General features: G+C 45.1%; 52 protein-coding genes and 1 tRNA gene (1 of these 53 cut by a window edge). 33 read left to right on the top strand and 20 right to left on the bottom strand.

Annotated features, from left to right (window positions below; translation table 11 throughout):
• From H8K33_RS05820 to H8K33_RS05785, 8 genes are all read right to left on the bottom strand, one after another.
• On the bottom strand, positions 1 to 2821 hold the 5' end (the start) of the coding sequence (locus tag H8K33_RS05820) for an alpha/beta fold hydrolase (protein WP_186890051.1). 2825 nt of this gene lie to the left of the window's left edge; the window shows 2821 of its 5646 coding nt (coding positions 1-2821); the start codon lies at positions 2819 to 2821; its stop codon lies off the left edge, out of view.
• A 21-nt stretch (positions 2822 to 2842) separates the two neighbouring features.
• Positions 2843 to 4603 carry a hybrid sensor histidine kinase/response regulator gene (locus tag H8K33_RS05815; RefSeq protein WP_186890050.1) on the bottom strand — a complete coding sequence of 587 codons (1761 nt, stop codon included), beginning with the start codon at positions 4601 to 4603 and terminating at the stop codon, positions 2843 to 2845.
• A gap of 17 nt (positions 4604 to 4620) precedes the next feature.
• Positions 4621 to 5244: a response regulator transcription factor gene (locus H8K33_RS05810; protein WP_186890049.1), complete on the bottom strand. Its 624-nt coding sequence runs from the start codon at positions 5242 to 5244 to the stop codon at positions 4621 to 4623.
• Between the two features lie 135 nt (positions 5245 to 5379).
• Positions 5380 to 6423 (bottom strand): aldo/keto reductase, encoded by a 1044-nt coding sequence (locus H8K33_RS05805; RefSeq protein WP_186890048.1) that lies wholly within the window; start codon positions 6421 to 6423, stop codon positions 5380 to 5382.
• Between the two features lie 39 nt (positions 6424 to 6462).
• Positions 6463 to 7506, bottom strand: coding sequence for a quinone-dependent dihydroorotate dehydrogenase (locus H8K33_RS05800; RefSeq protein ID WP_186890047.1), 1044 nt, complete (start codon positions 7504 to 7506; stop codon positions 6463 to 6465).
• A 30-nt stretch (positions 7507 to 7536) separates the two neighbouring features.
• Entirely contained in the window at positions 7537 to 8352 is an 816-nt protein-coding gene (locus H8K33_RS05795) for an arginyltransferase (RefSeq protein WP_186890046.1), read from the bottom strand.
• Entirely contained in the window at positions 8336 to 9118 is a 783-nt protein-coding gene (gene aat, locus H8K33_RS05790) for a leucyl/phenylalanyl-tRNA--protein transferase (protein ID WP_186890045.1), read from the bottom strand. The genes H8K33_RS05795 and aat overlap by 17 nt, the downstream gene beginning before the upstream one ends.
• Positions 9119 to 9139: 21 nt before the next feature.
• Positions 9140 to 9709 carry an NUDIX hydrolase gene (locus H8K33_RS05785; RefSeq protein WP_186890044.1) on the bottom strand — a complete coding sequence of 190 codons (570 nt, stop codon included), beginning with the start codon at positions 9707 to 9709 and terminating at the stop codon, positions 9140 to 9142.
• Between the two features lie 196 nt (positions 9710 to 9905).
• Here H8K33_RS05785 and H8K33_RS05780 point away from each other — a divergent pair.
• The 10 genes from H8K33_RS05780 (at position 9906) to H8K33_RS05735 (ending at position 21318) form a co-directional block, all read left to right on the top strand.
• Positions 9906 to 9982 (top strand) — tRNA-Met (locus tag H8K33_RS05780).
• 307 nt (positions 9983 to 10289) lie between these two features.
• Positions 10290 to 11294 carry an SMC-Scp complex subunit ScpB gene (gene scpB / locus H8K33_RS05775; protein ID WP_186890043.1) on the top strand — a complete coding sequence of 335 codons (1005 nt, stop codon included), beginning with the start codon at positions 10290 to 10292 and terminating at the stop codon, positions 11292 to 11294.
• Positions 11281 to 13131 (top strand): pseudouridine synthase, encoded by a 1851-nt coding sequence (locus tag H8K33_RS05770; protein WP_186890042.1) that lies wholly within the window; start codon positions 11281 to 11283, stop codon positions 13129 to 13131. Before scpB ends, H8K33_RS05770 begins: the two co-directional genes overlap by 14 nt.
• A 276-nt stretch (positions 13132 to 13407) precedes the next feature.
• Positions 13408 to 13896 carry a ribosome maturation factor RimP gene (gene rimP / locus H8K33_RS05765; protein ID WP_186890041.1) on the top strand — a complete coding sequence of 163 codons (489 nt, stop codon included), beginning with the start codon at positions 13408 to 13410 and terminating at the stop codon, positions 13894 to 13896.
• Positions 13893 to 15452: a transcription termination factor NusA gene (gene nusA, locus H8K33_RS05760; protein WP_186890040.1), complete on the top strand. Its 1560-nt coding sequence runs from the start codon at positions 13893 to 13895 to the stop codon at positions 15450 to 15452. The genes rimP and nusA overlap by 4 nt, the downstream gene beginning before the upstream one ends.
• Before the next feature lie 85 nt (positions 15453 to 15537).
• Entirely contained in the window at positions 15538 to 18429 is a 2892-nt protein-coding gene (infB, locus tag H8K33_RS05755; protein WP_186890039.1) for a translation initiation factor IF-2, read from the top strand.
• Between the two features lie 136 nt (positions 18430 to 18565).
• Positions 18566 to 18964 (top strand): 30S ribosome-binding factor RbfA, encoded by a 399-nt coding sequence (gene rbfA, locus H8K33_RS05750; RefSeq protein WP_186890038.1) that lies wholly within the window; start codon positions 18566 to 18568, stop codon positions 18962 to 18964.
• Between the two features lie 228 nt (positions 18965 to 19192).
• Complete coding sequence (truB, locus tag H8K33_RS05745) at positions 19193 to 20137, top strand: tRNA pseudouridine(55) synthase TruB (protein WP_186890037.1); 945 nt, start codon at positions 19193 to 19195, stop codon at positions 20135 to 20137.
• 178 nt (positions 20138 to 20315) lie between these two features.
• Positions 20316 to 20852 carry a DUF924 family protein gene (locus H8K33_RS05740; protein WP_186890036.1) on the top strand — a complete coding sequence of 179 codons (537 nt, stop codon included), beginning with the start codon at positions 20316 to 20318 and terminating at the stop codon, positions 20850 to 20852.
• A 52-nt stretch (positions 20853 to 20904) separates the two neighbouring features.
• Positions 20905 to 21318 carry a cupin domain-containing protein gene (locus tag H8K33_RS05735; RefSeq protein ID WP_246443373.1) on the top strand — a complete coding sequence of 138 codons (414 nt, stop codon included), beginning with the start codon at positions 20905 to 20907 and terminating at the stop codon, positions 21316 to 21318.
• 240 nt (positions 21319 to 21558) lie between these two features.
• Here the strand turns inward: H8K33_RS05735 and H8K33_RS05730 are convergent, their stop codons facing one another.
• From H8K33_RS05730 to waaA, 3 genes are all read right to left on the bottom strand, one after another.
• A complete protein-coding gene (locus H8K33_RS05730; protein WP_186890035.1) occupies positions 21559 to 23754 on the bottom strand; it encodes a S9 family peptidase in 2196 nt (731 codons plus the stop codon).
• A 98-nt stretch (positions 23755 to 23852) separates the two neighbouring features.
• Positions 23853 to 24761 carry a DUF2785 domain-containing protein gene (locus tag H8K33_RS05725; protein WP_186890034.1) on the bottom strand — a complete coding sequence of 303 codons (909 nt, stop codon included), beginning with the start codon at positions 24759 to 24761 and terminating at the stop codon, positions 23853 to 23855.
• Between the two features lie 69 nt (positions 24762 to 24830).
• Positions 24831 to 26105, bottom strand: coding sequence for a lipid IV(A) 3-deoxy-D-manno-octulosonic acid transferase (waaA, locus tag H8K33_RS05720; RefSeq protein ID WP_186890033.1), 1275 nt, complete (start codon positions 26103 to 26105; stop codon positions 24831 to 24833).
• A gap of 564 nt (positions 26106 to 26669) precedes the next feature.
• Here waaA and H8K33_RS05715 point away from each other — a divergent pair.
• The 9 genes from H8K33_RS05715 (at position 26670) to H8K33_RS05675 (ending at position 37303) form a co-directional block, all read left to right on the top strand.
• A complete protein-coding gene (locus H8K33_RS05715; RefSeq protein ID WP_186890032.1) occupies positions 26670 to 28316 on the top strand; it encodes an AMP-binding protein in 1647 nt (548 codons plus the stop codon).
• Entirely contained in the window at positions 28313 to 30706 is a 2394-nt protein-coding gene (locus H8K33_RS05710) for a bifunctional salicylyl-CoA 5-hydroxylase/oxidoreductase (protein WP_186890031.1), read from the top strand. The genes H8K33_RS05715 and H8K33_RS05710 overlap by 4 nt, the downstream gene beginning before the upstream one ends.
• Before the next feature lies 1 nt (position 30707).
• Positions 30708 to 31493, top strand: a complete 786-nt coding sequence (locus tag H8K33_RS05705) for an SDR family NAD(P)-dependent oxidoreductase (RefSeq protein ID WP_186890030.1) — start codon at positions 30708 to 30710, stop codon at positions 31491 to 31493.
• Complete coding sequence (locus H8K33_RS05700; RefSeq protein WP_186890029.1) at positions 31493 to 32005, top strand: MarR family winged helix-turn-helix transcriptional regulator; 513 nt, start codon at positions 31493 to 31495, stop codon at positions 32003 to 32005. Before H8K33_RS05705 ends, H8K33_RS05700 begins: the two co-directional genes overlap by 1 nt.
• Before the next feature lie 7 nt (positions 32006 to 32012).
• A complete protein-coding gene (locus H8K33_RS05695; RefSeq protein WP_186890028.1) occupies positions 32013 to 32867 on the top strand; it encodes an enoyl-CoA hydratase family protein in 855 nt (284 codons plus the stop codon).
• Between the two features lie 322 nt (positions 32868 to 33189).
• Positions 33190 to 34377, top strand: coding sequence for an acyl-CoA dehydrogenase family protein (locus tag H8K33_RS05690; RefSeq protein WP_186890027.1), 1188 nt, complete (start codon positions 33190 to 33192; stop codon positions 34375 to 34377).
• Positions 34374 to 34796, top strand: a complete 423-nt coding sequence (locus H8K33_RS05685) for an acyl-CoA thioesterase (RefSeq protein ID WP_186890026.1) — start codon at positions 34374 to 34376, stop codon at positions 34794 to 34796. The genes H8K33_RS05690 and H8K33_RS05685 overlap by 4 nt, the downstream gene beginning before the upstream one ends.
• Positions 34797 to 34918: 122 nt before the next feature.
• The gene (locus H8K33_RS05680) at positions 34919 to 35311 is read left to right on the top strand and encodes a RidA family protein (protein ID WP_186890025.1); all 393 of its coding nucleotides are present in this window, start codon (positions 34919 to 34921) and stop codon (positions 35309 to 35311) included.
• A gap of 357 nt (positions 35312 to 35668) precedes the next feature.
• A complete protein-coding gene (locus H8K33_RS05675; protein WP_186890024.1) occupies positions 35669 to 37303 on the top strand; it encodes a HAMP domain-containing sensor histidine kinase in 1635 nt (544 codons plus the stop codon).
• A 47-nt stretch (positions 37304 to 37350) separates the two neighbouring features.
• Here the strand turns inward: H8K33_RS05675 and H8K33_RS05670 are convergent, their stop codons facing one another.
• Together H8K33_RS05670 and H8K33_RS05665 are read right to left on the bottom strand one after the other, a co-directional pair.
• Positions 37351 to 38796, bottom strand: a complete 1446-nt coding sequence (locus tag H8K33_RS05670) for a pyridoxal phosphate-dependent decarboxylase family protein (protein ID WP_186890023.1) — start codon at positions 38794 to 38796, stop codon at positions 37351 to 37353.
• A gap of 97 nt (positions 38797 to 38893) precedes the next feature.
• Positions 38894 to 39157: a DUF2164 domain-containing protein gene (locus H8K33_RS05665; protein WP_186890022.1), complete on the bottom strand. Its 264-nt coding sequence runs from the start codon at positions 39155 to 39157 to the stop codon at positions 38894 to 38896.
• A gap of 221 nt (positions 39158 to 39378) precedes the next feature.
• Between H8K33_RS05665 and H8K33_RS05660 the strand changes: the two genes are divergently transcribed.
• The 4 genes from H8K33_RS05660 to H8K33_RS05645 all read left to right on the top strand — a co-directional run bounded on the left by H8K33_RS05660 (position 39379) and on the right by H8K33_RS05645 (position 43259).
• The gene (locus H8K33_RS05660; protein WP_186890021.1) at positions 39379 to 39780 is read left to right on the top strand and encodes a GntR family transcriptional regulator; all 402 of its coding nucleotides are present in this window, start codon (positions 39379 to 39381) and stop codon (positions 39778 to 39780) included.
• Between the two features lie 83 nt (positions 39781 to 39863).
• On the top strand, positions 39864 to 40817 hold the full coding sequence (locus H8K33_RS05655; RefSeq protein WP_186890020.1) for a TraB/GumN family protein: 954 nt from the start codon (positions 39864 to 39866) through the stop codon (positions 40815 to 40817).
• A 112-nt stretch (positions 40818 to 40929) separates the two neighbouring features.
• Positions 40930 to 41796, top strand: coding sequence for an ABC transporter ATP-binding protein (locus H8K33_RS05650; RefSeq protein WP_186890019.1), 867 nt, complete (start codon positions 40930 to 40932; stop codon positions 41794 to 41796).
• Positions 41793 to 43259 (top strand): hypothetical protein, encoded by a 1467-nt coding sequence (locus H8K33_RS05645; RefSeq protein ID WP_186890018.1) that lies wholly within the window; start codon positions 41793 to 41795, stop codon positions 43257 to 43259. The genes H8K33_RS05650 and H8K33_RS05645 overlap by 4 nt, the downstream gene beginning before the upstream one ends.
• A gap of 42 nt (positions 43260 to 43301) precedes the next feature.
• Here H8K33_RS05645 and recQ read toward each other — a convergent pair whose 3' ends face one another.
• The 3 genes from recQ to H8K33_RS05630 all read right to left on the bottom strand — a co-directional run bounded on the left by recQ (position 43302) and on the right by H8K33_RS05630 (position 46372).
• A complete protein-coding gene (gene recQ / locus H8K33_RS05640; RefSeq protein WP_186890017.1) occupies positions 43302 to 45134 on the bottom strand; it encodes a DNA helicase RecQ in 1833 nt (610 codons plus the stop codon).
• A 13-nt stretch (positions 45135 to 45147) separates the two neighbouring features.
• The gene (locus H8K33_RS05635; protein WP_186890016.1) at positions 45148 to 45987 is read right to left on the bottom strand and encodes an undecaprenyl-diphosphate phosphatase; all 840 of its coding nucleotides are present in this window, start codon (positions 45985 to 45987) and stop codon (positions 45148 to 45150) included.
• Positions 45988 to 46090: 103 nt separating this feature from the next.
• Entirely contained in the window at positions 46091 to 46372 is a 282-nt protein-coding gene (locus tag H8K33_RS05630; RefSeq protein ID WP_186890015.1) for a YkgJ family cysteine cluster protein, read from the bottom strand.
• Between the two features lie 140 nt (positions 46373 to 46512).
• Between H8K33_RS05630 and H8K33_RS05625 the strand changes: the two genes are divergently transcribed.
• The 9 genes from H8K33_RS05625 to H8K33_RS05585 all read left to right on the top strand — a co-directional run bounded on the left by H8K33_RS05625 (position 46513) and on the right by H8K33_RS05585 (position 53224).
• Complete coding sequence (locus H8K33_RS05625) at positions 46513 to 47145, top strand: TetR/AcrR family transcriptional regulator (RefSeq protein WP_246443371.1); 633 nt, start codon at positions 46513 to 46515, stop codon at positions 47143 to 47145.
• Positions 47146 to 47424: 279 nt separating this feature from the next.
• Positions 47425 to 48075, top strand: a complete 651-nt coding sequence (locus H8K33_RS05620) for a protein-L-isoaspartate O-methyltransferase family protein (RefSeq protein ID WP_186890014.1) — start codon at positions 47425 to 47427, stop codon at positions 48073 to 48075.
• 27 nt (positions 48076 to 48102) lie between these two features.
• Positions 48103 to 48426: a rhodanese-like domain-containing protein gene (locus tag H8K33_RS05615; RefSeq protein WP_186890013.1), complete on the top strand. Its 324-nt coding sequence runs from the start codon at positions 48103 to 48105 to the stop codon at positions 48424 to 48426.
• A gap of 114 nt (positions 48427 to 48540) precedes the next feature.
• Entirely contained in the window at positions 48541 to 49860 is a 1320-nt protein-coding gene (locus H8K33_RS05610) for a TolC family outer membrane protein (protein ID WP_186890012.1), read from the top strand.
• 542 nt (positions 49861 to 50402) lie between these two features.
• On the top strand, positions 50403 to 51134 hold the full coding sequence (locus tag H8K33_RS05605; RefSeq protein WP_186890011.1) for a DUF1963 domain-containing protein: 732 nt from the start codon (positions 50403 to 50405) through the stop codon (positions 51132 to 51134).
• Positions 51135 to 51189: 55 nt separating this feature from the next.
• Complete coding sequence (locus H8K33_RS05600; protein WP_186890010.1) at positions 51190 to 51393, top strand: hypothetical protein; 204 nt, start codon at positions 51190 to 51192, stop codon at positions 51391 to 51393.
• 131 nt (positions 51394 to 51524) lie between these two features.
• The gene (locus H8K33_RS05595) at positions 51525 to 52154 is read left to right on the top strand and encodes a DUF4304 domain-containing protein (protein ID WP_186890009.1); all 630 of its coding nucleotides are present in this window, start codon (positions 51525 to 51527) and stop codon (positions 52152 to 52154) included.
• A gap of 23 nt (positions 52155 to 52177) precedes the next feature.
• Positions 52178 to 52756 carry a DUF2314 domain-containing protein gene (locus H8K33_RS05590; protein ID WP_186890008.1) on the top strand — a complete coding sequence of 193 codons (579 nt, stop codon included), beginning with the start codon at positions 52178 to 52180 and terminating at the stop codon, positions 52754 to 52756.
• Positions 52757 to 52846: 90 nt separating this feature from the next.
• A complete protein-coding gene (locus H8K33_RS05585; protein ID WP_186890007.1) occupies positions 52847 to 53224 on the top strand; it encodes a hypothetical protein in 378 nt (125 codons plus the stop codon).
• Between the two features lie 190 nt (positions 53225 to 53414).
• Here the strand turns inward: H8K33_RS05585 and H8K33_RS05580 are convergent, their stop codons facing one another.
• On the bottom strand, positions 53415 to 54026 hold the full coding sequence (locus tag H8K33_RS05580) for a hypothetical protein (RefSeq protein WP_186890006.1): 612 nt from the start codon (positions 54024 to 54026) through the stop codon (positions 53415 to 53417).
• A 312-nt stretch (positions 54027 to 54338) separates the two neighbouring features.
• Between H8K33_RS05580 and H8K33_RS05575 the strand changes: the two genes are divergently transcribed.
• Positions 54339 to 54818: a hypothetical protein gene (locus tag H8K33_RS05575; protein WP_222613306.1), complete on the top strand. Its 480-nt coding sequence runs from the start codon at positions 54339 to 54341 to the stop codon at positions 54816 to 54818.
• A 184-nt stretch (positions 54819 to 55002) separates the two neighbouring features.
• On the opposite strand, the gene H8K33_RS05570 is transcribed toward H8K33_RS05575, so the two are convergent.
• The 3 genes from H8K33_RS05570 to H8K33_RS05560 all read right to left on the bottom strand — a co-directional run bounded on the left by H8K33_RS05570 (position 55003) and on the right by H8K33_RS05560 (position 57554).
• Complete coding sequence (locus tag H8K33_RS05570) at positions 55003 to 55485, bottom strand: HAD domain-containing protein (RefSeq protein WP_186890004.1); 483 nt, start codon at positions 55483 to 55485, stop codon at positions 55003 to 55005.
• A complete protein-coding gene (locus H8K33_RS05565) occupies positions 55463 to 55762 on the bottom strand; it encodes a hypothetical protein (RefSeq protein ID WP_186890003.1) in 300 nt (99 codons plus the stop codon). Before H8K33_RS05565 ends, H8K33_RS05570 begins: the two co-directional genes overlap by 23 nt.
• A 280-nt stretch (positions 55763 to 56042) precedes the next feature.
• Entirely contained in the window at positions 56043 to 57554 is a 1512-nt protein-coding gene (locus tag H8K33_RS05560; RefSeq protein ID WP_222613305.1) for a hypothetical protein, read from the bottom strand.
• Between the last annotated feature and the right edge of the window lie 117 nt (positions 57555 to 57671).

Genomic DNA, 57671 nt, shown 5'->3' with positions numbered 1-57671 from the left:
TCGATGTCGGTAAATGGGGATTGCGCGGTTGGGTCTGCACTTCGGGTAAACGAAAACTCCAGAAGTGAATACGCACTAGACTACGTGCCCAGAATGAAAAAATAGAAAATAAGTCTAACCAGACATCTGGATTGCGCGGCGTGCCTTGTTTATTTGCATCAATTTGAAAGCTATTATCTTCAAATATCTTGTTCCAATCTAAACAGAATTTGAGTCCTTCCACTTGTTTGTTTTGATAATTTAAACGAACTTTTAATTCGCCCAGCGAGCGCCATAGGTTAGAACCATCACCGTAATTTACATCTTTGAAGCCAATAAGATGCAGATTTTCAGCGTTGTTTTTTAAGTCGTAGTGAAGTAGACGGTGTCCACCGGTATGACTTGCGAGTGTTAGCAGGTCATTGACTTCCTCTTTGAACGTCCCAATTGTTCTAATCAACCAGTTAGGTGGAACATAGTTATATCGGTTGGAAATTTTGATGCCTATATCAAGAAAAAATTTTAATAATGGAGAAACATCTGTACGATTTCTTAAATCGGCACGGGCACGGCTACGGAAATATTGAGCGAAGCCATGTCGTTCTTTGGTGTCATTATCTTCAGGAGTTTCCCATAGCCAGCGCACTTGCCCTTGCAACGGGATTTGTTGTGTTGATGTTTGGTTTTGTGTTGAGTTTTTTATTCTGCTTATTTCTAGGTAAGCATGGTCTATCTTAACGATACGTTGTGGGTCCCGTAAAAATTCTGATAAATGTTGGTCACCGATGTGAAATTTAACGATTAATTTTGCTTTTTCTATGTCAGAGATGCCTGCATTTTCAAAGCATGCTTTTTGAATAGGATCTTTGCCGTCCCAATTCATGATTTCTTGAAATGAAAAAGACGTTTTTTCTGAAGCGATTGGTTCTGTTATTGCATGCTTGGCTTTAGGTATGGTTAATCCTGGAGAAGTTTGCGCTTCGTCTTTTTGGGTTGTTTGCAAAATCCACGATTCTGTATCCGCAATATGTGTGACAGCTCGCTCTGATAACGCGGAGATTGTCAGTAATGGATTAATCCCTATAGAACAAGGAATAATTGAGCCATCTAGTACATACAGACCCTCATGCACGCTGCCTGTGTGAGATTGCGGGGCGAACACGGCACCAAAATGATTGACAACCGCACGCTGAACGTCGTCGCCCATACGGCAACCGCCTAAGGGGTGCACAGTGATCGTTGAATTAAGGCCGCGTTTTCCCGACAATTGATCTAATAACTTTTTTGGGGCAATTCTAAATGCAGGGTTAGGTATTAGGGTTCCGCCTAGTTTTGTGACGGATTGCAAAGAGTCTTCGCAAGAACTATAGACGTGGTCATTGCATACATTGTCGGTATCTTCTTCACGCTGTAACGTATTTTCGTCTTCCAAACCCCAATTTATTTCGCTGCGCCCATGTATGCCCGTATTTGTTTTCGGCGTTTTGTGAATGAAATTAATTTGTCCGTTGGCGCTGTCTTTGCCCATTGTTAAATAGATCGCAGTGCGTCTAATTTTTTGAGGATCTACAGCATCGACATCTTGATGAAAATGTCGTTGCTCGTTATCTCGCTTGATCATACGATAAGCGACTGAATTGGTGGTAACGACTTCTTCAAATAGGCGTTTCAATGCAGCAGGGACGGTCGCATCTTGAATTACACGTGGAACGGCTTCATTTCGCAGATCTATCATACTTGCGATCGTGGGGCCGACTTTTCTGTCGGCGATAGCCTGCGCTGGATCAGCGATTGCATTGACGATATCCAACTGATTGTAACCGTTCCAGATCATATCGCCATTGCAAGAGAATCCTTGCCCGAGCACCTTAGAAAATCGTAACTCTGAACTCATCGCTTGTGATCGTTGGAGAATTTCGGTACTGCCAATTGCTCCTGCAGATAAGATGACATGTTTCGTTTTTACGACCCACATTTGTTGTTGGCTGCTATGTGATTTTCCGCTGGTCAGGACAAAGAATACTAACCAATATAGTTGACTGTTTCCTTGGGTATCAATTTGTTGAATACGCTCCAGATGACTGACTGTTGCACCTGTGTATAACGACGCGCCATTTTTTTTTGCTTGGGCCAGATAGGTTTTAGGTAGGGTATTTTTTGCATTAACATTGCAGCCCGTAATGCAATCACCACATCCTATACATTGCTGTCCGTCGATAGCAATGTTGACGGTACGATAGCGATTTTCGCCTATCTTGTCAGATAGTTTTTTCATTGAGGTCAACTTGTCCGGCAAGCATGAATCCCAACTATCGATACGTGTCGCGGCTAGTTGTTTTTTTGCTCGTTCAAAATAAATGGATTTCGTCGATTCTTCACGTAGCGCTTGTGGCCAACTGGGATCATTCCAAATATCACTGTGTGGCTCTTCGACTACCGCAGCATTGATCAAAGAACCACCACCAAGACCATTGCCGAGTAAGACGTTGACCGTTTTACCTAATCGAAGATCGAATAGTGACATTGCGTCACCAGTCAGTTTGTCGTTGTCGTAATTTTGAATACGCAGCTCGCCGGGGAGCTGTGCAAAAGTATTCGGAAAATCACCTGGTGAAATTTCTCGCCCCCGTTCAAAGACCGCGATCTTTAATGGCTTATCACTTTCGGTCGCGCCAGCAAAGCGGGCCGCCGCAACCGCACCACCATAACCGCTTCCAATAATGATGAGGTCGAAGTTACTTGATCGACTTATGTTGAGTTCTTTGTCATTAATCCACGTCTCATCTTTTTCAATTAAGCTTTCGATTGGAAGACTGAGTTTTTGAGAAGATTGAGAACTCATGGAAATGCTCCTGTGCGAAAATTATTTTAAGTGGAGTTGATCTAGTAGCGTGGCGTACAGTTGATCTGCGGTGACGGGCTTTTGTAGAACTGGATACCCCGAATTTTTTGCTTCTGACAGACGTTCAGGCGAAGTCTCTCCGGAGATAATCAGTGCTGGTATTGCGGTAAATTCGTGTTGAATTTCTCTGACTACAGCAATGCCGTTTTCACCATTCTTAAGCCGTAGATCTGCAATGATGAAATCGATGCGGTGATTGGATTGGATAGCCTTCAAGGCACTGCTTCTATCGGTCGCTGAGAGAGATTTTGCGCCCCACATTTGCAATAAGGCACTCATGCTTGCAATAATAGAATATTCATCGTCGATCAAAAGTATGGTTGTTCCACCTAGTAGATTGGCGCGAACATTTTCTTGTAAAACATCATGTTGGTTGGCCACAAAGTAGGGAAGTTTGAGCGTGACAGTCGTCCCTACATCAAGCTTGGATTCCAAATTAAGTTCAGTTTGGATCAAATTTCCCATGCGCTGTACTATAGAAAGACCTAGACCTAAACCTTGGCGACGATCACGACCAGGATTGTCAATTTGATAGAATTCTTCGAAAATTTTCCCTAATTGGTGATTGGCAATTCCTTTTCCACTGTCTTCGACAGAAAAGATAGATTTACCTTCACCTACCTCGGTGCGAATACGTATATAGCCGTGACTAGTGTACTTAACCGCGTTATCAACGAGATTGCGTATCATTCTTTCTAAAATTAAGGGATCACTGTGCACTGGAGCATCTAGCAATGAAGCCTCCAAGCGTAATCCTTTTGAGGTGATGCTGTGCTCAAATTCTGAAGCAATCTTTCTGCTGATTTTTGCCAGACAGGTTTGATTATTTTGAGTTGGAAATGAATTGCTATCTAGTTGCGATAGATCTAGCATTGCATCTAATAGTGCGGCAAGTGAACCAACTAGTTGATTAATATTTTGTCCAATTTCTTTCAAGGTAGCGGTGCTTGGGTTTGCTGATAAAACCGCGCTGTAAATTGATAAAGCATGTAATGGTTGCCGAAGGTCATGACTCGCAGCGGCAAGTACTCGATTTTTTGTCTGAGCGAGGTTTTCCATTGTCGCTTTAGCTTGGATGATTTCCTCATTTTTTTGTTGCAATAGGTTAATAGCCTCATCGCGTTGACGACGGATTAGAAAAGATTCATAGAGGACTTTTTTCCCATCACGTGCGTAGGCCACCATAATGGTGCTGAAAAGCAGAACTAACCAAGTGACTAAATGGGAGCGATCGTTTCCGTAGATATTCCATGCAAATCCTAGCGGTAATAGCGCCGCTAGCGCATATGCGGCAAGTACCAAAGGGGAGCTACCCGAGGTCGCGACACCACCGGCGACTAAACCGGTTAATACCATGCCAATGAAGGCTTGTTCTGCTGGAGAAAGTGTTGGGAAAAATAGGGGCGCAGAAAGTCCGGCGCTTAAACCTGTTAATCCTGCAAATAGAATGAAAATCCAATAATCCCGTATCGCTGATCTAGAGTTTTTACGACGATACAATACCCAGTACGCAAATATTGCTCTTGGAATTGCGGTGCATTGAAATATCAAGATCCAAAGTAGTAAACGTTCTAAACTTACCGCATCCTTTAAGGCAAAACAAACAATGAGTGAAATAACCAATAATACAACGGGCACACGTATCGCCTGTTGGGAAAGCAAACGAATTCTTAAATTGAGGAATTCTTGATCGTGATCGGGCTTAAGCGAGGATGGTTTCATATTGCACTCGTCGTGAATTAATGAAATGAAGGGAGATTATTTATTTTGCTTGCGACGATCAGTAGTTGGGTGCGGGTATGAACATCAAAGGCGCGAAAAATAGCGGCCAAATGTGATTTCACTGTATTTTCAGAAAGGTTTAATTCTCGACAGATGAGCTTGTTTGGCAGGCCTCGCATTAGGCAATAAAAGACATCCCACTGGCGCTTACTCATTGCTGGTGCCGTATTGAATTTGTTATTGCGTTCGTGGCTGATTGACGGGGGAATGTAAAGTTCGTCATTAAGAACTCTTTGTAGCGCAGCTGATAATTCTGTTGGCGTTGAACGTTTGGGAATAAAACCCATAGCTCCAGCATCGAGAGAGTTTGAGACTGCTTGAAAGTTATCCTCTGAAGACACCACTACTACTGCAATTTCGGGAGCGATTAGCTTTAATTGCGTTAAAGCATGAAGCCCATTTTCATTTGAAAGATGAATGTCAAGAAGGCAAAGACGAAAATCGGTATGTCGTTGTGCTAATTCCAAGGCATCGTTGATTCCATTTGCTTCATAAATCTCGGTGTCTGGGCGTATGCTTTGTGTTAGCAATCGCAGACCCGCACGAAACAGAGAGTGATCATCGACCAGTAAGACTTTCATCGTTTTACCTTTTTGTAAAAAACAAAACGAATCTTAATGTATATTTAATAGAACCGTAACACCCAAATGGGTGGTGAACTGACGACAATAAAGTAATATGCGAGCGCTAAGGTTTGGATAGCATTCTTCGACTTATCACTGAGCGGGATTAGCACCCTCTGCATGAATCTGATTTACCGCAGCAATCAACTCATCACTTAAATGAATGTCGGTTGCGCGAATATTTTCTTCCAGTTGTACCAAATCTGTCGCGCCGATAATCGTACTCGCAACAAACCAGCCTGAATAGCACCAGGCCAATGCAAGTTGTGTTGGCGTCAATCCATGTGCGCGCGCCAAAGCAGTATAACGTGCGCTGGTGGCGATGACTTCGGGGCGCATATAGCGTGGACTCCATGTAGCAGGGAATTTTGTCAGGCGTCCTTTGGCTTGCGTATCATCGACGTATTTGCCTGTTAATCGTCCGAAGGCGAGTGGGCTGTATGCTAATAAACCGACTTGTTCGCGATAGCAGGTTTCTGTTAAGCCTTGCTCATAGCTGCGATTCATCAGGTGGTAAGGATTTTGAATTGAGATAATGCGCGCTTGTTGTTTGCGTTCTGCATGTTTGATAAATTCGCTAACGCCCCATGGGGTTTCGTTGGATACGCCAACGTGACGAATTTTGCCTTCTTTGACCAGATTATCTAAGGCATCCAAAGTCGCTTCAATCGCGACGCTGTCATGTTCCAAATCGGGATTGAATTCTTTTTGACCGAAGATAGGTGCATTGCGACTAGGCCAGTGCAATTGATACAGGTCGATGTAATCGGTATTTAAGCGTTGTAAACTAGCTTCGACTGCGATGCGAATATTTTTTTCATCGAGATCGTTGTCGCCATTGCGTATCCACGGCATGCCGCGTGAAGGACCTGCGACCTTGGTGGCCAAAATAACTTTATCACGTTGACCGGATTGCTTGATCCAACTGCCTATGTATTGCTCGGTACGATTCACCGTTTCTGCGCGTGGCATGACGGGGTACATCTCAGCAGTATCGATGAAATTGATTCCATTTGCTAAGGCGAAATCCAGTTGCTGATGGGCTTCGGCCTCGGTGTTTTGTTCACCGAAAGTCATGGTGCCGAGACATACTTCTGAGACCATTAAATCGCTGCTGCCTAGTTTTTTGTATTTCATGATTGATCCGATTTTTTTACGCTAAGTTATTCTTTTATACTATTTGTTATTCCGTATCGCCACTGCACATTCGCGCACCAAGGCGGGGCCACGATAGATTAAGCCGGAATACACTTGCACGAGGGACGCGCCGGCATCCATTTTTGCCACCGCATCTTTACCAGAAAAAATACCGCCAACGCCAATGATAGGCAGGGTGTCACCTAATTCTGATTTCAACGCACGTATGACTTTATTTGATAATTCAAATACTGGCTCGCCGGATAATCCACCAGCTTCTTCACCATGCTGCAAGCCTTTAACTGCATCGCGAGTAATCGTCGTGTTGGTTGCAATCACACCGTCAATTTTATGGCGCAATAAAGACTCAGCGATGTTTTTGATTTGCTCACTGTCGATGTCGGGTGCGATTTTTAAGGTAATCGGTACATAGCGCTTGTGTTGATCAGCTAAGCGTTGTTGTGCATCTTTGAGTTTGGATAAAAGATCATCGAGTTCAGAGGCACCTTGCAACTGGCGTAGGTTTTTGGTGTTCGGTGAGGAGATGTTGACAGTCACATAGCTGGCGTAGGGATAGACTTTGTTCAAGCACAGCAAATAATCATCGGCGGCTTTTTCTATAGGTGTGTCGGCGTTCTTGCCGATATTTAGACCGAGTACGCCTTGCTTTTCTTGGTAAAAACGTGAAGCTTGAACATTGGCGACAAAAGCATCGACGCCACCGTTATTAAATCCCATGCGATTAATAATCGCATTGGCTTGCGGCAGGCGGAACATGCGCGGTTTAGGATTGCCAGCTTGCGCGCGCGGTGTGACCGTGCCGATTTCTATGGAGCCAAAACCTAATGATGCCAAACCGTCGATGTAACGCCCGTCTTTATCCAAACCAGCAGCTAAACCCACGGGATTTGGAAATGTAATTCCCATCACCTTACGCGGATCGGCGGCTGGCTTGGGTAGCAAGCGCGTCAACCCCATATTGTGAGCGCGCTTCAAACCTGGTAGCGTCAAATCATGCGCGCTTTCTGGGTCCATGAAGAAGAGGAAAGGGCGGGCTAAAGAGTAGAGCAATTGATCGGACATAATATTTGCGGAATTTTAAATGGGTTGAATTTAGAGTGATTTCCAGCTGCCGTCGAGTAAAGCTTGCAGCGGTTTGAAATTAGTTTTGTATGACATTTTGCGACTGGCCTCTATCCAGTAACCGAGATACAGATAAGGCAGTCCAAGGATCTTGGTTTGCGCGATTTGCCATAATACGTTAAAGGTACCGTAAGAACTATGCGGTACATCCGGATCGTAGAAGGTATACACCGACGATAGGCCGTCATTCAAAATATCGATGATACTGATCATCCGCAAAATATCTTGTGCATCACGAAACGCGATCAGTCGTGTATTAACTCGGCTTTGTAATAAAAATTGCGCATATTGATCGCGCCCATCTTGATCCATCCCACCGCCAGCATGACGGCGACTTTGATAGCGTTGATAGAGTTCAAAATGTTCTTCGACAAATTCCAAAGGTAGAATTTCAGCGTGCAGATCAGCGTGCAAATTTAATGCGCGACGCTGGCTGCGATTGGTTTTGAATTCACCGACGACGGTGCGTACGGGTGTACAAGCCGAACAATGATCGCAATATGGCCGGTAGATAAAGACACCGCTGCGCCGAAAGCCACGGCTGACTAATTCCGAATACACTTCATTGCCAATCAGGTGAGCTGGTGTGGCTACCTGCGAGCGTGCTTGCCGGTCATCCAGATAACTGCAAGCATAGGGCGCAGTCGCGTAATAATGCAGCGTGATGTAGTCGTCCGCATTATTGCTAACATCGGCACGGTCAGTTTCTCCATCAATGTTGCGATCGTTTGCCTCTTCAACTATGGGCAGGCTTGGCGGCGCTGGCGAATTAGTTCGGGATTGCATCGCTGTTCATCTTTCTGCTGGCTAGGGGATGCGTTGTTTGTAAGTATTCCTTGAAGCTGAGTAAATCTAAAGGCTGCCAATCTTGGATCGTATCTTGCGTTATCGCCAGCTTCACATGTTGCATAAAATCGTGTCGACTAATTGGCTTGGCACCGAATGTTGCCAGATGCGAGGTCTCTTGCTGGCAGTCTATCATTTCCACATCATGCTTGCGTAAGAAAACAACTAACTGACTTAATGCCATTTTAGAAGCATCTGTTACCTTCGCAAACATAGACTCACCATAAAACATCTTACCTATGCAAATGCCATAAGCACCGCCGACCAATTTGTCATCTAGCCAGACTTCTGAGCTATGCGCATAGCCTAACTTGTGCAGGGCGGTGTAGCCGGCGATGATCTCTTCTGAAATCCAAGTGCCTTCTTGATCCTTGCGTGGTTCTGCGCAGTGACGCATGACTTGTTCGAATGCCGTATCAAATCGAAAACGCCAGCGTGGATCTTTGAGAGATTTATTCAGACGCTTCTTTAAACTATCGGAGAGCTTAAAATCATTAGTCTTTAATACCATGCGTGGATCAGTTGACCACCACAATACAGGTTGGCCTTCAGAAAACCAGGGAAAGATGCCATGTTGATAGGCATTTAATAATCGCTCCGGTGATAAATCTGCGCCGGCAGCTAATAAACCAGCGGCACCTTGTTCTTCCGTCAAGGCTTGTTCTACATCGGGGAAGGGACTGTCAATTTCTAACCAGGGAATCATAGGCGCGCGATGCGGGGGCACTCATTCAGGGCGATGTGATTTATAAAAATCATGTTCGTGCAAACTAAATTGCCCACCAGTCCGGACTTTTTTCAGATCTTCAAAAAAGAACTTCAAAGTTTGCCCTACTGTAGCAAAGGCAATTTCCTCCCAAGGAATTTCATGTTCGCTAAATAAAGCTACTGCTAGGCTTTCGGTACCTGCCAAATAATTCGTATCAATTAATGTCGCTCTATAAAATAGATGGACTTGATCCACATGCGGCACACTGAGTACGGAAAATAATTCGTGTAGTTCTATGTTTGCTCCAGCTTCTTCTATAGTTTCACGCTGCGCAGCCTGGCGACAGGTTTCTTGATTTTCCATAAAACCCGCTGGCAAAGTCCAGTAACCATAGCGTGGCTCAATTGCGCGTTTGCAGAGGAGTACCTTAACTTCGCCATCGATATTCCATATCGGTAAAGTGCCGACTACGATGTTCGGATTTTGATAATGAATCGTATCGCATTCTGTGCAGACAAAGCGTTCACGCGTATCGTCAGCGGGAACTTTCAAAGCCACAGGCGCAGCGCAAGCAGAGCAAAATTTCATGGTGTAAAGCTTTCGGAGCAAAGGCGTAAATTGAATCTGTGAAAGTGTATCACCGCCTGCTTGTTTCTCTGCGTGAGTAGATGATAAAACTACTCTAGGTCATGAAGTCGCAATAGAAATAGGCTTGCGAATAATGCTTAAGCATAGAAAGAAATTGCGCAAAGCAGCAAAGTCCTGTATAGTTCTACTTATCAGACGCGGGGTGGAGCAGTCTGGCAGCTCGTCGGGCTCATAACCCGAAGGTCGTAGGTTCAAATCCTGCCCCCGCAACCAGTTTAAAGAATAAAGCCACGTTTCATCGTGGCTTTTTCGTTAGGCTGACGAATTTTTTTGATTGGTTTGCGTTTAGAGTGTGTTTCTAGACTACAATCGGGCATCTACTAAATTGATCGACTGTTTTGATTGACTTATATTGGTAGTTTTAGATACAAGTTGGCTGCAGACTGATCCACCAGGCGCACATCGATGATTCGTGCTGCGCAATGTCCTACAAGACTAGACTGGTTGGGATATTATTTATCCCGAGTGCTTCACTGAATACTTCTTAAGATCAACACAACCTGTTAGCTAAAGAGTTTGCATGAATACTGCAGATGCCAAGCGTGTACTCGAAACCGCATTGTTATGCGCACATGAGCCGCTGACCATTAATACAATGAAAAAATTGTTTGTCGATAGTAGCGATCAAGAGGATTTGGTTGGTGCTGATACGATTAAATTAATGCTAGAAGAAGTGCGTCAAGATTGGTCGGACAAAGGAATTATGTTGGTTTCCTTATCGACGGGTTGGCGCTTTCAAAGTCGCCCTGAGATGCGCGCTTTCATTGATCGCTTAAATCCTGAAAAGCCGCCTAAGTATTCGCGTGCGACGTTAGAGACTTTGGCGATTATCGCTTATCGTCAGCCAGTTACACGTGGTGATATCGAAGAAATACGTGGTGTTGCAGTGGCTTCGCAGATGGTAAAGACCTTAGAGGATCGTGGTTGGATAGAAACCATCGGTCATCGCGAGGTGCCGGGTCGACCAGCTTTGTTTGCGACCACCAAGCAATTCTTAAGTGACTTGGGCTTGGCATCGCTAGATCAATTGCCGCCTTTGCAGCAAATAGGTCAGGAGGAGGCAGAGGATGCACTCCCTTCCAAAGATGATTCTCCAGAATTGAATATGTTCGATGGGATTGAGGCTTTGGTTGAAGTTGCTGATGCGTCGACGGTGAATGTTGAGGCTGTTGGCGATGAGTCTCCTTCTAATGATGATGGTAATGCTGAGCTTGCGGCAGATGTTTCTGAGGGCGGTGCTCCAGAAACTGAGATTGAAAATAACACGATTAAAATAGATAAAGACGAAATTGAAGTAAATGAGCAAGTAAGTACACAAATAAGCACACAAATAAGTGCGCAAGAAGAATTGAGTAATGTTGTAGTGGAAGACCGCGCAGCAGATGCTCTTGAAAATGAAGCAGCCAGTGATGTGATCTTGGATGATGTTGCAATGATGGCTGATACGAATATAGATGAAGTAGTGGAAGCGGATGCTGAAGCTCTAACACCTTTCAAACCAGAATCAGATAATGAACACAAATAATCCAGACGATACTTCCAGTCAGCAAAATCCTGGTGCTGATACCGATGCGCCGCGTCCTCGTGCAAAGCGTGTTGCACGTCCAAAAGTTGCTAAAGTGGATGATGCCATTGTGACTGTAAGCGATGATGCCGTTGCTGCAAAAACACAGCGAGCACCGCGCAAACCGAGATTAAAGCCGGAAGCTGTTAATGTGGAGGTGGCTGCTCAAACACCAGTTTTCGCAGACCAGTCGGCACCTGTTGCGAGAGCGCCGCGTCAAGAGCGTCCGCCACGTCAAGTGCGTGCACCGCGTCAGGCTGAAGTGCGCGACGTCAATGTGGCAAATATTGAGCAGCAATCTTCTCCCCAGTTAGATTCGACAAATCAAGCAAGTGCTGGCGACAATAATGAGCGCCCACGTCGTCCACAGGGCGATAGAAATAATTCCCGCAATGCGCGTCCTCGTGATGGTCAAGCGCGCGATGGTCAGTCACGCAATCGCCAACAAGCAAAACCTGGGCAAGGTTCACAAAATCGCACTGGCGATCAACGCAATCAAAATAATCAACGTCGGCCAGGTCAGCAAAATAATCGCGGTGCAGTACCCGATGCTGATGATGTATTTTCGTTCGTGACTTCCGATGCGTATGATGCGGTAGATGATGTTCAGCACTCACGTAACGATAAAAATAAAAAACCACGTCGTGATTTAACCGCTGACGATGATGCACCAAAATTGCATAAAGTCTTGGCTGAAGCAGGTTTGGGTTCGCGTCGTGATATGGAAGAATTAATCATCGCTGGTCGTGTATCCGTAAACGGTGAGCCAGCGCATATCGGTCAGCGTATTTTGCCGCAAGATCAAGTGCGAATTAACGGCAAGTTAATTCAACGTAAGGTCAGTAAAAAGCCGCCGCGCGTGTTGATTTATCATAAGCCTGCTGGTGAAATCGTCAGTACTAGTGATCCAGAAGGTCGCGCCTCCGTGTTTGATAGTTTGCCGCAAATGAAGGTTGGTAAATGGTTGGCCGTGGGTCGTCTCGATTACAACACAGAAGGCTTATTGTTGTTCACAACTTCCGGTGATCTCGCAAACCGTTTGATGCATCCACGTTATGGCATTGAGCGTGAATACGCAGTGCGTACTTTGGGTGATCTGGAAGAGGGTATGCGTCAAAAGCTCCTGGCTGGTGTTGAGTTGGAAGACGGTATGGCGCAATTTTCCAAGATTTCTGATGGTGGTGGTGAAGGCGTGAACAAATGGTATCGCGTCATCATTGGTGAGGGGCGTAACCGTGAAGTGCGTCGTATGTTTGAAGCGGTCGGTTTGACGGTGTCGCGTTTGATTCGTACCCGCTACGGCGTGATGACTTTGCCTTCGGGCTTAAAGCGTGGCCGTTGGGATGAGTTGGGCGAAGATGCTGTTCGTAGCCTGCTTAAAGTCAGTGGTTTGGAAAAAACTGCTGGTGAAAAATCTGAAAAACCTATGGGTAAGCCAAATGGTAATCGCGTGCAAGGTGGTAAAGTGCCGCGCAATGTGAATCCATTTGATGCGCCAGTGCAGAGAAGTTTTGAACCTACCGTGCGTGGTGGTTTTGCGAATCCTCAAAATGGTCGTCCGGCGCGTAGTGCTGGAGCGGGAGTGGGTGGCTATGCTGGCGCACAGGGTGGCAAATCTGCTAAGCCAAATTCGAATGGTGGCAAAAACGGTGGTAAACCGCGTAGTCGTCAGCCAGATCCTTTGCAAACCGCCTTGGGTTATCCAACGCGAGATCAAAATCGTCGCGGTCCAACGGAGCGCGGCAGTGGTCCAGCGATTGGTCAGGCGATTGCGGCACGTCGTCGTCGCGGTACGTAAAATTAAATGCCCGGAAGTCGTTGAAAGATGTTGCTCAGGCCGTGTTTTTCACCGACTTCTCATTGCGATTGAGTAATTAATCGTTTATAATCTTGTAGTTAGCAGATTTTTCCTTGAGTTGGTTTTTAGTCAATGAAGAAATTCATTCAAGGCGCTAAGAAGATGGGCTAGTGCCCATTTTTTTTTGGCGAATCGTTTTTTGAGTGTGGAATTAAGTTAATTGAAATTGGCTTGATTTTCTGCAAGGGCGAGATCTGTGTTTATCGGAGAATTGTCTTGCAATTGTTGGAATTAATTGAAAAGACTGTCAATGGGACAGGCTACGATCTGGTCGATTTTGAACGAGCAGAGCGGGGTTTGTTTCGTGTGTATATCGATCTTTTACCAGAGGATGTTGAGGAAAAAGGTCATATCACAGTAGAGGATTGCGCGAAAGTCAGTCATCAATTGTCACACGTATTGACTGTAGAAGAAGTGAACTATGAACGCTTGGAGATTTCTTCTCCGGGCTTAGATCGACCATTGAAGAAGATGGCTGATTTCGTCCGTTTTGTCGGCGAAAAAGCCAATGTGAAATTGCGATTGCCTATGCCAGGCATGGCTAATCGCAAGAGCTTCGAAGGTGTATTGCATGAGCCAGAAGGGGAAACTCTGAAGCTCGAATTTGAAACAAAAGATGGCGCGGCGATGCTTGAGTTTACGCTCGCTGATTTAGATAAGGCACGTTTAGTGCCGCAAGTGGATTTTAGGAGTCGCAAAGCATGAGTCGCGAAGTTTTATTATTGGTTGATGTGCTGGCGCGTGAAAAAAACGTTGATGAAGATATCGTTTTTGGCGCATTGGAACATGCTTTGGCAACGGCTACCAAAAAGCGTTATGAAGGTGAAGTCGATATTCGCGTAGAAATCGACCGTGATACTGGTGAATATCGTACATTCCGCCGTTGGCACGTTGTGGCTGACGAAGCTGGTTTGCAATTGCCAGATCAAGAAATTTTGCATTTCGAAGCAGTCGAGCAATACGCTGATATCGAAGTCGATGAATACATTGAAGAGCCAGTGGAATCCGTTGAGCTGGGTCGTCGTTTTGCACAAGATACGAAGCAAATCGTATTGCAACGTATCCGCGATGCAGAGCGTGAACAAATTTTGGCTGAATTCTTAGAGCGTGGCGATTCCCTGGTTATGGGTACGATCAAACGCATGGAACGCGGCGAAGCGGTGGTCGAATCTGGTCGTATCGAGGCACGTTTGCCACGCGATCAAATGATTCCGAAAGAAAACTTACGCGTTGGAGATCGCGTCCGTGCTTACATCTTGCGTATTGATCGCAATGCACGTGGTCCACAAGTGATCTTGTCTCGTACAGCACCAGAATTCATCATGAAATTGTTTGAATTGGAAGTGCCAGAAATCGAACAAGGTTCATTGGTCATCAAATCTGCAGCGCGTGATCCAGGCGTGCGCGCTAAGATCGCGGTTCACACCGATGATAAACGTATTGATCCTATCGGTACTTGCGTTGGTATGCGCGGCTCTCGCGTTCAAGCAGTGACTGGCGAATTGGGCGGCGAACGTGTTGATATCGTGTTGTGGTCTGAAGATCCAGCGCAATTCGTGATCGGCGCATTAGCACCAGCGAATGTTTCCTCCATCATGGTCGATGAAGAAAAACACGCAATGGACGTCGTCGTTGATGATGAAAACTTGGCGATTGCGATTGGTCGTAGCGGTCAAAACGTCCGCTTGGCAGCAGAATTGACTGGCTGGCAAATTAATATCATGACTGCAGAGCAATCTGCGGATAAAGCAGAACAAGAATCTGCTGGTATCCGTGCTCTGTTCATGGAAAAACTCGACGTGGATCAAGAAGTTGCAGATATCTTGGTTGACGAAGGCTTCTCTAGCTTAGAAGAAATCGCTTATGTACCAATTAGCGAAATGCTGGAAATTGATGCCTTAGATGAAGATACAGTGAATGAATTGCGCAATCGCGCACGTGATGCACTTGTGACAGAAGCGATTGCTTCTGAAGAAGGTGTGGAAGGTGTGGAAGACGCATTGATTAATCTGGAAGGTATGAGCCGTGCAACAGCAGGTAAATTGGGCTTGGCTGGTATTAAGACCCTCGCTGCTTTCGGTGGCTTAGCTTACGATGAATTTGGCGCGATTTTGGCTCTGTCTACAGACCGTGCGCGTCAATTAATTGATAATGCATTTGAAGATGTGACTGATGATGAGATGAAACTCATCGACGCTAAATATGATGAACATGCTAAAGCCTTATTGGAAAAAGCATGGAAACTCGTTGAAGCAAAATAATCACGAGTGAACAACATAATTGAAGCGTGGATTTAACTCAATTTATAACGTTAAATCCCAGCACAAAACAAGGAAAGAGGACTGAATGGCGAGTAATAATGTAGCTCAATTTGCCACCGAGCTGAAAATGTCAGCGGATTTACTGCTCACGCAATTGAATGCCGCAGGCGTTACAAAAGCGTCTGCGTCCGATATCTTATCCAAAGAAGATAAGGATAAGTTGTTGGAACATTTACGCCGTTCACACGGCGTGGCTCCTGATGCCGAAAAGAAAAAAATCACTTTGACTCGTAAGGAAACAACCGAGATCAAGCAAGCTGATGCGACTGGCAAGACGCGTACTGTGCAAGTGGAAGTGCGTAAAAAACGTACTTTCGTTAAACGTGACGAAAGTTCTCCAGAAGAAAATGCAAGACCTGCAGAAGTATCTATTGATCCTGCTGAAGTTGCTCGTCGTGAAGCGGAAGCGCAGGCTGAAGCGGAATTGGCAGCACGTCGCGAAGCTGAACTGTTAGAGAAGCAAGAACAGCTTGCTAAGCTCGAAGCAGAAAAAGAGGCAGAAGCGAAAGCAGCACGCGAAGCGGAAGCTGCAGCGAAAGCAAAAGCAGACGCAGAAAAAGCAAAAATCGCGGAAGAAAAACGCGCAAAAACAAGTAAAGCACCAGCAGCTTCGGAAGCAGCTCCAGAAGTATCTGCTGTCGATGAAGAGGCAAAACGCGTAGCGGCTGAAGAAGCGAAGAAAAAAGCAACAGCAGCAGCGGCCGAAGCCAAAGAAGCGGTGAAAGAAGCGGCCGCACGTGCAGCGAATGCAGAAAATGCACGTAAAAAAGTTGCTGACGAAGTAGCGCAAATTAAGGAGATGATGCTTGCTGCGCGTAAGCCTAAGCCAGTTGAAACGCCTGCACCAGTAGCTGCTGCACCATCTAAGGTTGCCGAAGGTACTTTGCATAAACCAGCGGATAAAAAACCTGGTGAGAAAAAAACTGGCGACAAGAAAGACGTGAAGCCAGCAGTTGCAGCGCCAACCGACAAAAAAGCCATCAAATCTGCTAATGTATCTTCTACATGGCAAGAAGACGCTGCGAAAAAACGCGGTGGTGGTTTGAAAACTCGTGGTGCAGCGCCAGTTGGTCGTGATGGTTGGAAAAGCGGCCCTAAAGGTCGTCGCAATAATCATCAAGACGATAGAGAAACTAATTTCCAGGTACCTGTCGAAGCAGTTATTAAAGACGTGTATGTACCAGAGACTTTAACAGTCGCTGAATTAGCGCATAAGATGTCAGTCAAAGCATCTGAAGTGATTAAGCATTTGATGAAACTCGGTCAAATGTGCACGATCAATCAAGTTCTTGATCAAGAAACAGCGATGATTCTGGTCGAAGAAATGGGTCATAAAGCCTTCGCAGCCAAAATTGATGATCCAGAAGCGATGCTGACGGATGTGGCTGAACATGCTGAATACGAATCCTCGCCACGTGCACCAGTTGTCACGGTGATGGGTCACGTTGATCACGGTAAAACATCTTTGCTCGATTATATTCGTCGCGCTAAAGTGGCTTCCGGTGAAGCTGGTGGTATTACGCAGCACATTGGTGCCTACCACGTAGAAACGCCACGCGGCATGATTACCTTCTTAGATACGCCAGGTCATGAAGCCTTTACGGCGATGCGTGCTCGTGGTGCGAAAGCAACCGATATCGTTATCTTGGTCGTGGCAGCAGACGACGGCGTGATGCCGCAAACTAAAGAAGCGATTGCCCATGCAAAAGCTGCTGGTGTGCCATTGGTGGTTGCAATCAATAAGATCGATAAACCAGGTGGTAATGCAGATCGCGTGACACAAGAATTGATCGCAGAAAGCGTTGTGCCAGAAGCTTACGGTGGTGATTCTCCTTTCGTTTCTGTTTCTGCTAAAACAGGCCAAGGTATTGACGACTTGTTAGAACAAGTTTTGTTACAAGCTGAAGTTTTGGAATTGCGTGCACCTGTTGATGCACCAGCTAAAGGTTTGGTAGTGGAATCTCGTTTGGATAAAGGTCGCGGTACGGTTGCAACGATCTTGGTTCAATCAGGTACATTGAAACGCGGTGACGTGGTCTTGGCGGGTTCATCCTATGGTCGCGTTCGTGCGATGTTAGATGAAAACGGTAAGAATATCAGCGAAGCTGGTCCATCAATTCCAGTAGAGATCCAAGGTTTGACCGAAGTGCCCGCGGCTGGTGAAGAAGTCATGGTCATGGTCGACGAACGCAAAGCCCGTGAAATCGCTTTGTTCCGTCAAGGTAAATACCGTGATGTTAAATTGGCGAAACAACAGGCAGCGAAGCTCGAAAACATGTTCGAAAACATGGGCGAAGGCGAACTCAAAAACTTGCCTATCATCGTCAAAACTGACGTGCAAGGTTCGCAAGAAGCTTTGGTTCAGTCTTTGGTTAAATTGTCCAACAACGAAGTACGCGTACAAGTGGTACATGCCGCAGTTGGTGGTATTTCAGAATCCGACGTCAATTTGGCGGTGGCTTCCAAAGCAGTCATCATCGGCTTTAACACACGTGCGGATGCTTCTGCTCGTAAGTTGGCTGAATCGAATGGTGTGGACATCCGTTACTACAACATCATTTACGATGCGGTAGATGAAATCAAATCTGCGCTGTCCGGCATGTTGGCACCAGAGAAGCGCGAAACGATTATTGGTATGGTCGAGATTCGTCAAGTCTTCTCCGTCAGTAAAGTGGGTTCAATTGCAGGTTGCTTGGTTACTGAAGGCGTGGTTAAACGTACGTCGTCTGTCCGTTTGTTGCGCAACAATGTCGTGACATGGACTGGCGAGTTGGATTCTTTGAAACGTTACAAAGACGATGCCAAAGAAGTTCGTGCAGGTATGGAGTGTGGTCTCTCACTCAAATCCTACAACGATATTCAGGTCGGAGATTTCTTGGAAATCTTCGAAATCCAGGAAATTGCTCGTACTCTGTAAGCAGATAGCGTTAGAAAGACAAAGAGCTTTGAACCGCAGAGGCGCAGAGGTCGCAGAGATCATTGATTCTCTGTGACCTCTGCGCCTCTGCGGTTTAGTCTTTTGTTTTTTTGAATAAAGTATTGTTAGAAAAATTATGGCCAAAAATAGTAAATCCATCCCAGCTCGCGGTCTGCGTGTTGCTGATCAAATCCAACGTGATTTGTCTGAAATTATCTGGGCAGAACTCAAAGACCCACGTGTCGGCATGATCACGCTTACGGAAGTGCAATTGACACCCGATTACGCGCATGCCAAAGTGTATTTCACCACCTTGGCGGATGATCCAGCGGCAATTAAAAATACCTTTGAAGGCTTGAACAAAGCTGCGGGTTTTTTGCGTAATCAACTCGGCTTGAAACTGCGCATTCACACTTTACCGCAATTACACTTCGTGCACGATACTTCCACAATGCGTGGAATTGCGATGTCGAAATTGATCGATGAAGCAAATGCGACGCATGTGCCAGAAGATAAAAACGACAGCGAAGATTAATATCGCCCTAGAAGATCAGAATCGCTTTCGGTTCAAAAAATGTATCGAAAATCTCTTAGACCATATCTGCAAATCCTTCTCGTAGGGTGCGCCATGCGCACCGGCTTTGATAGTTTGAAATAACTACCAGAACCTGCGGTGCGCATCGCGCACCCTACATAAGAACTGACGTTCTTTGTGTATTTGGGGCGAAATTCTCGTTTGCGACTTCCTAATTAAAATTTCATCATGAACCAACCCATCAAGAAAAAAACACGCCTGCCTATCAATGGCGTGCTGCTATTAGATAAGCCTGTGGGTTGGTCGAGCAATGATGCGCTCATCAAGGCTAAGCGCCTACTGAACGCCATTAAAGCGGGTCATACAGGCACCTTGGATCCTTTCGCAACCGGTTTGTTGCCACTGTGTTTTGGCGAAGCGACCAAGTTCTCTGCTGATCTATTGGATGCCGACAAAACCTATCAAACTGTGGTGCATCTGGGCGTCAGCACCAACACGGGCGACACCGAAGGTGAAGTTATACAAACGCGAGAAGTGAATGTTAACGAAGCACAGATACACGCAGTTTTAGAACAATTCAAAGGCGATATTCTGCAAGTGCCACCTATGTATTCGGCACTCAAGCGCGATGGCAAACCGCTCTATGAATATGCACGCGAAGGTATCACATTAGAACGCGAAGCGCGTCCGGTGACGATTCATCTACTTGAATTCGTTCAATATGAAGCGCCATTCCTCACCTTGAATGTACGCTGCAGCAAAGGTACTTATATTCGCGTTCTGGGTGAAGATATCGGCAATGCCTTGGGCTGCGGTGCGCACTTAAATGCTTTGCGCCGTACCCATGTTGGTCACCTCATTCTAGAAAATACTGTCACGCTTGATCAATTGATAGAGATGAGTGAAGAGCAGCGGCATGCATTGTTGGCACCAGTTGACGCCTTGCTTTCCAGCTTCCCTGAAGTCACACTTAACGACGAACTCGCGCGCCGCTTTCTACAAGGCCAACGTATTTCTTTAGCCAAGGAAGAAGTGTTGCATCCGACGGAACTTGGACGAGTACGTGTTTATCGTCAAGCAAGCGATGTTGTGGCAAAACAATTACTAGGCTCCGCACAACTGCAAGAATTTTCCGTACTTGCGCCCGAGCGTTTGATTTCGACCGCAAATTAATTCACAACTAATCCGCAATTAATTTCTTACATTTAGTTTCTTGATACGCACTTTTTAATCTGCGTAGTGTGCATGGAAATTGATTGCCTATTCCTTTCTGTACTGGTAACTTCTCCTTGATTCTTGCGTTCGCATTGAGTCAAGCGTTCAATCTCGATCTGTGATTATGGAGGTGACCATGTATCAAGAAATTATTCAATTCTGGTTTGAAGAAATTGATCCAAAAAAATGGTGGATTGCCGATCCTGAATTTGATCAATTGATCGCAAATCGTTTCTTGCCATTGATGCGACGAGCAGCCGCCGGTGAATTGTATGCATGGCGAAATGAACCAAAAGGGCGTCTCGCAGAAATCATTGTTTTGGATCAATTTTCACGTAATGTCTATCGCAAAACGCCACTCGCGTTTGCACAAGATCCCATCGCTTTAGTGCTGGCGCAAGAGGCGATTCACATTGGCGTTGATAAAAATTTGTCAGAAACCGAACGCAATTTTCTGTACATGCCTTTTATGCATAGCGAATCGCGCCAAATCCACGTATGGGCAGAACAACTGTATCGCGATCATGCACCTAAGGGTAACTACGAGTTTGAATTAAAGCATAAAGTGATCATTGATCGATTTGGTCGTTACCCGCATCGCAATGAAATTCTTGGACGAGAATCAACAGCGGAAGAAATTGAATTTTTGAAAGAAAAAGGATCGAGTTTTTGATGACTTTTGTTCGGCGTTTATTGATCTAGTTACTGCTCAAAAGAGGATTGTTATGTACGTTGCTATCGCAAAAAGACGCATGATTTTTATTTGTATTTTCCTTAGTGGTGTCGCTAGTACGCTGGTAGCCCAAGGCTTAAATGATTCATTTCAACGCAAAGAACAAAAACGTACAGACTTATCTGGTGCGCCTAGCATGGAAGTGATTTCTTCCATTGCCGAATACCGGCCTGGTGAAGTCTTAGATTTGCATATTCATCACGGCATAGAAGCTTTTTATGTTGTTCAAGGTGCGCAAATACAGATGCCTGGTAAAGAGCCAATGACGCTGGCAACTGGTGCGGCATTAATGAATCTACGCGATGTGAAACACGGCGGTTTTAAAGTGATAGGTGACACATCATTAAAATTATTTACCGTGCACATAGTTGATAAATCTAGGCCTTTGTATGACTACGTAAAATAGGTGCCGCTCTGCATAGCTTGAAATGCATGAGCCGCGTAAACGTGTGGTAGCGATATAAGCCAGTCGACCTGAGTCTAGAATTTCAGTCATGAGTATGGACAATCAGAAGTTGAGAAGTGCGTGGAACAATGCGCAAATCTGGGTTTAAGCTTACTAGGCGTTAAAAAAACCGACAGTTTTGACGCTGTCGGTTTTTTCGTCTTTAGTCCAATAAAATCAGACACTCAATCTAAAGGACGCTTATAAATTGTCCTGCAAAAATTTCCACTTAGCTTTTTGCATAGACCAGTTTTGCCATGGATCTGCGACACCGTGACCTTGACCAGGATAGAGTTGCAAGCTGTAGTCTTTGTTTGCTTTTGCTAAGGCATCAACCAGCATGACGGTGTTTTGTGGGTGAACATTGTCATCCATAGTGCCATGCATGATCATGATTTTGCCACTCAGATCTTTTGCTGCTTTCAGTGCCGAACCCTTGTCGTAACCTTCTGCATTTTCCTGCGGTAGACCCATGTAACGTTCAGTGTAAATACTGTCATACAAACGCCAATCGGTCACTGGTGCGCCAACAAAACCAACTTTCCAAGCTTTGCTGTGCGTCATCGCGTAAGAGGTGAAATAGCCGCCATAGCTCCAACCATTTAAGGCAATTCTATCCATATCGGCGAAGCCTTGTTGGCGTAACCATTCAAGGCCATCTAACTGATCTTGTAATTCCAGCTGACCCAGTTTTTTATGAATCGGCCACGCACTGGAAACACCTTTGTTACTTGCGCTTTGATTGTCCATTACCCAAACCACATAACCTTGTTGCGCCAGGAAGTGGTAATACAAATTGGCATTCCATTGATCACGTACTTGCGGCGCCATTGGGCCAGCATATAAATGTTGATAGACGGGATATTTTTTCGTTGCATCAAAATTGGCTGGCAAGAATAATAAACTTTCCATCATGAAGCCATTGCGAGACTTAATCTGCTGGTGTTTCACTGTCGCCAATTGCAGGTCTTTCAACTTCGTTGGTACACCAGCGTCATCGACCATTTTTACCTGCACACCAGCATCGGTGAACAAAGCTTGTTTCGGCGTTTGTGCCATGCTGCTCCAGCTATCGACGAAATGCGTAAAGGTTTTGTTCCAACGCACCATGTGCGAACCTTTTTCTTCGGTCAAGCGTTTAAAGTTACTGCCATCGAGATTAACGCTATAGGCATCATTGCCGATTGGATTACGCTCATTGGCGGCGAACAAGACGCGTGATTTAGCTTCATCGACGCCGTGAACAGTTCGCACATCCCAGTCACCTTGAGTCAGTGCTTTCACTAATTGGAAATTCTTATCGTAGTGATACAGGTGGCGATGACCGGTGCGGTCCGATTGCCAGATAAAGCTACCGTCTTTTAAGAAGTGCGGCAATGGTAAGCGTTCTGTCCATGCTGGGCTGGTTTCTTTGACGACGACTTTACTATTAAGCTTGGCATCATAAATGCGCAGATCTAACCAAGTTTGTACACGATCCTGCCAAGCTGCCATCAGCTTGCCATCAGGCGTCCAGTCCACTTGAACAATCAAGGTTTCTTTGCCTGCATAGGGATCTTGGGTCCAGCTGATTTTTCCTTTTAAATCTACTACGCCGAGTTTAGTGATTGGATTGAAGTCGCCAGCTTTTGGGTAACGAGTACGATCAGTTTTCACTGGCTGAGCGTGATCACCACTCAATGTATAGACCGGTACTTTAGTTTCATCGAAACTTAAGAATGCCAACTTTTTAGAATCTGGTGCCCAACGGAAGGCGCGGAAATCACCACGCCCATAAACCTCTTCTTGATAAACCCAATCTAAGCGGCCGTTAAATACCGTTTCGCTGCCACCTGTAGTCAAACGGGTTTCTTTGGCCGTCGCAACGTCTGTCGCATACATATCATTGCCTTTTAAATAGGCAACAGTCTTTGCGTCTGGTGATAATAAGGCTTCGTCTTCCTTGACATCTGGCGTGTTGGTAAGTGCGCGCGCTTTGCTGGTATTGAGATCGAGCAACCAGATGTCGTTTTTGTGCGTGAAGATATAGCTCTTGGTTTCAGGTTTAATTCTTGCACTCAGTTGATCTGCTAACTTAGTGACTTCTTTTTCATCAATCTTCGCTGTTTTTAAAATGCTCAGTACATTGCCATCCGCTGGTAGTGCAGTCTTTTCCCATGTGCTTGGGTTGACGACGAATAATTCTGCAACTCCTTTATTCACTTTGGATTCGATCAAGCGATTTTGATTATCCCAAGATAAGCGAGTTAATGGTGCAGCATTAAAATTCACGCGTTGCTCTGGGTGATACAGCATTTCTAATGTGAGCTTGCCATCACCAGCATAGGCGGCTCCACTGGCAGCGAAGCTTGCTGCGATAGCGATTGTAATTGCGCTCAAGGGAATAGTGCGTTTCATGGATGTTCCTCCAAATGATTTTTCTTGATAATTGGATAAAGCAAAATAATATTTTTAAGGGTCAAAAAGTTGACCACTTGAGACTGGTAAATCGGTACTTAGTTCAATTTTTTCATAGACTTGATGACGATAGGAAGTAGCTTTTCTTGTAAGGCAATTTGCTTGCTTTCTTGTAAGTTGACATAGATTGCAGAGAGAAATGCGCTGAGATTGTGCTTACGCGCCAGACTTGCTTGTGTAGTTTTTTTCAGGTCTAAGGAAGTGGAAAGTAAACTAGCGAACCAAGTGTCCCATTCCTCGCTCGTAAGTGACGAACGCAAGCCCAGGTAAAAGACTGGTGTCATCAAGCGTTCCGCTTCGCCATATTGATAGAAGTGTCGCTCATTGCGGATTTGCAGAGCCAGTGCGGCAAGCATCGTTTCGTGTTGAGATTTATTTAAAGCTGGATTCAATGATAATTGCATCATCCAATCGGCTGCATGAGCAACCCCATGGCGCCAACCAGTTTTCTCATCAAATCCGCGGAAGTCAACAATTTGGCCAAGATACAGTGCAGCGGTTTCTACCATTTCTTGGCGTTGAGAATCGGACATAAAAGCCTTACGTCGATCGACTCGAGCGACTTCGGCAAGTACTAAAGCGGAAAATGGTTTAGCAAAGCCTTCATCATCAGCGGATGTTTTGTCGAGAATTTGCTTCAGCAGTTGTTCTCGAATTTGGTGAACTGTTTCGCTACTAAGAAGTTCACCACGCATCCAAAATGACAATGCTTCAAAAGTAATTTCATCACGTAACTGTGGATTCGAATTGCTTAGACAATCCAGCATTGCTAAGGCAGTTTGTTGGCGCTGTGTTGCGTCACTGATTTTCCATTGTGAAGTCTTGAGTTTTTTTAAATCATCTAAAGATTTTCCGCTGGGCGGACATCCTGCAAAGCTATTCGCGCTAACGAGGATGCTCACACTTAATAGAAATTTTGCAGCAAAAACATGAAAGCTTGTTCGCATTTTTTGTCTCCTTGAATCTTTCAATACTCTTTAAACAGACCGCTTAGGTTCAAATACGTTCAAATACGTTCAACGGATGAACTTTTCGATTGCCTTCATCGTTCTATCAGTTGCACCTTGATGTTGTAAGAAAAATGCATGGGCTTGTGCTCCCATAGCTAAACGCTTGTTGGTGTCGTCGATTAAAGCTTGTGCGCTTCGCATCACGTCCTCAGCATCGCTAGCGCGTTGCGCACAGCTGGCATCGATTGCTTGTTCCGTGATTTCAGAAAAATTAAACGTATGCGGGCCGGTTAATACAGGGCGACTCATGGCAAAGGCTTCAATTAAATTGTGACCACCTAAAGGCACCAAACTGCCGCCGACAAAAGCCAAATCACTAGCGGCATAGTACATATACATTTCACCCATACTGTCACCCAAAAACACTTGAGTATCTGATGGAATTGGCAATTCTGCTTGATCTAGATCGAGAGTCGAACGACGCACAAAGCGCAATTGATGTTGATGTAATAGAGCAGCGACCTGATCAAAGCGTTGTGGATGACGCGGTGTAATAATCAGTAAGGCATGCGGTAATTCCAAGCGCATAAAGGCGTCGATAATTAAGGGCTCTTCACCTTCTCGTGTGCTTGCGCAAATGAAGACTGGACGATTTCCAAAATAGGCGCGTAATTTCGCGCCGCGCTCCGCCATTAAAGGTGGTGGTGTGACATCAAATTTCATATTGCCAGTGATGCAGAGCTCACGAACACCTAAAGCGCGCAGGCGTTCGGCATCAGGACCCGATTGCGCGGCAACATAATCAATTGACTGCGCTGCTGGCAACATCAAAGCAGATAGACGTTGGGCTTTTTTTAAGGAACGTTCGGAAAGTCTTGCGTTAACTAAAGTCACGGGAACCTTCGCCGCTTTGCACTGCGCAATTAAATTAGGCCAAACTTCGGTTTCGATTAAGACACAAATCCTTGGGCTAAAGTGACGTAGAAAACGTCGTATCATCCAATTGATGTCATAGGGAACAAAGGCTTGATGGACGCGATCAGCGACATTGGCGAATAGTGCCTGTCCTGTGCTGCGGCCAATTGGTGTCATGTGTGTCAGTAATACATGATGCTGTGGGTACGCCTTTAATAGCGCTCTGATAATTGGCTCGGCGGCGCGGGTTTCTCCCGCTGATACCGCATGTACCCAGATGAATTTTTGCTGAGTATTTGATGCATACCAGCCAAGTCGTTCACGGATGTGTTGGCGATAGCCAGGTTCTTGCTTACCACGCAACCACAGACGCAAAATAACGAAGGGAAGAGCGAGTGACCAAGCTAGTGAGTATAAAAATCGCATTAAGGCAGGAAGTGCAGAGCTTGTAAGCGCCTGCTGAATTGTTAATTAGGTGCTGAATATACCTTAAAACCTGGATTAAGTAGCCTATGAAATTCGTATTTTTATACATCGATGGTGAATAACTGAATTTGCAGCGCTTTATTTAATCGATGTCAATTCTTCAAAAACTGAGGATTTACGTAAAATTTTTCTAGTTTTTCGTTTATTAGTGCTTCTCCTTGAATGCTTGATTCGGGTTGAAGAATGTACCAATGTACGACCAAGACCTAGTGGAAGCGTTTAGTAGTATGTTGCTTGACTAGGTCAATACGCCTTAGATCGCAGAAGCAGATTGCACATGCTTGTGTTACTGGGCTCAGCAACGTAACTTAGCAAGGTTAGCGTCAGTTTTGCCTAAGTCCTAAAAATTATAAAGCTTTATCAATTGTAAAAAACTAAGCCTCTTAATTTTTACTTTACCTTTAAATAGTTTAGGTTTAAAGTAAATGTCCGTTTGGGTGTCCAATTCAATCAAAATAACAAGAAATTGGAACAAATGCCCAATTAAAGAATGGAGACTTAACGATGCCTATCAGTTTTCCGCAATCTGCCCATGTCGATACCTTCGCATTCGAGCATCTGCCTCCACCTGAGCAGTGGCCAGAATTGCTATTTGATTTGCCTGAATTGCAGTATCCCGAACGCCTCAATTGCGCGCAAGCTTTTTTAGAAGACATTGCTGCGCAAGGTTTTGCCGACAAAGTGGCCATCCGCAGTGCCAGCGCTAATTGGACGTATGCGGAGCTATGCGCGAAAGTGAATCAGATTGCGCATGTCTTGGTCGAGGATATGCAGTTAGTTCCAGGTAATCGCGTGTTATTGCGTGGTGCGAATAATCCCATGATGGCGGCTTGCATTTTGGCTGTGTGGAAAGTGGGCTGCGTAGCGGTACCGACTATGCCTTTGCTGCGCGCCAAAGAGCTGAGCGTGATCATCGATAAAGCACAAATCTCTGCGGCCTTGTGTTCCGCGGCACTGCAAGAAGAATTAGAGAGTGCGCAGAAATTGAGTCCCGTGCTACAGCAGATTAAAATCTTTAATTCTGAGGCTTCCGGCTCGGTCGATCAATTGATGGCGAGCAAATCAAAACGCTTCACAGCGATCGATACGCACGCAGAGGACGTTTGCCTGATCAGTTTTACTTCGGGCACAACAGGTATGCCCAAAGGCACCATGCATTTTCATCGCGATGTATTGGCGATCTGTGATTGCTTTCCACGTTCGATTTTACAATCACAAGCAAGTGATACGTTTATCGGTACGCCACCGTTGGCATTTACCTTTGGTCTTGGCGGCCTATTGCTATTCCCTCTGCGCATCGGTGCAACCGCGGTGCTGCTGGAAAAGCTTACACCAGAAACCTTGCTCAAATCTATCGACGAATATCAAGCGACAGTGTGTTTTACTGCACCGACTTTCTATCGTCAAATGTTGCCCATGGTGCCGAATTTTTCACTGAAATCGCTGCAAAAGACGGTATCTGCTGGCGAGACTTTACCGGCAGCAACGCGTGAAGCCTGGCAAGCTGCGACAGGTTTAATCATGATCGACGGCATAGGCGCGACCGAGATGTTGCATATCTTTATTTCCGCGGCGGGAGAGCAAGCTCGATCCGGTGCGACGGGGAAAGCCGTGCCCGGATATCAGGCTTGTGTCCTTGATGAGAACGGTGATCCAGCACCTGTGGGTGTGACAGGTCGATTGGCTGTGAAAGGGCCAACTGGTTGTCGTTATCTGGCAGACGACAGGCAAAAAAATTACGTCTTAAATGGTTGGAATTTGACTGGCGATGCTTACGAAATGGATGCCGAAGGTTATTTCCATTATCGCGCACGTACCGACGACATGATCATTACGGCGGGTTACAACGTGGCTGGTCCAGAAGTGGAAGAAGTGATACTTAAACATCCCGAAGTCGCGGAATGCGCGGTCGTTGGTTTGCCAGACGAAGAACGCGGTCAGATTGTCAAAGCTTTTGTCGTCTTGCGCGATGCCACGAAGGCGCATGATCCTATGGCTAGTGAAGCTTTGGTCAGCGATATTCAACAATTCGTCAAAGCCAATGTCGCCCCCTATAAATATCCACGCTGCATAGAATTCAAAGATGCTTTGCCTCGTACAGAGACGGGCAAAGTACAGCGATTTAAATTAAAGACAATCCAAAACACATGAACATACTTTGCATAGGCGGTGGCCCCGCGGGATTGTATTTTGCAATGCTGATGAAAAAGCAAAACCCGGCACATCGTATTGTGGTGGTTGAACGCAATCGACCTTACGATACCTTTGGTTGGGGCGTGGTATTTTCTGATCAGACTCTAGGTAATCTGGTGCAAGCCGATGAAGTGACCGCTAAGACTATCTTGCAAGCCTTTAATCATTGGGATGATATTGATGTCCATTTCAAAGGCCAGGTCGTCACCTCAGGCGGACATGGTTTTTGTGGCATAGGACGCAAACGCTTACTGAATATTCTGCAAGAACGCTGCGAACAATTGGGCGTGGAATTGGTATTTGAAACCGATGTGCAAGATGACCAGATTTTGGCACAGACCTATGATGCCGATTTGGTGATCGCCAGCGACGGCTTGAACAGTCGAATTCGCACACGTTATGAAACGACTTACCAACCCGATATCGATACACGTAAATGCCGCTTCGTCTGGCTAGGCACGAAAAAACTTTTCTCCGCATTTACTTTTGCATTTGAAGAAACCGAACATGGTTGGTTTCAAGCCCATGCTTATCAATACGATGGTGATACCGCGACCTTTATCGTCGAGACACCAGAAGAGGTATGGTTGAAAGCGGGTCTTGATCAAATGGATCAGGCGCAAGCCATCGCTTTTTGTGAAAAAATATTCGCGAAATATTTGGACGGCAATGCCTTGATGAGCAATGCCAGTCATCTGCGTGGCTCAGCGAATTGGATTAAATTTCCGCGCATTATTTGTAAGCAGTGGATACACCAAAATCACATCAATGGCAAAACTGTACCGGTCGTCTTAATGGGAGATGCCGCGCATACGGCACATTTTTCTATCGGCTCGGGAACCAAGCTGGCCTTAGAAGATGCGATAGAACTGGCAGATTGTTTTGCAAAACACGGCGCAAGCGGCATGCAAGCCGTGATGGATGCGTATCAAGAAGTGCGTGCAATTGAAGTGCTGAAAATACAAAGCGCGGCGCGCAATTCGATGGAGTGGTTTGAAAACGTCCATCGTTACACAGCGATGCAAGCACCGCAATTTGCTTACTCCATGTTGACGCGTAGTCAGCGTTTATCGCATGAGAATTTACGTCTGCGCGATGCTGCATATGTGCGTAGTTTTGAAGTCTGGATTGCGGAGCAAGCCTTTGCCAAAGCGGGTATTGCCATGCCCAATACCAAGCAAGCTATTCCGCCCATGTTCACGCCCTTCAAAGTACGTGATGTGATCTTGAAAAATCGCATTGTGGTGTCGCCGATGGCGCAGTATTCCGCGGTCGATGGTGTCGCCGGTGATTATCATTTAGTGCATCTTGGTAGTCGTGCGATGGGCGGCGCTGGCTTAGTGTTTGCGGAAATGACTTGTGTCTCGGCGGAGGGCAGAATTACACCAGCATGCCCAGGCCTGTATGCACCAGAACACACCCAAGCGTGGAAGCGCATCGTTGATTTCGTGCATGCGAACAGCGATGCCAAGATCGCGGTACAGCTCGGTCATGCAGGCGCTAAGGGATCAACCAAACGCGCTTGGGATGGGATTGATCAGCCTTTAGATTCAGGTAATTGGCCTTTGATTTCAGCTTCAGAGCAACAATATTTGCACGGCGTTTCGCAGGTCGCGACAGCGGCGACCAAGGCGCAAATGGCGCAAGTGTTAAATGAATTCGTGGCAGCGACCATTGCGGCAGATCAGGCTGGTTTTGATTGGCTGGAATTGCATTGCGCGCATGGATATTTTTTATCGAGCTTCATTTCTCCGTTGACGAATCAACGTAGTGATGAATATGGCGGTAGTTTGGAAAACCGTTGTCGTTATCCTTTAGCCGTGTTCGTTGCCATGCGCGCGGTTTGGCCTGCGCATAAGCCTATGTCGGTACGTATCTCGGCGCACGATTGGGTCGAGGGTGGCATTACGCCAGATGATGCTGTGGCGATCGCTACATTATTTAAACAAGCCGGCGCCGATATGATTGATTGTTCATCAGGCCAAGTCAGCAAACAAGAAAAACCTGTGTACGGACGCATGTTTCAAACGCCGTTTTCGGATCGCATTCGTAATGAGGCGCAGATTGCCACTATTGCCGTTGGTGCGATTTTTGAAGCCGATCATGTGAATAGCATAATCGCCGCCGGGCGTGCCGATCTGTGTGCGATCGCCAGACCTCACTTAGCTGATCCTGCCTGGACTTTGCACGAAGCCGCCAAGCTAGGATTTACTGACATTAGTTGGCCACAACAATACATCGCGGGCAAATTGCAATTAGAACGCAATCTGGAACGAGAGCGTCAAGTTGCCGCGGCCAGTCGTGGTATGAGCCCGCAAGAAATTGCCGCAAAATTATTGGAAGGCTGATATGAATTTTTTTCATCCCGCATTAGTCGGCAAACATGCTCTGGTTACGGGTGGTGCGACAGGAATCGGTCTGGCTATTGCCCAGGCATTGTTAGCGCAAGGTGTCAAAGTGACGATCAGTGGCCGTACTGAGGCGACTTTGCAAGCGACAGTACAGCAGTTGACTGACGCTGGATTGATTCAAGCGATCGTGATGGACGTCAGTGACAGTGCTTCGGTAAAGGCTGGCTTTGCGCACGCCGTGGAGCAATTCGGTACGGTCGATATTTTGATCAATAATGCAGGGCAAGCAAGCTCTGCCTCATTCTTAAAGACGACAGAAACGCAATGGCAGCAAATGCTAACAGTGAATCTGACGGGTACGTTCTTGTGTACGCAACAAGTATTGCCCGCGATGTTGGCGCAATCTTGGGGACGCATCGTGAACGTGGCGAGTACAGCAGGGCTCAAAGGCTACGCCTACGTTGCAGCCTATGCGGCAGCCAAACATGGTGTGATTGGTTTGACTAAGTCCTTGGCATTAGAAGTTGCGCAAAAAGGGGTAACCGTGAATGCAGTGTGCCCTGGCTATACCGAAACCGACATCGTACGCGAAGCGATTACCAACATCATGGCAAAGACAGGTCGTACTGAAGAGCAAGCTCGCGCGGAACTCGCAGCAGGCAATCCGCAACAGCGCTTGATTCAACCCGACGAAGTTGCTGATGCTGTGCTCTGGCTGTGTTCGCCTGCGAGTGCGTCACAAAACGGTCAGTCAATTGCGGTTGCTGGTGGCGAGGTGATGTAATGAGCGAGCGAGACACCGCAACGGAAACGATCGATCTGGAAACACGCTTAACCCAAGATCATCATCAGTCTTTAAAATTATGGCTGCGCATGTTATCAACCACGGTGATGATAGAAAATGAAATCCGCAACCGCTTACGTGCCGAGTTCGATACGACTTTGCCGCGCTTTGATTTGATGGCGCAACTCGAACGGCATCCCGACGGTTTGCGCATGGGTGAATTATCCAAACGTATGATGGTCACGGGCGGCAATATCACGGGTATCACCGACCAGTTAGAGCAAGAAGGATTGGTCATGCGTGTGAGCGATAAACAGGACAGACGCGCGTATAGCGTAAAACTCACAGCGGCAGGACGTAAGACATTCAAGACTATGGCGAGTGTGCACGAAGCATGGGTTGCAGAATTGTTGGCAGGCTTAGATCCTGAGCAAAAAAATCAAATGATTAGTATGTTGTCGAGCGTGAAGTCGGATTTGAGCGCGGGCAGCAAACATAATGAGAACGAATGAGAATAATATGAACTACCTCAATGGAAAAGTCAGCGATTTGCCAGGTAATCACCAAACGCTAGCGAATTATCAGGCTACGCATTTTGCCTATCAAGTCAAAGATAAAGTCGCGACCATTACCTTAAATCGCCCTGAACGTAAGAACCCTTTGACCTTTGATTCTTATGCCGAATTGCGCGAGCTGTTTCGTAATATGTGCTATGCCGACGACATCAAAGCCATCGTGATCACAGGCGCTGGTGAGAACTTTTGTTCGGGTGGTGACGTACACGAAATCATAGGCCCATTAACCGAACTCGATATGCCGAGTTTGCTGCGGTTTACACAAATGACGGGCGATCTCGTAAAAGCCATGCGCGCCTGCCCACAGCCTATCATCGCTGCAGTGGACGGTATTTGTGCAGGTGCGGGGGCAATCATCGCTATGGCATCGGACATTCGACTAGGAACGACTCGCAGCAAAACGGCATTTTTGTTCACGCGTGTTGGACTGGCTGGCTGTGACATGGGCGCATGTGCGATTTTGCCGCGTATCATAGGTCAGGGACGTGCATCGGATTTATTGTATAGCGGACGTAGTATGTCTGGCGAAGAGGGCGAGCGTTGGGGTTTCTTTAATCAATTAAGCGAACCCGAACAAGTGATCAGCGCAGCACAAACTTATGCCACTAATTTAGCAAATGGTCCCACATTCGCGCATGCAATGACCAAGAAAATGTTGCACGAAGAATGGGATATGAGTGTTGATCAAGCGATCGATGCGGAAGCGAAGGCGCAGGCAATTTGCATGATGACCAATGATTTTCATCGTGCTTATCATGCGTTTGTGAATAAAGAGAAACCGAAGTTTGAGGGTAATTAAAGATAAATCCAATTGCAGGGCGTGTTACAGCTTTGAAAAATCCTGTCATTGAATTTCAACATAGATTGATGATGAGTTTAAAGTTCCCTCTCCCGCAAGCGGGAGAGGGTTAGGGTGAGGGTAGTTCAGATTGGCGAAATGCTTGTTCGATACAGTTCGTCATATTTCGGATGCGCAAAGGAACCGTTATTTCATTTTCTCGACGACCCTCATCCCCAGCCCTTCTCCCGCTTGCGGGAGAAGGGAGATTAGCGACTTGAAATAGAAGTTGTGAGCAATTGATGAATAGTCATTTCTCACATAAATAAATATTAGGAAACACATGTCCAACACCTCCCACCTAAGCTGGCCTTTCTTCAACGAAGAACACCGCCAATTGCAAGCGCAATTGGATAAATGGGCGAGCCAAAATATTCATCAAACGCATAGCAAAGACGTCGATCAGGAATGCCGCGATCTGGTCAAGCAACTCGGTGCAGCAGGTTGGCTCAAACATGCCATCGGTGGCAAAGCCTATGGTGCGAATCAAGACGTGATCGACACACGGGCGATCTGCATCTTGCGTGAAACTTTGGCGCGTTACTCTGGTTTAGCCGACTTCGCTTTTGCGATGCAAGGACTAGGCACAGGTGCAATTAGTTTGTTTGGTAGCGAACAACAAAAAGCCACGTACCTAGAAAAAGTCGGACAAGGTAAATTAATTTCAGCCTTCGCCTTATCTGAACCGAATGCCGGTTCCGATGTCGCCGCCATGCAATGTGCTGCAACTTTAACGCATGATGTGCAAGGCGATTACTACCTGCTGGAAGGTGAAAAGACTTGGATCTCAAACGGCGGTATTGCTGATTTCTATGTGGTGTTTGCGCGTACAGGAGAAGCCGCAGGTGCGCGTGGCATCTCAGCTTTCATCGTTGATGCTAATACCGAAGGTTTCGAGATCGCTGAAAGAATCGACGTGATCGCCCCGCATCCTCTCGCACGTTTGAAATTTAATCAATGTCGTATTCCAGTCAGCCAACGTATAGGCGATGGCGGGCAAGGTTTCAAAGTCGCGATGGCGACGCTGGATGTGTTCCGTACTTCGGTGGCTGCCGCAGCCTTAGGTTTTGCGCGTCGTGCTTTAGATGAAGCAATGGCGCGTGCCACCAGTCGGCAGATGTTTGGTCAAACCCTGGCTGATTTTCAACTTACCCAAGCCAAGTTAGCGCAGATGGCGACTACCATCGATAGTGCCGCTTTACTTGTGTATCGCGCCGCTTGGCAACGTGACCAGGGACAGCGTGTCACGAAGGAAGCCGCGATGGCAAAAATGGTCGCAACCGAAGGTGCGCAACAAGTGATAGACGCGGCGGTACAAATGTTCGGTGGCATGGGTGTGATGAGCGAAGTACCAGTAGAAAGACTGTATCGTGAAATCCGTGCACTGCGCATTTATGAAGGTGCAACCGAAGTACAGCAACTGATTATCGCCCGCGAAATGTTGAAAGACTACAAGGACACGCAGGCATGAGTTTGGTATTTAGCACACCGATCAGCATCCGCTTTGCACATTGCGATCCGGCAGGCATCGTGTTTTATCCGCGCTATTTTGAATTGATGAATGGCGTGGTGGAAGATTGGTGCGCGCAAGCTCTGGGTATGAGTTTTCACGAAATGCACATGGTGCAAGGAATCGGTTTGCCGACAGTACATATAGAAACCGATTTCGTGAAAACTAGTGTGATGGGTGATGAGTTAGTCGCTGAATTACGTGTGACCAAGTTAGGACGCGCTTCTGCCACGGTAGAAATTCTCATGCTGGGACAAGAGCAGGATTTAAGATTGAAAGCACAGCTCGTTTTGGTGATGGCGCATGTACAAGAACGTAAAGCAATTGCATTACCAATAGCTTTGCGTGAACGAATGCAGAACTACTTGGTAAGCGAGTGAGCTTGAGTAGGGTGCACCATGCGCACCGAGCAATTGATTAAATTAAATATCAGAACACTCAGACGATAGATAAGCGTCGGTGCGCACCGCGCACCCTACAAAAAATACTGAAAGGAATGAATATGGATTTTTTACAACCCCCAGGCTGGGTCAGACCTCGCGGTTATTCAAATGGTGTTTCTGCCACAGGTCGCACGATCTGCGTAGGCGGCATGATAGGCTGGGATGGGCAAGAGCAATTTCATTGTGATGACATCGCCGGGCAAACGCGACAAGCTTTACAAAATATCGTCGAGGTATTAGCTGAAGGTGGTGCCAAGCCTGAGCACATCGTGCGTATGACATGGTATGTGGTCGATAAAAAAGAATATGTCGCCGCATACAAAGAAATCGGCGCAGCTTATCGCGATGTCATTGGTAAACATTTTCCAGCCATGGCAGCAGTACAGGTTGCAGGGCTAATAGAAGACCGAGCACGAGTAGAAATTGAAGTGACCGCCATCGTGCCTGAGTAATTTGTGTGATCGCTTAAACGTCTTGTTATGTCAACTCAGCCTGGTCGGTCAATTAAGAAGTTCACTTTCTGGGTGTTGTAAAGTCTTTTTACAACATAAGCATCAATAAATTTATGTGAGTGAGGTAAATACGGGAACTTGTCATCATCTTTGAATACTCTTGGCTTAGAATCTATTCATGCCGTTTCGCTTGTACGTCCAAAGTGATTGGTTTGTTAGCTGGATGCAGGTTTATAGGGAAGCAAAGCAATCTGGCCATTTGACAAAAGACCAAACTGACGCGGGTTAATCCAAGCTGGTTTGTGGATCGTTTCTATTAATCCAGAATGAGTGAAGACTCAATCATTGATGATGACCATGACGCGTCGGCTATTTCTGCGCTTTTTTTTAACGATCACCGGACAATTCACAGTGATCGCCTTTCTCGCATCAAGCTTGCTGGTCGCAAACGTGCTCTATACAGGCAATCGAACTTTGAATGCCGCTTTATTAGAAAATATTAAGATTAGTGTTGGGCAAACCTCGCAGTTACTAAATCTGACCGTATCCACTTATGCGAGTAATAAAGATTTACGGACTGTACAAGCTTTCCTTGATGAAATTCTCGATAAAGAAGCAAAGAATGGTTTGATCTATGTTCTGGTTGCTGATGCTGAAGGCAAGACACTTATTTCGACACGCCCTTTGGGTGCAGATACACCAACCCCTGATCAAATCAATCAATATGAGAGGGCAGCACTGACGGGGACGATTAATGTACGTAATCGCTTGCTACTTCCCGGGAATCAAGTCGGATTCTTACAATACGGATTGTCCACAGAAAATATTATTACCGCAACAACCATAGAACGTCGTAATTCCTTAATTCGTACCTTGGTGGTTGTGCTTCTCACTTTTCTCGCCATTGTCTTTTTTGGACATCAAATTACAAAAAAATTGCAGCAGATGATTTTAGCTAGTCGAGAGATTGTCGCAGGAAATTATCAAATGCGAATTGCAGCGTCGGGTACGAATGAACTCGCTTTAATGTCTGAACATTTTAATCGCATGGTCGATGCCGTACAGCTAAAAATCCAAGAGATAACTGAATTGAATCTATCGTTAGAAAGTCGCGTACAAAGCCGGACTGTAGAGTTGGAAAACTCAAAGCAGCAGCTTGAAAATAATTTGCTTCAACTGAAGGAAGCACAACGTCAATTGATCAGCAAAGAGAAACTGGCGAGCTTGGGGTCTTTAGTAGCAGGGATCGCCCATGAATTAAATACGCCTATTGGAAATGCTTATACTGTATCGACGACGGTAACAGAAAAAGTCGATGAGTTTAAGGCTGCATGCACGGACGCGAGCATCAAAAAATCGACACTAACGCGATTCTCATCGGAGATGGCAGAAGCCGCTGATTTATTGACGAAAAATTTGCATCGAGCATCAGAACTGATTACCAGTTTTAAAACTGTTGCGGTTGATCAAGCGAGTGAGAACCGACGTAAGTTTAATCTGCTGAAAACAATGGAAGAGTTGGCGATCACTTTGCAGCCGAGAATCAAAAAAACGCAGATTCAATTCCTGCTTGATATTCCTGCTGAAATTATATTGGATAGTTATCCAGGGCCGTTAATTCAGGTTGTTTCCAACCTTTTTAATAATGGCGTGCTACACGGATTTGATCAGCAAGAACGTGGCGAATTAATATTGATGGCGAGTATCGATAAAGATAATCCGCAATACGTGAGTATTCAGTTTAGCGATAATGGTGTAGGTATACAACCACGCAATCTGGATAAAATTTTTGATCCTTTCTTTACCACTAAATTTGGTCAAGGTGGTTCTGGTCTCGGATTAAATATCTGCTACAACATTGTTAGCGGCTTATTGGGCGGACAGATCAGCGTGCATTCGATTCTTGGTGTAGGAACTAAATTTACAATATGGATTCCTATTTCCGTTGAAAACCACGAAAAGCAGTCAAACACTGCTGTACAAATTAGCTAAGTACTTTGTAGAGACTGATCATGCCGAGTGGCCATTCATTTCTTTTGCTACGTAGGTAAAGTACTCGCCACATCTCTGATGACATGCAGTAGATAATCAATCGATTCGGTATTTTTACGATGATTGATAATGCAGGCACGTAGAACAAATTCACCGCGCAAGCGTGTGCCTGTGATAAAAATTCTGCCATCCTTTTCTAAAGCAGGAATCAATGCATGATTGATCGCCATGATTTGTGCGGTATCGAGTTGATTGCCAATGTAGCGGAAGCAAGCAATGGCTAAATCACTTTGCGACATTAACTCAAAATCTGTCGATGATTGAATTTGTTGTTCTAGATAACGAGTTAGCGCCAAATCTTTTTGCATCATCGCCTGAATTTGGGTAAAGCCATAGGCTTTTAGTGACATCCATACTTTAAATGCCTTGGCGCTGCGAGATAGCTGAAAGTAATGTTCATTAAATTCTAAACGATCAGTTTTCACTTCAAGTGAGGTATCCAAGTAGTCGGCTTGTTTAAAATAAGACTCTCTCAGGACATCCCAGTTGCGCACTAATGTGCAGCCAATCTCGAATGGTTGATATAGCCACTTATGGAAATCGAGTGCGATCGAATCGGCTAGTTCCATACCGGCATATTTGTCTTTGAGTTCAGGTAAAGATGACACTAAGCCACCGTATGCGCCATCAACGTGAAACCACATTTGAAATCGCTTCGCGATATGCGCTAGCGCAGTCAGATCATCTATCGCCCCCGTGTTGACGGTGCCAGCATTGCCGACGATACAAAATGGTAAAAATCCAGCTTCAATGTCGGCTTCGATTTGCTGTTGTAACTGCTGTAGATCAATCTTGAATTCGCTATCAGTTGCGATGCGACGTAGTTGTTTAGTGCCGATGCCGAGTAAGGAAATGCTTTTGTCGGTGCTGCTATGCGTTTCAGCGCTGCAGTAAACGGTGAGGGGTTGCATTCCGAACAGACCGTTTTGATTCACATTATATTGGCGACAAAATACATTGCGCGCCACCGTTAAACCCGTCAGTGTTGCCGCTGAGCCGCCGCTGACCATGACGCCGCCAGCTTCAGTGGTATATCCTATCATCTCGGCGGTCCACTTAATCACGCGCTTTTCGATTTCGGTCATGGCCGGTCCCAGGTGCCATTTGGTTGCGTTTTGGTTGATTGTCGATGTAAGAAAATCAGCGATCGTCGAAATCTGATTGCCGCCAGCCATCACATACGCATACATATTCGGGCCAAGATTGCCTGTGGCGGTATCGAGTACGCGTTGTTTCACTAAATCCAATAAAGCTATTGCATCACTGCCAAGCAGCGGTAAGGGTTCGTCAAACCATGAAGCGACCTTGGTTTGAGGATAATCATGAAAGCCATCTTGTTGTTCTAGTTTTGCATACTGCTGCAAAACCAGTTCAGTGGTTTTTTGCAAGATGTCTTGTAATTCTTGCTGGCTATAATCGAGACTATTTTTCATGGCGTAGTTTGATCAGTTGTTCAAGTGATTTGAGGGATTGAATATCTGGCTGAATGGCAAGCTTAGCCCAGTTATAAGAACTAATGTCTGGTTTAAATCAGCGCGACTTTTTCTGCCGTCCCCAATAAGCGAACTCTTCCGCATGTACATCGAAGTCTAATTCTTGTACGCGTGTCTGTAAGTGATTTTGCGCATCATTGACCGCTTGATTGTAGATACTTGGTCCAATTTCTTCGAGTAGAAAATCGAGTAGGGCATTGGCCTGTAGATTGCCTAACTTCTCTTCCATATTCAGATCGAAGTAGCGTTGCAATGATTCTGTCGCTTGTTTGCGAACTTCGGTTTTGAGTTGTATGGTCATAGCGATTTAAAAATGGTGGCAGATGAAACATGAGTGTAGCCCAAGCCAGATGTTTTTTCAGTTGAAGATGGTGAAGAAAGATTGAATATCGTTGCAGTGTTACTTCAAATTCGACTATCTAAGAATTGAACTTATGCTTTTAGGATAGTTAAAAATAAATCTTGAAATTGCACGATCGCTGTATTAGTATATGCATACAGTAAATTTTAGAAGACCTTTGTATGAGCTCAGATCGGGATTTACCAGTCGACATTTTTCAAATCGTTACTGGCAGTAGTGAGCCTATTTACCGGCAGATGGTAGAGCAGCTGCGACGTCAGATACTTGGTGGACAGATTCGCGCTGGTGATGCAATGCCGTCGGTACGCGAAGTTGCTAGTCAGCTTGGGGTCAACCCTATGACTGTGTCGAAGGCTTATAGCTTGTTAGAAAGTGACGGCTGGCTAACGCGCCGTCGTGGGATGGGGATGGTGGTCGCAGAGCGTGCTGATGCCGCTGATCAAGCTGCAGATCGACTCGAATTAATACGTCCAAGTTTGGAGCGCGTCGTGTTCGAATCTCAGCAATTAAAGTTGGCACCAAGCGCGGTGTTAAAAATGCTGAAAGAGCTAATGGATTCGTGAAAGAACAAGCAAAAAAGAGAGTAGTTCAGTTGGATTTGAGTGTGTTTGTGAAAATTTTTAATTAATTATTGAGTGGAGTTGTTATGAGCTTATTTCAACAGATTTCAGCCGTATTTTACAAAATGCTGATGACGAGTATTTTGATTGTACTAGCATTTTTTACCAATAAAAGTGATGCCCAGACTGTCAATAGTTCAGCAACAGCGCAGCCCGCAGCTCTGAGTTCTGATGCAACGCGTGGTCTGCTTTTTGAAATTAAGTCAGGTTCCAAGGTCGCTTATCTTTTTGGCTCTATTCATATTGCGAAAGCAGATTTTTATCCGATGTCACCGAAAGTTGAAGCGGCCTATCTGCAAGCAGACACAGTTGCGGTTGAGGCTGATACGTCTGATCCCGTTGCTGCACAGGCAATGATGCCAAAGTTGATGTACACCGCGCCGGACAAATTAGAAAATCATTTGACACCAGCGACGTGGAGCGATTTCAAAACGGTGTTTGGTCCAGGCGCAGAGCAAATGCAGGCCTTGAAGCCTTTCATGATTAGTTCAGCAATCGCGGTGCAGGTGGGTATGCAATTGGGATTTGATCCTATGCAAGGAATTGATATGCACTTCATCAAACGCGCAAAGGCGGATAAAAAATCTTTGGTGGAATTAGAAAGCTTGGCATTTCAGGCGGATATTGTTAGTAATCTGACAGATGAAGAAAGCGATGCCCTGATTGCGTCTTTGATTGATTCGATAAAAAAACGTGAAATGTCAAAAGAATTGCAAAAAATCGTCGATGCTTGGAAAGCCGCAGACACCGACGCGGTTGCTAAACTATTTGTCGATTCAGCGAATAAAAATCCAGGTTCAAAACGTTTGATGAAAATGCTAATGGATGATCGTAATGAAGGCATGGTGAATAAAATCAATCAGATGATGCAAGCAGATAAGAAATTATTTGTCGTGGTCGGTGCGGGTCATTTAGCCGGTGAAAAGAGTGTAGTCGATTTATTGAGAAAACAAGGTTTAGAAGTGCATCAAATTCGCTGATCAATCATGGATTGATGCATTTGAGATTTGTGCGGGTATTTCTTTAAACAGCTCAGTCATCCGTATTCGTTAGACCTATTTCCTTCGACCATAGCATTCATCAGGACGCATCATGCAAGCACCTATTCGTATCAAAGGCTTGAGTAAACAATTTAAGCCGCAGCGTGTTTTAAAAAATCTAGATTGGGAAATTGAAGCAGGTAGCATCGTTGGATTGCTCGGACGTAACGGTGCAGGCAAATCCACTTTGATTGAGTGCCTGCTTGGTTTGCGTGATGTGGAGCCTGAGAGCGAGGTGTACTTATTTGGCGAAGACGTTCGTCATATGTCGGATGAGACAAAGGCAAAGATCGCTTATGTTCCGCAGAACAGCGATTTGTTTGAATGGTTAACGCCACGTCAAATGTTGAATTATTTTAAGGCGCTTTACCCACGTTGGAACGATGCTAAAGTTGATGCATTGATGCAGCGTTGGAATTTGCCTTACGATAAAGTGATCAGTCAGTTTTCTGGAGGGCAAAAGCAGCGTTTGTCTATCATTCGTGCATTGGCTTACGAGCCTGAGTTATTGATATTGGATGAGCCAGTGGCTAGTTTAGACCCTGCAGGTCGGCGTGATTTCTTGCGTGAAATCGTAGATAGTGTGATCGATAAAAATACCACAATCGTCTTCTCCACACACATTTTGTCCGATTTAGAACGGGTCGCGATGACAGTCGCCTTTTTGGCAAATGGGCGCATTGTGCATCAACAGACGCTTGATGATTTGATGGAAGTTAGCTTGCAAGTGACAGGTAGTACTCAAGTCGTTGAGCAATTAGCGCCACGAAAGATTTTACGTTCTTGTCGTATTGACGATATGCATTCACGTTTGCTTGGCCAATGGAATGCGGCGCAATCAGCAGAGCTCTTATCTCGCTCCGATTTACGTGTCGAGCGTTTAAGTTTGGAAGATCTTTTTATTGAGATGACCAAATGAAAAACATCTTGAATATTTGGATGCAACCCTTGCATGCAAGAATGAACGTTGATAGCAAGAGGACATTGCTGATTGCTTTATTATTTGTACCTGCGGTGGCGGAAATAATTGCGGCTATTTTATATTTTTTTCGCCCAGATAAAGTAAGCAGCAATATTTTTCTAGATGCCTTGTTATATGGCGTTGCAGCAAACCTCGGTCTCTTTTGTTTGATGTGGTTTGTGTCACTGATTCAAAGTGTGAGTTTGCAATTTTCACCAGCAAATGCGGGGCTGGTGCCTAAGCATCGCATGTATATTGAGTTGGCACTTATATTGCCCGTGTTGCTTTTTGCAACGATTGCTTTAATTGCTTCTTGGACTGTGCAGAAATATTTTTCGATGTGGCCGGCTTTTTTTACGGTTAGTTTTCTGATGTTTATGGTGTTGCTTATTCGTTCACCTTGGACAGTCATACCGATGATCGTGTTTTTCCAAATGCCTACTTGGTTGAAACGAAACGGTTATTCCGATCTTGAAGATTTCATTTCAAAGCATACAGAACTTCCGGTTGCCTTAGTGTTGATCGTAGTTGCGTTAGTCTTCGTCTTTGGCGGCATACATTGGACATTTTCGATGAAGAGCGACGTACTTTTTAGTCGACACAAAAAGGCATTGGCGTATCGCGCTAGCCTCTTGGGACAAGGTATGGTTGAGAATCGAATCACGTTGAGTTTTTCGGCAATTTGTTTGGCTTGGATGTCCCATCGAGTAAAAAGTGTAAGTGGTCAGCAGCATGAAAATTTCACTATGCTGCTCGGATTTTTATTTGGACCGAAATTGCATTGGACAACAATTTGTTTTCAAATGTTTTCGATGGCGGCGGGAGGTGTTTTTGCGGTTTCCTTGCTTGAATTTTTCTCAGCTCGGACATCTAAAGATTTTGCGATGGGATTCGGCATTGGCTTTGTTGGCATGATGATTTTATTCATCCCGCTCTTTTTCTGTTTCATGTTGTTTTACAGCTTGTATCAAACGCGAGGTGAGCAGGTCTTATTGAGTTTGGCTCCCGGCACTGGAAGCGCAGCACGTCGCGATCAATCATTGCTAGGCTATTTGCTTCGACAATTTGTGATCATGTATGGATTGAGCGTGCTGGCGGCGTTATTGATTTTACGCTTCGCTGACATTAGCGAAACCAAACAGTCAGCCTTGATCTTGCTAGTGACTTGCTTATTTCCTTTGATTTTGAACTTGGGCGCGCCAATATCAAGGATGAAAAATGCCAACGATCATCCTTTGTTGCGAAATTTACTGTTGTGTGTTGCAGTGTTCGTCGTGGGCATCGTTCTGGTATTGATCGTGAATGTTGCACTCATTTGGATTTATACCCCGATTGTATTGTGCAGCACAGGATATTTTCTTTGGAAGAAAACGCGTCGCAATTTGCAAACAAGTGTCTTTCCTGTGGGGCGCGCGGTTTAGTTGAATTAAGCTAATTTATTGTGACTATGCTGATTGTGAAGCTTATAGAAACTCCGCAATCAGTTTTACAATTTCTGCACCATAGCTTTCGAGTTTTTTTGCGCCAACGCCAGTAACACCGCGTAAGTCATCCATAGAGTGCGGTCTAGCTTTGGCGATTTCCCGCAGCGTGCTATCGTGAAAAATAATAAAGGCAGCGGTGTTGTGGGCTTTTGCCGTTTCCACACGCCACCAGCGTAAGCGTTCGAAAATTGCTTGTTCGCTGTCTGATAAATTTGCTTCAGAAAAATCTTTGGCGGATTGCCGTTTGTGTTTAACGGCTTTTTCGGCTTTCTTATATTGACGCAATTGGATGGTGATTTCACCGCGTAAAACTGCACGTGAATCTTCAGTTAATTTTAGCGAGCTGTAGTTTTCATAGTCAACAGATACCAAGCCCAGCGCGATCATTTGCCGCAATAAAGCGCGCCATTCTGCTTCGCTTTTCTCCGAGCCTATGCCGTAAGTCGATAGTTGGTCGTGACGCCATTGTTTGACGCGTTCGGTATCAATACCGCGTAGCACATCGATGACGTGACCAGCAGCAAATCGTTGATCGACGCGATAAATCGTTGAGAGAATTTTCTGGGCTGCGACGGTTCCGTCAAAAGAACTGGGTGGCGATAAGCAAGTATCGCAATTGCCACATGGCTGCGAACTTTGACCAAAGTAATCGAGTATGTGTACGCGCCGGCAGTTTAAGGTTTCACATAAACCTAACATGGCATCTAACTTGACGCCTTGCACACGTTTAAAGGTTTCGTTGGCTTCTGACTCGTCAATCATGCGGCGCTGCTGCACCACATCTTGCAGACCATAAGCCATCCAGGCATTGGCGCTAGCACCATCGCGTCCGGCTCGTCCAGTTTCTTGATAATAACCTTCAATACTTTTTGGTAAATCTAAGTGCGCGACAAAACGCACATCGGGTTTGTCGATACCCATTCCAAATGCGATAGTTGCCGTCATGACGATGCCATCTTCACGCAAAAACCGCGCTTGATTGCGGGTGCGATCTGCCTGATCCATGCCGGCGTGATAGGGCAGGGCAGTGACGCCATTTTCGTTTAAAAATTCTGCCGTTTCTTCGACTTTTTTACGTGACAAGCAATACACAATGCCGGCATCACCCGCGTGCTGTGCGTTGATAAAGTCTAGGAGTTGTTTTCGACCATTGGCTTTTTCGACGATTTGATAACGGATATTGGGTCTGTCAAAAGATGACACAAACTGCATCGCGTTTTCTAATTGCAGGCGATGAATAATCTCATCTCGTGTTTGCTGATCTGCCGTCGCGGTGAGGGCGATGCGCGGCACATCAGGAAACCGTTCGTGCAAAACAGAAAGCTTGATGTATTCAGGGCGGAAATCATGCCCCCATTGAGAAACGCAATGCGCTTCATCAATCGCAAAGAGGGCGAGCGGTGTAACGCTGAGCAATTCCAGACAACGTTGGGTCATTAATCGTTCTGGTGCGATATACACCATATCGATTTCACCTTCACGCATCATCCGTTCGATGCGCAATGCCTCGTCAAAACTTTGCGTAGAATTAAGAAAAGCTGCGCGTACGCCAACCTCCGCCAGAGCATCAACCTGATCTTGCATCAAGGCGATTAGTGGTGATACGACGATGCCAACACCATTGCGGATTAAGGCTGGGATTTGATAACACAATGATTTACCGCCACCGGTTGGCATCAAAACCAAAGCATCGCCACCTTTAACCACATGATCAACGATTTGTCCTTGTTGAGAACGAAACGCCGGATAGCCGAAGACGGTCTGCAACAAATGCAGTGCTTGATCTTGTTCAGGCGTGGTGATGTGTTGCATTGAGTTGAAGACCTTATTCCGCCCAGTTAATGACGCCAGTGTAGGCAGTAATTAAGATCATGCAACCAAACGCGATGCGGTACCAGGCAAAGGCATTGAAATTGTGGGTACTGACATAGCGCAACAGCCAACGTACGCAAAAGAATGCGGAGATGAAAGCAGCGATTGTACCCAAGCCAAACATTGGAATGTCGGCACTGGATAACTCATTCCGCGCTTTGTATAAGGAATACACAGTCGCACCAAGTAATGTAGGAATCGCGAGGAAAAATGAAAACTCTGTCGCAGCTTTGCGTGACATGCCAAACCACATGCCCCCGATAATTGAGGCACCAGATCGGCTAGTGCCGGGAATGAGAGCGAATGCTTGTGCGAGACCGATTTTAAGCGCATCGATCAGGCGCATATCATCGAGATTATCAATATGTGGTGCACGAATTTGCGCATTCCGCTGATGGCGGCGCTCGGTCCAAAGTATGAAGATGCCACCCAAAATGAAGGCTAAAGCAACGGGTACAGGTTTGAAAAGATAAGCCTTAATGTACTTGCTAAACATCAAGCCTAAAACAGCCGCAGGTAAAAATGCAACGATCACATGTAGTGCAAAGCGTTGCGCTTTGATATCGCTGCCCAAGCCGGTAACGAGGCTGATGATTCTTTGGCGGTACTCCCAACAAACAGCGAAAATGGCGCCAGCCTGAATCACAATTTCGAAGACTTTGACTTTCTCGCCAGTGAAATCAAGCAAGCTGCCAGCTAAAATCAGATGTCCAGTGGATGAAATCGGCAAAAACTCTGTTAAACCTTCGACGATGCCCATAATGATGACTTTGAGTGCGAGAGAAAAATCCATGTTCCAAGCTTGCTAATTAAAAATCGAAGGGACGAAGCTTATCATGTGAGACTGTGATTTGAGCTGAAAATCAAAGCATCAATGCATGCAAATAAGGTGGGGCTTAGTTTGATTGTGGGTTTGATGGAGAAGTTGCGACTTCGAGTTGCGCTAGCCAAGTCATCGCATATTCCCGATTATCTCCGCACATTTCTAGCGAGGCTTGTAAGCCAGAACAGCAATCGGGGCGTTCGGGTTGCCCAAAAATCGCGCAACGTAAATCGGGTGTCAATTGTACACATGGCACGCCAGCGGGTTTGCCGTTCGGCATTCCCGGTATGGGGCTGCTAATAGAAGGCGCCGTGCAACATGCAGCGCAACTTGGGCGACAAATAAGTGTGTTCATATGGATAAATTGCCGAAAAACGTATTCTATCTGATTCACTCCTAAGTCTTGGCTTTGGCGCGCTATAGACTTGACCATTTTGCCCTGAGCGCTTACATTACTGACTCTTGAGTAAGTTAATTTTAAAGTGTTTTTTCGTCATGATGTCATGTCCATTTAAGCCGCGTTGGGAAAGACGCAAAGATGCGCGCCCGCAAGAATTGCTGGACGCGGCATTAGATCATTTTGTCGCGCGTGGATTCGCGGCGACCCGCTTAGATGATGTCGCTAAATCTGCTGGCGTATCAAAAGGCACTTTGTATTTGTATTTTTGCAGTAAAGAAGAATTGTTCAAAGCAGTTGTCCGTGAATCTATCGTGCCTTTACTTGGTGAGGCAGAGGGCGTGATTGAGCAATTTGCTGGATCAAGTGAGGATCTTTTTCGCATCATCATTACGACCTGGTGGGAAAATATTGGCGCGTCCAAGTTATCGGGTCTGCCGAAGTTGATGACGGCGGAAGCTGGAAATTTTCCCGAGTTGGCAAAATTTTATCAGGAAGAAGTTGTTGATCGTGGCGAGAAATTGGTGACCACCATGCTCCAAAGAGGTATCGCACGCGGCGAAATTCGTGAAATGGATTTGGAAGTCGCCCCAAAAATTCTGATCGCACCGATTATTATGATGATGATGTGGAAACACTCGAATGGTGTTTGCCAGGTTGAACCGGAAAAACTTGGGGCCTATCTGGATTTTTATATCGACATGGCACTTCGTAGCATTCTTGTGAAATAAGGTGGTTCTTTACGGAACTTGCCGATTAGATTTCAGTGGATGCACGTGATTAGCTGCCAGAAAACTTTGATGTGTATCTGTTTTTGCGCAAATAGTGGAAGTATCTGTATGAAAAGCAAGAAAACTCATATGAAAACCTTCTTTTGCAGAAACGCTTTGATAAAATGCGGGATTGGGTTAAAAGTGCGATAAGTGCATCTGTGTTGATCGAAAATCATCAAAACAGGATAAAGACGCGTTGATACCTAACTTTTTAATTTAATGCCACGAGAAATGAACATGAATATCGAACAAGCCCGTTTTAACATGATTGAGCAGCAAATCCGCCCGACAAATGTCAGTGCACCAGATGTGTTGGCCTTGCTCGGCGTCGTAAAACGTGAAAACTTCTTTCCTCAAGAACAAAAGAGCTTGGCTTTTTTTGACACAGGTTTGCCATTGGTAGCAGGTGTAATTTCTCTGACACCAAAATTAGAAGCTCGCATCGTGCAGGAAGTTGCCGCTAAGAAGACTGAATCAGTTTTGATCGTTGGTGCCGATAGTGGTTATTTGGCGGCGCTGCTGGCACATCAATCTCGTCACGTAACAGTGATGGAGGCGGTTCCTGAAGTGAAAAGTTTAGCGCAGGCAAACATCGCAAAAAATGGAATTACCAACGTGGATGTGCAGTGGGGCGATGCGTTAAAGAACACGCATTTTGCGGCTTTTGACATTATTGTCATCACAGGTTCGCTTGAAGCAATTCCTGAAAATCTGCAGGCACAGTTAAATATTGGTGGGCGAATGTTTGTTGTTGTCGGTAAGCCGCCAGTGATGACCGCACAATTGGTTTCTCGTGAATCTGAATTGTTTTTCAATACAAAGCAATTATTCGAAACTTCCGTGCCGCCATTAACACAGGCGATCCCTGCGTCAACTTTCACTTTATAATGTGCTTGTGAATTAGAAAAGTCAATTATGGAACATATAACGGCTCCCGAATTAGCACAGTGGCTGTCTGATTCTTCAAAAAATCCACCATTCTTATTAGATGTCAGGGAACCTTGGGAGTATGAGACTTGTCATATTCATCAAGCGCAGTTGATGCCTATGTCTGGCCTGCCTTTACGGCTAGAAGAGTTAGACCGTGATGTCGAAATAGTTTGTATTTGTCATCATGGTGGACGTAGTATGCAGGTTGCACATTTCCTAGAGAGAAATGGTTTTAATCGAATCATCAATTTGACCGGTGGAGTACACGCGTGGGCATTGCAAGTTGATACTTCTATGCCCACATATTAAGAGCTGTCTTTAGTGGTGCTAAAGACCTCGGTGTAAGTGGTTTGTTGTCGTTGTTGCTTAGATTTTGGGAAGAAAAATTCAAGCAAACGACCTTTAATTTTTTCGGAGCATTTTATGCGTAAATCTATTATCGCTACATTTATTGCGACCGCGTTTATTTCTTTAAATGCAGGCGCTAGCGATTTGCTACAAATTTACAAAGAAGCCTTAATCAATGATGCACAATTTAGTGCAGCGCGTGCTTCTAAATTGGCTGGTCAAGAACGTTCAGTTCAAGGGCGTGCTGCTTTGCTGCCACGCGTCACGATGGATGCCAATGTACGACGTACTCAAAGTGAATTCGATCCTGATGTTGGCGCCACGACAAAGTCATCGGGTAATACGAATTCCTTAGGTTTTACATTGAGTCAACCATTGTTTAACTGGGGATCTTGGGAAACCTATGAACAGTCAAAATTGTCGGTGATCTCTGCTGATTTGCAGTTTGCAGCGGCTCAACAAGACTTGATGCTGCGCGTTAGCCAAGCTTATTTTGACGTATTGGCAGCTGAAAATACCTTGAAGACTTTGCAAGCGCAAAAAGTGGCGGTTGCAGAACAATTGGCTTCCGCTAAGCGCAATTTCGAGGTTGGTACACAAACGATTACAGATACGCATGAAGCACAGTCACAATATGACTTAATTACGGCACAAGAATTAGCCGGCCAAGGTGATTTAGAAGTGAAACGTGCGGCTTTACGTCAAATCATCGGTAAAGATGCAGGTGATTTAGCGAAGCTGAAAGATGGCGTTCAATTGACAGCACCGGTTCCAGCGCAGATTAACGACTGGGTCAGTTCAGCTGAAAAACAGAACTTTGTAGTAGCAACCTCTCAAGTTGGTTTGGAAATTGCGCAACGTGAAATTAAAAAGAGTCGCGCAGGTCATTTGCCAACTTTGGATTTGACTGCGACAGCAGGGCGAAATTCCGTGAACGCAAGCGTAGCATCGCCATCTGGTTATTCCAAGCCTAAAACAATCGGTGTGACTTTGAATGTACCGATTTTCGCTGGTTTTGGTACCGATAGCAAAGTTCGTGAATCAATCGCTTTAGAAGATAAGGCGCGTAATGACTTGGAAACTGCACGCCGTAACGCTGCACAAGCTGCACGCCAATCTTATATCGGTGTAGTCAGTGGTTTAGCGCAAATTAAAGCCTTCGAGGCGGCTGAAATTTCAAGCCAATCTGCATTAGATTCCACCAAGCTGGGTTATCAAGTCGGTGTGCGTATTAATATCGACGTGTTGAATGCACAGCAAAAATTATCCAACACGCGCCAGAGCTTGGCAAAGGCACGTTACGATTCCATCATGAGTGGATTGCGCTTGAAAGCAGCGGCTGGATCATTAAAAGAAGCTGATTTGGCTGAGGTTAATGTCTTGTTGGCGCAGTAAATTATCAGGTATTAGAAAACAAAAAACCCGCTTTATTAAGCGGGTTTTTTTGTGGCCTTAATTCAATGTGGGTGACACCATAATGTGGAACTCATCTCTCCATAAAATCAATGACTTAGACTACCCGCGGACAGCATAAAGCGGAACTAACGGACAGCATAAGGTGGAATTTTCCACATCAATTAAGGCATAAAGCGGAACTTTCCTCGCTTTATGCCTTCTTTTTGTCTGTTGAGAAAATTTCTCTAATGGAATCAATTAGTTGTAAATTGAATTTGCGCGTGTTTGTTGAACAGGTCTATGGTTTTCTGATTGCCTGAACGCTGCCTACAAACGGTGGTTCAGTGAATTAAGTGATTACTTCCAGCGAATGAGCGAATTGATTTGATTGAGATTGAATCCGTCTTTTACACATTGCTCCCATACTTGAGTTGTTTCCTTGATACTATCTTAGTTGCTTGGTAAAATGAAACGAAATGGCAGTCAGAGTACAACGATGGTTTGTCGAATAGAACAAACTTGTCAATAAATGTAGGTGAGATATGTGCAGAGAAAAAATCGATAGTTTATTAAGGCCATTGGTGAAAAAGGCAATTAAGCTAGAGCCGAGAGCTGATGATGAAGCTTCAGTTGCTTCCTGCGAAAGTAAGTTTGGAGGCACTCCTTATGCAGAGGTAGGTGATTCCTGGCCGTCGTGTCCGACCTGTAAAAAGGAGCTGACATTCGTCAATCAAATTCATGATGAGTTAGAGCAACATCTTTTCGTTTTTTATTATTGCAATGAATGCTCTCCTTGGGGGCTTGGTGATGAGCAAAAAGGGCAATGGGAAGTAAAGCTATATAACGAACCGAAGACTGAAAGAATAGCCGAAATAGGTCGAAACTCTCATGACGAGTATTCACCTACACCTTGTAAGGTAACAGCTTCATTTGTTGATGTTCATCCTGATTGGGAAGGTCTTGATTCTGCATCAAGAGAGCTAAGCGACCTATGTTGCAAAATAAATGACGATTCTCCTTGGGAGGAATATGAGGAAGCTGTCGAAAGAGCTGGGTGTCTAAATGATTATGCGACGCTTTTGGGAGGGTACCCACGTTTCGTTCAAAGTGAATCAATTCCAACATGTCCTAAGTGCAATACTGACATGAAATTTTACGCCCAAGTTGATTCTGAAGATGAGGCTAACATCATGTGGGGAGATGTCGGGCTAGTATATTTCTTTCGTTGTTCAGAACATAAAAATGAGTTCAAGATGGAGTTGCAATGCCACTAATGGTCAACAAAGCTCTGCTAGGGACAGGCCGGCGCTATGTCTTAAACCATAATAAATGACACTCTCTGTTGGCCATTATTTGAAAATCTATCAGACTCGGAAGGCGATGATGGACTCGGGTGTGATTAGTCCTACTGCGATAGGGCGTGAGCTGATTTCTCGTTTGAGCTCACGACTCGCTGAACTTGACCCTGTGCTGCCTTGTGAAGTTTCAAGATTGACGGATTCAGTGGCGGTGTGTACTACACGTTTATTGTGAACGACGAAGAAATCGTACGTTTTATGGCTGAACCAGATGTCCAATAGAAAAATTCTTCCTATCTTAGATGGGTTTAACAAATCGTTCAAGTCGGATGCCTTCGGCTTCGCTTGGCTAAGGCGATGGAAAACATGAATGTAACTGCTAAACCACGCCTAGACACTGCAATTCGCGCGCACCTTGTTCCTTGCTTGCGCGCTGACGGTTTTGCTGGTTCAGGCTCGAAGTTTTGGCGCGTCATTGCCGGCTGGGTGCAAGTGGTAAGTGTGCAAGGCAGGAGAGACGGCGGCTCATTCGCAATTAACTTAGCTGTGCACCCGCTCGCCGTGCCAGACCGACTGGGAAACCAACCTGACCCTAAGAAAATTACCGAAGGGCTTTGCGAGTTTCGACGCCGACTCTCCGAAACGGATTCAGACCAGTGGTGGAATCATGATGGGACTGAAGACAGCATGAATGTTGCAGCGTCGGCCGCGAGTTTAGTCTACATTGAGGTTGGACGTCCTCTTCTAGAACATGTTTCAGGGCCTGGTGCTCCTTTGAATGTGGTCACCGCTGAGGAGTTCGATAAGGATTCTTTTGATTTTTCTGGGTTTAGTTCAACCAAGATACGAATGGCACTTACCTTGGCGCGATTCCGTCTAAGCCAGGGTTTGGCAAATGACTCTGCAGCATTTGCACGCATTGGCCTTGCAAACTTGGGTAGCGCTTCAGCTCTCCGTCAGGACCTCGAGCAGCTGGCAGTGGCACCGTTATGTTGAACTGGTAAAGTGGACTGGATTTAATGCAGCACTCAATACAAAATCAGCGCATTCGGCTTTTCGAGCATATGATTTTAATAACCATTTGCTCACCAATTGAGATGTTCAGTTTCGTTCAGATACGCGATAGATGCCGCATGGTGACAATTTCCTCATTTACTAGCGTTTTGATAATCGTTTTCGGGTTTGCCTTGGGTTTACCTGCGGTCGCTAGTGGATTAGACCCGTATAGAACTGCGCAAGCAGAGCTTCATTATTTCAAGCAGGCCCTTGCGAATCCCGAGAGCATGGCCCGAGCACGTGTAATGATTGAGCTTCGAGAAGACCAGAAGACAGAGATATTCTGGCTTGGCCAAGTGCATCTAGACGGCGAAGAGTTTGTTGGGAAATTAGAGACCATCCCAAGACATTTATTAGGTGTCCAGCTTGGGCAGGAAATACGGATACAAGCGAAAGATGTGCTTGATTGGAACTACCAAGACCGAAAGAGCCGCATTGTTTATGGAAATTACAACGTATGTGCTGAATTAAACTCTCTGCCTAAAAGAGAGGCAAAAGAGCAGATGGCCTACTGGGGAGCCGCATGTAAGCCAAAGCCATGAGTTCCACATATAGGGTCGCTTTTGAAATTTCGAGAGCGAGAGCATTTATAAACAAGACAGTCGCTGCAGTTCATGGCAAGCGTTAAGTGTATGGGAGCCGAACACGTGACCACGTTGGAGAAATTTAGAGTGCGCCCAGGATACAAATCCCGAGAACTTCTTGTTGAGTTCTGCGGCGACCATCGCTCATCGTCCTATCCAAACATCGCGAACCTCTTACAAGATGCTTTGAATGCGAAACTAAAGAAGCACCCAGTCTACGATACTGTTCGCATCGGACTCGCTACAGACGAATTCATTACCTTATGGGAATATTCAAACGGCGAATTCCAGCTTAACGACGATACTTGGGGATATTTTGCATTCGCTCCAAATAACAATGCGCTGGTCATCGAAGATATAGAAAGAGTTCTTTTGCAAAGCGGTCGGTTTGTTAAAGAGGGAGTTGATTTTGCAGATTACGCCTAGCATAAGTGATTCGGGCGCTGCGCATACTAGTGTTTTGACATTCCGCGAGCATTCATTTCTCTATTTTTCGGATACTTTGGGTTGCCAGAGGCACATTCTGCTAGTCGTTATGCATGATTAGTTGAGACTAATCGACAAAGTGCTGACCATCGGAAATGCAACGCTCGAAGTTTCTGCGTTGAGCATTGTGCTAACTATTTGAGTGCGTCACCACAGGAATATCATAATTTGGTAACAATGTTGTACCTTCTTGCCAAAATTTTAACGCATCAGGTAAAACAACGTTGTTGCCCCTTTTTGCTACGCTAAGTTTCTTAATTTGCCGATTTAGGCGTGAAGAGAAGCTGGTTATCTTTTTAAAGTCCCAGGCTTCGACACTTTGCATATCGTTGAAAGTAGGTGCCCAGGCAATTGCTCTCTTTTGGCTATTGTGATTGCTATGTGAATTTTTCAGTCCATGAACTGTAACTCCGCTAAGGTATAGTTGGACTAAACCCCATCCCTCGGCCGCATATCTAAAAGTCGCTCCCCCACATTTCTCCGGATTAAGGTTTACACGTACAGGGATGAATGGCGGACTCGCTCCAATGACATAGAGTTGCAAATGAACTGTATGCCATTTCTCTCCCGTACTGTAGGTGCGGTCAAACTGAGCGAGTACCTCTTTAGCAGTCTTGAATTCCTTAAGGGGTTGTTCGAATTCAGAAGAGAGTTCATATACTCTGCAGGTACCTTCATTAAACAGCCAATTTAATAGCTGTTCATGGTCGTGAGGCGTTCCGTAAAAGTCGCAGTTTGGCATTTGAGATGTTTAACTACCTATTTTATGTGATAATTTAAATTGTTGAAAAAAATTAAATAGGCTTTGCTGAAACAACCTATTTGATTATTAACATCTTATATCGCTTTATGGCGTCTTTGTGCTACTTCAAATTTTCATAAAAGCAATGTTATATTTTGTAGTAATTTAAATTAAAAAATCAATATGTGTAAGCATATTTCAAATCAAGGCTGGTTCCAAATGTTTAGACTATTTTTTTGCTCTCTAATTTTAATCCTTACAGGATGTGCCTCGACCAGCTCGTCAATTCGAGATACGGATACGAAAATAGCATTGAATTTTGAAAAAGGGCCAGGGCCACATAATTTTGAATGTGATGCTTCCGCTGGCAAATATCTGCAAACCAACATAGCAACCTCAAAAGGTTCATTTCACGCCACTGGTATGCTGCGTTTTTTCGTAACCCGTGTTCATCCGAGCTGGTCAGCTTCGGCATCAGTAACGTTTGTTGGAACCAATGAGAAATTTGTAGGATTGCAGGCTATTGTGATGCCAGACGTACCAGCCAATTTGCAGTTTGCAATCACGGGTCAAGGTGGACCTCAAGACCGGACCACGTTTGGAGTGACTCCCTTAACAGATGGGTTGATTCCATTTGACATCACGATTATGGCGGACGGTGAATTGAATGTCTCTATTGCAGGTAAGTCGACGAATTTCAATGTCGGTAAATTTGAACCGGCGCGATTGAGTTTATTCTGCTCAACAGCATTTGTTCAATTTTCTAAAGTGGCAGTAACACAAATTAATTAATAAAAGCATTTAATGGCGCAGCATCACATAAAGACTGTGACTAATAAGGAAATGCTATAAAAATGAAGGTCTAATTGTTTTGTTAAAAATAAAATTAATTTTTAGAGGTGTGGGGAAAAGTTGTTGAATTGCAGTAGTCATTGGATATCATCTTGAAAATGGAACACCCCTTGCTCAGTTAAAACTATAATAAATTCAACATTGCCATAACTTCATTTTGCACTTTGACTTCACTCAATCCTAATCTGTCCTGAGTAAGCACAAGCTTATCGCGGCAGTGAGCTGGCCATCTTTCGTTATCATTGTCTATTGCAAACCAAGAAGTCGGATTTCGCCGTTGAACATCATTCCAAATCTGCACTCCTCTAGCAGTTAAATCGAATTCGATTTTGTGCATTTCTCTACGATGGAAAGTGGCTCCGATGACTTTTTCACGCAGTGGAGCCGACAATTGTGACTTAGCATACTCAAAACTTTTTGCTCTAACCCAAGATGTTGATAAAACTATTCCCACATCAGGATGGGGGCTTAATAGGTTTTCCAGAATATACATCCACTCAAACAGGGTGCGGCCAGGGGTTTTGAGGTATATGCCGTGTTTTGGATGCCAATAAACGGCATCGTCATGTAATACACCGTCGTAGTCAAGGTAGAGAACTTTTGTCATTTTTGACTTTCATTAACCATGAAGAACACAAAAAAGCATATTTGATTTGATGCTGAGTTAGATAGTTTGACCAGCTTGAACTAATGCCGTATTGACAGAAAAAACGCTGATGAAGCAATGACAAACTTTCTATGGCTTCAGCAAGAAACAACTGTTGCCAGAAATCTTTGTCAATTGTCGTCCAGTCATTCTGAAGAGCGTCATAAACTGTGATTCCAGTGAAGCTTGGGTCAATCGCGATAACATCGTCAATGTCCAAAAAGATAATCGGTCTCATAGTTTTGTTTCGCATTGGACTTCAAGGTATTGAGCCTAATAAATATGTTAACTGCAATAAAAAACTACGGCTGAAACTTGCTACTGTCACGTCAATATAGTGACATTTATGAGGTTGGTCAACAGAAATATTATTAAAAAAAAATGCACAGATACTACTAGTTTACTTCAAGATAGCAAACCAAAACATCAGCTATTTCTAGCCCTAAATTGCTCGACCTTAAATCCCTAAATTAGTAGTTCTTTAGCACTATATCGGCCACTTCGATATCGGCCATAATCTATGGTTTGACCTGCGTTGTTGACTCAATAAATTCATTCACAAGTCGCATCGCATCTGGGTGTCTATCAAAGACCTTGCGACTTATCCCTGCAGCTTTGGCTATTCCTTGTTTGTTTATTCGCCCGCTACTTGTAAGAAGTAGTTGCACTTGTTCTTTTTTTAATGAATCAAGAAATTTATTTAGGCCCTCAATATCAGTTAAGGGCCTTGTAGATGTTTGGTCTTGATGGCGAGCTATGAATGATTCAAGCAGATTTTTGACAGCTTCATTCTTGTAAAAAACATCACGATGAAATCCACATGTTTCTGCGATTGCTGCTTTATTAGGGGCGCCAGCCAAGCAAGGAAGATACTCGTTGGATTCGTCTAGCGCGAAGAGATAATTTTGGAAGATGGTTTCGTAGGATGGACATTCCTTGGCCTTCGGTGCCTGCTCGTTCACTTTTTGGTTGTAAATCTCAATTAGATTTTGCTCATCGCGTTTACTGAGGATTGGCTGTTTGCCAAGACCATTTTTATATTGAAGTGAGATGATTTCGATGTGGTTAGTGCGACATGTTCTCCAGAGATGTTGAGCCAATGAACCTAATTTTTCTGCTATTTTTGATAATGGAATGTAACTTTGATTAAATAGCTCGACTGAGATGACGGGAACTCGAATATTTCCGTCGTATGTATTGCCGATTAGAAGCCCAGCATCAACGGCACTTTCGACCGCCATCATGTAAATTCCCGTCAGTTGGGAAACTTGTTCTAAGGTGTAGGTGTTTCCATTTAGTGCGCTTCGTTTTTTTAGAGCGAAATCTTCTAGCTGTACTTTATCAACTAACAGACTACCCAGCTTACTGCCGAGCCGGCCAACCGGGGTTAAGCGACCATCGAAAATTGCTGTAACGATATCTGCCTTGGTTTTCGCATCTTTAAATTTGAAACGCATTGCTGCTTCTAATGTCGTCAAATTGGTATCTAGTTCACCAATGCTTGCCAGACTGATACCTCGTTCAAGAAAGAGTTCTACATCATCAATGTGCCACGATGACTCATAGCCACGCCTAAAGCGCGTGTGGAAGACTTTCGTTTCTCTTAAGTGTTGTAGGACACTTAATGGTAATCCCAATTGCGAAGCTGCTTGTCGACCTGATAGCAAACCTTTAGACTCGGACGGAGACTGGGTTTTTTGAGTGTCAATAATCCGCATCGTTCTTGCGCCAATTTTTAATTCTCTCTGTACCAGTATTCCATCCTCAATCATTTTCTCTATTTTGGGATGTGTTAGGCGATATAGACGCGCATATTCCGCTTTTGAGATGAAGCGCTTTTCATCAGCAAGTAGCCCCTTTGCATCCTTAAATCCAATGGTACTTTGCCCCCATTTGGTGTTTCCAAAACGAATGAATTCTTCACGTAAAAAGGAAATCTCTTTTGAGAATTTTCTTCCCTTAAACATGCTTTCGTAAAAGTCCGAAAACTGGTTTCGAAGCCCTGCGGATTTAATTCCATTGAGTGTCAATAATCCGCATCGTTCTTGCGCCAATTTTTAATTCTCTCTGTACCAGTATTCCATCCTCAATCATTTTCTCTATTTTGGGATGTGTTAGGCGATATAGACGCGCATATTCCGCTTTTG

It is taken from the genome of Affinundibacterium amnicola, assembly GCF_014284275.1.
GTDB classification, from domain to species: Bacteria; Pseudomonadota; Gammaproteobacteria; order Burkholderiales; family Burkholderiaceae_D; genus Undibacterium; species Undibacterium amnicola.
The sequence above is the reverse complement of the archived record's forward strand: the minus strand, read 5'-3'. Positions and strand labels throughout refer to the sequence as shown.

What these genes read in the sequence shown, in the direction of transcription:
- H8K33_RS05815 (WP_186890050.1), bottom strand. Translation starts at nt 4,603, where the DNA reads ATGAAACCATCCTCGCTTAAGCCCGATCACGATCAAGAATTCCTCAAT.
- H8K33_RS05810 (WP_186890049.1), bottom strand. Translation starts at nt 5,244, where the DNA reads ATGAAAGTCTTACTGGTCGATGATCACTCTCTGTTTCGTGCGGGTCTG.
- H8K33_RS05805 (WP_186890048.1), bottom strand. Translation starts at nt 6,423, where the DNA reads ATGAAATACAAAAAACTAGGCAGCAGCGATTTAATGGTCTCAGAAGTA.
- H8K33_RS05800 (WP_186890047.1), bottom strand. Translation starts at nt 7,506, where the DNA reads ATGTCCGATCAATTGCTCTACTCTTTAGCCCGCCCTTTCCTCTTCTTC.
- H8K33_RS05795 (WP_186890046.1), bottom strand. Translation starts at nt 8,352, where the DNA reads ATGCAATCCCGAACTAATTCGCCAGCGCCGCCAAGCCTGCCCATAGTT.
- aat (WP_186890045.1), bottom strand. Translation starts at nt 9,118, where the DNA reads ATGATTCCCTGGTTAGAAATTGACAGTCCCTTCCCCGATGTAGAACAA.
- H8K33_RS05785 (WP_186890044.1), bottom strand. Translation starts at nt 9,709, where the DNA reads ATGAAATTTTGCTCTGCTTGCGCTGCGCCTGTGGCTTTGAAAGTTCCC.
- scpB (WP_186890043.1), top strand. Translation starts at nt 10,290, where the DNA reads ATGAATACTGCAGATGCCAAGCGTGTACTCGAAACCGCATTGTTATGC.
- H8K33_RS05770 (WP_186890042.1), top strand. Translation starts at nt 11,281, where the DNA reads ATGAACACAAATAATCCAGACGATACTTCCAGTCAGCAAAATCCTGGT.
- nusA (WP_186890040.1), top strand. Translation starts at nt 13,893, where the DNA reads ATGAGTCGCGAAGTTTTATTATTGGTTGATGTGCTGGCGCGTGAAAAA.
- infB (WP_186890039.1), top strand. Translation starts at nt 15,538, where the DNA reads ATGGCGAGTAATAATGTAGCTCAATTTGCCACCGAGCTGAAAATGTCA.
- rbfA (WP_186890038.1), top strand. Translation starts at nt 18,566, where the DNA reads ATGGCCAAAAATAGTAAATCCATCCCAGCTCGCGGTCTGCGTGTTGCT.
- truB (WP_186890037.1), top strand. Translation starts at nt 19,193, where the DNA reads ATGAACCAACCCATCAAGAAAAAAACACGCCTGCCTATCAATGGCGTG.
- H8K33_RS05740 (WP_186890036.1), top strand. Translation starts at nt 20,316, where the DNA reads ATGTATCAAGAAATTATTCAATTCTGGTTTGAAGAAATTGATCCAAAA.
- H8K33_RS05735 (WP_246443373.1), top strand. Translation starts at nt 20,905, where the DNA reads ATGTACGTTGCTATCGCAAAAAGACGCATGATTTTTATTTGTATTTTC.
- H8K33_RS05730 (WP_186890035.1), bottom strand. Translation starts at nt 23,754, where the DNA reads ATGAAACGCACTATTCCCTTGAGCGCAATTACAATCGCTATCGCAGCA.
- H8K33_RS05725 (WP_186890034.1), bottom strand. Translation starts at nt 24,761, where the DNA reads ATGCGAACAAGCTTTCATGTTTTTGCTGCAAAATTTCTATTAAGTGTG.
- waaA (WP_186890033.1), bottom strand. Translation starts at nt 26,105, where the DNA reads ATGCGATTTTTATACTCACTAGCTTGGTCACTCGCTCTTCCCTTCGTT.
- H8K33_RS05715 (WP_186890032.1), top strand. Translation starts at nt 26,670, where the DNA reads ATGCCTATCAGTTTTCCGCAATCTGCCCATGTCGATACCTTCGCATTC.
- H8K33_RS05710 (WP_186890031.1), top strand. Translation starts at nt 28,313, where the DNA reads ATGAACATACTTTGCATAGGCGGTGGCCCCGCGGGATTGTATTTTGCA.
- H8K33_RS05705 (WP_186890030.1), top strand. Translation starts at nt 30,708, where the DNA reads ATGAATTTTTTTCATCCCGCATTAGTCGGCAAACATGCTCTGGTTACG.
- H8K33_RS05700 (WP_186890029.1), top strand. Translation starts at nt 31,493, where the DNA reads ATGAGCGAGCGAGACACCGCAACGGAAACGATCGATCTGGAAACACGC.
- H8K33_RS05695 (WP_186890028.1), top strand. Translation starts at nt 32,013, where the DNA reads ATGAACTACCTCAATGGAAAAGTCAGCGATTTGCCAGGTAATCACCAA.
- H8K33_RS05690 (WP_186890027.1), top strand. Translation starts at nt 33,190, where the DNA reads ATGTCCAACACCTCCCACCTAAGCTGGCCTTTCTTCAACGAAGAACAC.
- H8K33_RS05685 (WP_186890026.1), top strand. Translation starts at nt 34,374, where the DNA reads ATGAGTTTGGTATTTAGCACACCGATCAGCATCCGCTTTGCACATTGC.
- H8K33_RS05680 (WP_186890025.1), top strand. Translation starts at nt 34,919, where the DNA reads ATGGATTTTTTACAACCCCCAGGCTGGGTCAGACCTCGCGGTTATTCA.
- H8K33_RS05675 (WP_186890024.1), top strand. Translation starts at nt 35,669, where the DNA reads ATGACGCGTCGGCTATTTCTGCGCTTTTTTTTAACGATCACCGGACAA.
- H8K33_RS05670 (WP_186890023.1), bottom strand. Translation starts at nt 38,796, where the DNA reads ATGAAAAATAGTCTCGATTATAGCCAGCAAGAATTACAAGACATCTTG.
- H8K33_RS05665 (WP_186890022.1), bottom strand. Translation starts at nt 39,157, where the DNA reads ATGACCATACAACTCAAAACCGAAGTTCGCAAACAAGCGACAGAATCA.
- H8K33_RS05660 (WP_186890021.1), top strand. Translation starts at nt 39,379, where the DNA reads ATGAGCTCAGATCGGGATTTACCAGTCGACATTTTTCAAATCGTTACT.
- H8K33_RS05655 (WP_186890020.1), top strand. Translation starts at nt 39,864, where the DNA reads ATGAGCTTATTTCAACAGATTTCAGCCGTATTTTACAAAATGCTGATG.
- H8K33_RS05650 (WP_186890019.1), top strand. Translation starts at nt 40,930, where the DNA reads ATGCAAGCACCTATTCGTATCAAAGGCTTGAGTAAACAATTTAAGCCG.
- H8K33_RS05645 (WP_186890018.1), top strand. Translation starts at nt 41,793, where the DNA reads ATGAAAAACATCTTGAATATTTGGATGCAACCCTTGCATGCAAGAATG.
- recQ (WP_186890017.1), bottom strand. Translation starts at nt 45,134, where the DNA reads ATGCAACACATCACCACGCCTGAACAAGATCAAGCACTGCATTTGTTG.
- H8K33_RS05635 (WP_186890016.1), bottom strand. Translation starts at nt 45,987, where the DNA reads ATGGATTTTTCTCTCGCACTCAAAGTCATCATTATGGGCATCGTCGAA.
- H8K33_RS05630 (WP_186890015.1), bottom strand. Translation starts at nt 46,372, where the DNA reads ATGAACACACTTATTTGTCGCCCAAGTTGCGCTGCATGTTGCACGGCG.
- H8K33_RS05625 (WP_246443371.1), top strand. Translation starts at nt 46,513, where the DNA reads ATGATGTCATGTCCATTTAAGCCGCGTTGGGAAAGACGCAAAGATGCG.
- H8K33_RS05620 (WP_186890014.1), top strand. Translation starts at nt 47,425, where the DNA reads ATGAATATCGAACAAGCCCGTTTTAACATGATTGAGCAGCAAATCCGC.
- H8K33_RS05615 (WP_186890013.1), top strand. Translation starts at nt 48,103, where the DNA reads ATGGAACATATAACGGCTCCCGAATTAGCACAGTGGCTGTCTGATTCT.
- H8K33_RS05610 (WP_186890012.1), top strand. Translation starts at nt 48,541, where the DNA reads ATGCGTAAATCTATTATCGCTACATTTATTGCGACCGCGTTTATTTCT.
- H8K33_RS05605 (WP_186890011.1), top strand. Translation starts at nt 50,403, where the DNA reads ATGTGCAGAGAAAAAATCGATAGTTTATTAAGGCCATTGGTGAAAAAG.
- H8K33_RS05600 (WP_186890010.1), top strand. Translation starts at nt 51,190, where the DNA reads ATGACACTCTCTGTTGGCCATTATTTGAAAATCTATCAGACTCGGAAG.
- H8K33_RS05595 (WP_186890009.1), top strand. Translation starts at nt 51,525, where the DNA reads ATGAATGTAACTGCTAAACCACGCCTAGACACTGCAATTCGCGCGCAC.
- H8K33_RS05590 (WP_186890008.1), top strand. Translation starts at nt 52,178, where the DNA reads ATGCAGCACTCAATACAAAATCAGCGCATTCGGCTTTTCGAGCATATG.
- H8K33_RS05585 (WP_186890007.1), top strand. Translation starts at nt 52,847, where the DNA reads ATGGGAGCCGAACACGTGACCACGTTGGAGAAATTTAGAGTGCGCCCA.
- H8K33_RS05580 (WP_186890006.1), bottom strand. Translation starts at nt 54,026, where the DNA reads ATGCCAAACTGCGACTTTTACGGAACGCCTCACGACCATGAACAGCTA.
- H8K33_RS05570 (WP_186890004.1), bottom strand. Translation starts at nt 55,485, where the DNA reads ATGACAAAAGTTCTCTACCTTGACTACGACGGTGTATTACATGACGAT.
- H8K33_RS05565 (WP_186890003.1), bottom strand. Translation starts at nt 55,762, where the DNA reads ATGAGACCGATTATCTTTTTGGACATTGACGATGTTATCGCGATTGAC.